General features: G+C 61.5%; 48 protein-coding genes (1 of these 48 running past the window's edge). 17 read left to right on the top strand and 31 right to left on the bottom strand.

What is annotated here, in order from left to right:
• The 6 genes in view from feoB to had are tightly spaced (at most 47 nt apart) and all read right to left on the bottom strand, a layout consistent with a single transcriptional unit that may run on beyond the window.
• Positions 1-1,024, bottom strand: partial view of a ferrous iron transport protein B gene (gene feoB, locus OES25_11990; GenBank protein MDH3628355.1) — the 5' portion only. It extends 1,184 nt beyond the left edge of the window; 1,024 of the gene's 2,208 nt are visible here — the first part of the coding sequence; its start codon is at positions 1,022-1,024; the stop codon falls past the left edge of the window.
• The gene (locus OES25_11985; GenBank protein MDH3628354.1) at positions 1,021-1,257 is read right to left on the bottom strand and encodes a ferrous iron transport protein A; all 237 of its coding nucleotides are present in this window, start codon (positions 1,255-1,257) and stop codon (positions 1,021-1,023) included. The genes feoB and OES25_11985 overlap by 4 nt, the downstream gene beginning before the upstream one ends.
• 47 nt (positions 1,258-1,304) lie before the next feature.
• On the bottom strand, positions 1,305-2,057 hold the full coding sequence (locus OES25_11980; GenBank protein ID MDH3628353.1) for an SDR family oxidoreductase: 753 nt from the start codon (positions 2,055-2,057) through the stop codon (positions 1,305-1,307).
• A complete protein-coding gene (locus tag OES25_11975; protein ID MDH3628352.1) occupies positions 2,057-2,830 on the bottom strand; it encodes an enoyl-CoA hydratase-related protein in 774 nt (257 codons plus the stop codon). The genes OES25_11980 and OES25_11975 overlap by 1 nt, the downstream gene beginning before the upstream one ends.
• Positions 2,827-3,933: a 6-oxocyclohex-1-ene-1-carbonyl-CoA hydratase gene (gene oah / locus OES25_11970; GenBank protein MDH3628351.1), complete on the bottom strand. Its 1,107-nt coding sequence runs from the start codon at positions 3,931-3,933 to the stop codon at positions 2,827-2,829. Before oah ends, OES25_11975 begins: the two co-directional genes overlap by 4 nt.
• 6 nt (positions 3,934-3,939) lie before the next feature.
• Positions 3,940-5,010: a 6-hydroxycyclohex-1-ene-1-carbonyl-CoA dehydrogenase gene (had, locus tag OES25_11965; GenBank protein ID MDH3628350.1), complete on the bottom strand. Its 1,071-nt coding sequence runs from the start codon at positions 5,008-5,010 to the stop codon at positions 3,940-3,942.
• 224 nt (positions 5,011-5,234) lie between these two features.
• On the opposite strand from had, the gene OES25_11960 reads away from it, so the two are divergent.
• Positions 5,235-6,581, top strand: coding sequence for a tryptophanase (locus OES25_11960; protein ID MDH3628349.1), 1,347 nt, complete (start codon positions 5,235-5,237; stop codon positions 6,579-6,581).
• Here OES25_11960 and OES25_11955 read toward each other — a convergent pair.
• The 6 genes from OES25_11955 to OES25_11930 are packed head-to-tail and all read right to left on the bottom strand — an operon-like array spanning position 6,578 to position 11,540.
• On the bottom strand, positions 6,578-6,814 hold the full coding sequence (locus OES25_11955) for a hypothetical protein (GenBank protein ID MDH3628348.1): 237 nt from the start codon (positions 6,812-6,814) through the stop codon (positions 6,578-6,580). The genes OES25_11960 and OES25_11955 overlap by 4 nt on opposite strands.
• Positions 6,815-6,818: 4 nt before the next feature.
• The gene (locus OES25_11950; GenBank protein MDH3628347.1) at positions 6,819-7,628 is read right to left on the bottom strand and encodes an acyl-CoA dehydratase activase; all 810 of its coding nucleotides are present in this window, start codon (positions 7,626-7,628) and stop codon (positions 6,819-6,821) included.
• Positions 7,625-8,452: an acyl-CoA dehydratase activase gene (locus OES25_11945; protein MDH3628346.1), complete on the bottom strand. Its 828-nt coding sequence runs from the start codon at positions 8,450-8,452 to the stop codon at positions 7,625-7,627. Before OES25_11945 ends, OES25_11950 begins: the two co-directional genes overlap by 4 nt.
• Before the next feature lie 10 nt (positions 8,453-8,462).
• Positions 8,463-9,761: a 2-hydroxyacyl-CoA dehydratase family protein gene (locus OES25_11940; GenBank protein MDH3628345.1), complete on the bottom strand. Its 1,299-nt coding sequence runs from the start codon at positions 9,759-9,761 to the stop codon at positions 8,463-8,465.
• 10 nt (positions 9,762-9,771) lie between these two features.
• Positions 9,772-10,938 carry a 2-hydroxyacyl-CoA dehydratase gene (locus OES25_11935; GenBank protein MDH3628344.1) on the bottom strand — a complete coding sequence of 389 codons (1,167 nt, stop codon included), beginning with the start codon at positions 10,936-10,938 and terminating at the stop codon, positions 9,772-9,774.
• Positions 10,935-11,540, bottom strand: coding sequence for a TetR/AcrR family transcriptional regulator (locus OES25_11930; protein MDH3628343.1), 606 nt, complete (start codon positions 11,538-11,540; stop codon positions 10,935-10,937). Before OES25_11930 ends, OES25_11935 begins: the two co-directional genes overlap by 4 nt.
• 173 nt (positions 11,541-11,713) lie before the next feature.
• On the opposite strand from OES25_11930, the gene OES25_11925 reads away from it, so the two are divergent.
• Positions 11,714-12,442: a DUF4197 domain-containing protein gene (locus tag OES25_11925; GenBank protein MDH3628342.1), complete on the top strand. Its 729-nt coding sequence runs from the start codon at positions 11,714-11,716 to the stop codon at positions 12,440-12,442.
• Positions 12,443-12,452: 10 nt separating this feature from the next.
• Here OES25_11925 and OES25_11920 read toward each other — a convergent pair whose 3' ends face one another.
• The 5 genes from OES25_11920 to ppk2 are packed head-to-tail and all read right to left on the bottom strand — an operon-like array spanning position 12,453 to position 17,925.
• A complete protein-coding gene (locus tag OES25_11920; protein ID MDH3628341.1) occupies positions 12,453-14,738 on the bottom strand; it encodes a tetratricopeptide repeat protein in 2,286 nt (761 codons plus the stop codon).
• Positions 14,735-15,586 (bottom strand): 3-deoxy-7-phosphoheptulonate synthase, encoded by an 852-nt coding sequence (gene aroF, locus OES25_11915; GenBank protein ID MDH3628340.1) that lies wholly within the window; start codon positions 15,584-15,586, stop codon positions 14,735-14,737. The genes OES25_11920 and aroF overlap by 4 nt, the downstream gene beginning before the upstream one ends.
• On the bottom strand, positions 15,583-16,137 hold the full coding sequence (locus OES25_11910) for a Rid family hydrolase (protein ID MDH3628339.1): 555 nt from the start codon (positions 16,135-16,137) through the stop codon (positions 15,583-15,585). Before OES25_11910 ends, aroF begins: the two co-directional genes overlap by 4 nt.
• Positions 16,138-16,164: 27 nt before the next feature.
• Positions 16,165-17,139: a polyphosphate kinase 2 gene (locus OES25_11905; protein ID MDH3628338.1), complete on the bottom strand. Its 975-nt coding sequence runs from the start codon at positions 17,137-17,139 to the stop codon at positions 16,165-16,167.
• A 15-nt stretch (positions 17,140-17,154) separates the two neighbouring features.
• Positions 17,155-17,925: a polyphosphate kinase 2 gene (gene ppk2 / locus OES25_11900; GenBank protein ID MDH3628337.1), complete on the bottom strand. Its 771-nt coding sequence runs from the start codon at positions 17,923-17,925 to the stop codon at positions 17,155-17,157.
• Between the two features lie 338 nt (positions 17,926-18,263).
• Here ppk2 and OES25_11895 point away from each other — a divergent pair, with 338 nt between their 5' ends.
• Positions 18,264-18,863, top strand: a complete 600-nt coding sequence (locus tag OES25_11895) for a hypothetical protein (GenBank protein ID MDH3628336.1) — start codon at positions 18,264-18,266, stop codon at positions 18,861-18,863.
• A gap of 19 nt (positions 18,864-18,882) precedes the next feature.
• On the opposite strand, the gene OES25_11890 is transcribed toward OES25_11895, so the two are convergent.
• On the bottom strand, positions 18,883-19,065 hold the full coding sequence (locus OES25_11890) for a hypothetical protein (GenBank protein ID MDH3628335.1): 183 nt from the start codon (positions 19,063-19,065) through the stop codon (positions 18,883-18,885).
• Positions 19,066-19,276: 211 nt separating this feature from the next.
• Between OES25_11890 and OES25_11885 the strand changes: the two genes are divergently transcribed.
• Complete coding sequence (locus tag OES25_11885; GenBank protein MDH3628334.1) at positions 19,277-21,385, top strand: TonB-dependent siderophore receptor; 2,109 nt, start codon at positions 19,277-19,279, stop codon at positions 21,383-21,385.
• A gap of 66 nt (positions 21,386-21,451) precedes the next feature.
• Here OES25_11885 and OES25_11880 read toward each other — a convergent pair whose 3' ends face one another.
• On the bottom strand, positions 21,452-23,119 hold the full coding sequence (locus OES25_11880; protein ID MDH3628333.1) for a hypothetical protein: 1,668 nt from the start codon (positions 23,117-23,119) through the stop codon (positions 21,452-21,454).
• Positions 23,120-23,244: 125 nt separating this feature from the next.
• Here OES25_11880 and OES25_11875 point away from each other — a divergent pair, with 125 nt between their 5' ends.
• A complete protein-coding gene (locus OES25_11875; GenBank protein MDH3628332.1) occupies positions 23,245-23,796 on the top strand; it encodes a hypothetical protein in 552 nt (183 codons plus the stop codon).
• Entirely contained in the window at positions 23,793-25,982 is a 2,190-nt protein-coding gene (locus tag OES25_11870) for a hypothetical protein (GenBank protein MDH3628331.1), read from the top strand. Before OES25_11875 ends, OES25_11870 begins: the two co-directional genes overlap by 4 nt.
• Before the next feature lie 14 nt (positions 25,983-25,996).
• Here OES25_11870 and OES25_11865 read toward each other — a convergent pair whose 3' ends face one another.
• Complete coding sequence (locus OES25_11865) at positions 25,997-28,351, bottom strand: SLC13 family permease (protein MDH3628330.1); 2,355 nt, start codon at positions 28,349-28,351, stop codon at positions 25,997-25,999.
• A 3-nt stretch (positions 28,352-28,354) separates the two neighbouring features.
• A complete protein-coding gene (gene serC / locus OES25_11860) occupies positions 28,355-29,437 on the bottom strand; it encodes a 3-phosphoserine/phosphohydroxythreonine transaminase (protein MDH3628329.1) in 1,083 nt (360 codons plus the stop codon).
• A 70-nt stretch (positions 29,438-29,507) separates the two neighbouring features.
• On the opposite strand from serC, the gene OES25_11855 reads away from it, so the two are divergent.
• Positions 29,508-30,236 carry a hypothetical protein gene (locus OES25_11855; GenBank protein MDH3628328.1) on the top strand — a complete coding sequence of 243 codons (729 nt, stop codon included), beginning with the start codon at positions 29,508-29,510 and terminating at the stop codon, positions 30,234-30,236.
• A gap of 26 nt (positions 30,237-30,262) precedes the next feature.
• On the opposite strand, the gene OES25_11850 is transcribed toward OES25_11855, so the two are convergent.
• Positions 30,263-30,787: a hypothetical protein gene (locus OES25_11850; protein ID MDH3628327.1), complete on the bottom strand. Its 525-nt coding sequence runs from the start codon at positions 30,785-30,787 to the stop codon at positions 30,263-30,265.
• Between the two features lie 313 nt (positions 30,788-31,100).
• On the opposite strand from OES25_11850, the gene OES25_11845 reads away from it, so the two are divergent.
• Together OES25_11845 and OES25_11840 are read left to right on the top strand one after the other, a co-directional pair.
• Positions 31,101-33,548, top strand: coding sequence for a hypothetical protein (locus OES25_11845; protein MDH3628326.1), 2,448 nt, complete (start codon positions 31,101-31,103; stop codon positions 33,546-33,548).
• Between the two features lie 67 nt (positions 33,549-33,615).
• The gene (locus OES25_11840) at positions 33,616-35,559 is read left to right on the top strand and encodes a family 16 glycosylhydrolase (GenBank protein MDH3628325.1); all 1,944 of its coding nucleotides are present in this window, start codon (positions 33,616-33,618) and stop codon (positions 35,557-35,559) included.
• 83 nt (positions 35,560-35,642) lie between these two features.
• On the opposite strand, the gene OES25_11835 is transcribed toward OES25_11840, so the two are convergent.
• The 6 genes from OES25_11835 to OES25_11810 form a co-directional block, all read right to left on the bottom strand.
• Complete coding sequence (locus tag OES25_11835) at positions 35,643-36,698, bottom strand: hypothetical protein (protein MDH3628324.1); 1,056 nt, start codon at positions 36,696-36,698, stop codon at positions 35,643-35,645.
• Between the two features lie 187 nt (positions 36,699-36,885).
• Positions 36,886-38,520, bottom strand: coding sequence for a sodium:solute symporter (locus OES25_11830; GenBank protein ID MDH3628323.1), 1,635 nt, complete (start codon positions 38,518-38,520; stop codon positions 36,886-36,888).
• 9 nt (positions 38,521-38,529) lie between these two features.
• Entirely contained in the window at positions 38,530-40,002 is a 1,473-nt protein-coding gene (locus OES25_11825; protein MDH3628322.1) for a hypothetical protein, read from the bottom strand.
• Entirely contained in the window at positions 39,999-41,441 is a 1,443-nt protein-coding gene (locus OES25_11820) for an MFS transporter (protein ID MDH3628321.1), read from the bottom strand. The genes OES25_11825 and OES25_11820 overlap by 4 nt, the downstream gene beginning before the upstream one ends.
• Positions 41,438-44,884, bottom strand: a complete 3,447-nt coding sequence (locus OES25_11815; protein ID MDH3628320.1) for a hypothetical protein — start codon at positions 44,882-44,884, stop codon at positions 41,438-41,440. Before OES25_11815 ends, OES25_11820 begins: the two co-directional genes overlap by 4 nt.
• 74 nt (positions 44,885-44,958) lie before the next feature.
• Complete coding sequence (locus OES25_11810; protein MDH3628319.1) at positions 44,959-47,847, bottom strand: TonB-dependent receptor; 2,889 nt, start codon at positions 47,845-47,847, stop codon at positions 44,959-44,961.
• 318 nt (positions 47,848-48,165) lie between these two features.
• On the opposite strand from OES25_11810, the gene OES25_11805 reads away from it, so the two are divergent.
• The 3 genes from OES25_11805 (at position 48,166) to OES25_11795 (ending at position 50,863) form a co-directional block, all read left to right on the top strand.
• Positions 48,166-49,134, top strand: coding sequence for a glucokinase (locus OES25_11805; protein ID MDH3628318.1), 969 nt, complete (start codon positions 48,166-48,168; stop codon positions 49,132-49,134).
• Positions 49,124-50,134, top strand: coding sequence for a LacI family DNA-binding transcriptional regulator (locus tag OES25_11800; protein ID MDH3628317.1), 1,011 nt, complete (start codon positions 49,124-49,126; stop codon positions 50,132-50,134). Before OES25_11805 ends, OES25_11800 begins: the two co-directional genes overlap by 11 nt.
• A 351-nt stretch (positions 50,135-50,485) precedes the next feature.
• On the top strand, positions 50,486-50,863 hold the full coding sequence (locus OES25_11795) for a DUF423 domain-containing protein (protein MDH3628316.1): 378 nt from the start codon (positions 50,486-50,488) through the stop codon (positions 50,861-50,863).
• On the opposite strand, the gene OES25_11790 is transcribed toward OES25_11795, so the two are convergent.
• The gene (locus tag OES25_11790; protein MDH3628315.1) at positions 50,860-51,183 is read right to left on the bottom strand and encodes a hypothetical protein; all 324 of its coding nucleotides are present in this window, start codon (positions 51,181-51,183) and stop codon (positions 50,860-50,862) included. The genes OES25_11795 and OES25_11790 overlap by 4 nt on opposite strands.
• Before the next feature lie 131 nt (positions 51,184-51,314).
• Between OES25_11790 and OES25_11785 the strand changes: the two genes are divergently transcribed.
• Positions 51,315-51,869 carry a hypothetical protein gene (locus OES25_11785; protein MDH3628314.1) on the top strand — a complete coding sequence of 185 codons (555 nt, stop codon included), beginning with the start codon at positions 51,315-51,317 and terminating at the stop codon, positions 51,867-51,869.
• A gap of 76 nt (positions 51,870-51,945) precedes the next feature.
• Here the strand turns inward: OES25_11785 and OES25_11780 are convergent, their stop codons facing one another.
• On the bottom strand, positions 51,946-52,278 hold the full coding sequence (locus OES25_11780) for a YegP family protein (protein MDH3628313.1): 333 nt from the start codon (positions 52,276-52,278) through the stop codon (positions 51,946-51,948).
• A 377-nt stretch (positions 52,279-52,655) separates the two neighbouring features.
• On the opposite strand from OES25_11780, the gene OES25_11775 reads away from it, so the two are divergent.
• From OES25_11775 to OES25_11760, 4 genes are all read left to right on the top strand, one after another.
• Complete coding sequence (locus tag OES25_11775) at positions 52,656-53,756, top strand: sensor domain-containing diguanylate cyclase (GenBank protein MDH3628312.1); 1,101 nt, start codon at positions 52,656-52,658, stop codon at positions 53,754-53,756.
• Positions 53,757-53,885: 129 nt separating this feature from the next.
• Complete coding sequence (locus OES25_11770) at positions 53,886-54,407, top strand: ferritin family protein (GenBank protein ID MDH3628311.1); 522 nt, start codon at positions 53,886-53,888, stop codon at positions 54,405-54,407.
• 69 nt (positions 54,408-54,476) lie between these two features.
• Entirely contained in the window at positions 54,477-55,748 is a 1,272-nt protein-coding gene (locus OES25_11765; GenBank protein MDH3628310.1) for a radical SAM protein, read from the top strand.
• A complete protein-coding gene (locus OES25_11760; protein MDH3628309.1) occupies positions 55,732-56,973 on the top strand; it encodes a hypothetical protein in 1,242 nt (413 codons plus the stop codon). The genes OES25_11765 and OES25_11760 overlap by 17 nt, the downstream gene beginning before the upstream one ends.
• On the opposite strand, the gene OES25_11755 is transcribed toward OES25_11760, so the two are convergent.
• Positions 56,954-57,671, bottom strand: a 718-nt coding sequence (locus OES25_11755; protein MDH3628308.1) for a Glu/Leu/Phe/Val dehydrogenase family protein, incomplete at its 5' end; no start/stop codon positions are given. The genes OES25_11760 and OES25_11755 overlap by 20 nt on opposite strands.

The raw sequence follows: 57,671 nt of genomic DNA, 5'->3' as shown, positions 1-57,671 counted from the left end.
CGCGGGTCCCCTTGACGAGGAGACCGATGCCGGATTCGACAAACTCGATCGCAGGCACACTCCAACTGAACAACGCCTGAAACGTCACTCCCATTACGACCAGGAAGAGGGCGAACCCGATCCAGGGGTGCAGCATGACGCTGTCGATGCGTTCGGTGAACGTCTTTCTGGCCGTTTCGGCCTGTTGCAGGAAACTCTTCAGATGACGATCGATCCAGTCGAACCGATTCGCGATGATCGTGCGGTCAATTTCGCGACCCTGCTTCTCTGCCTCCGCGTATCGCGCGTTCACTTCATCCCGGAGCTCGCTGGACACGTAGCCGAGTTCATCGTCGTCGGCGATGGACAGGAGAGCCCAGATCGCCAGCGACTCGCGTCGCGCCGGTGACTTGCGCAACCACGCATCCGGTAGAACGCGAGCGACGCGATCGATATCTTCTCGAACACGGTGATCCGTCGGTGCCCAACGACAGGTCGCCCGCCCCGTCTCCGGCTGATCCAACACCTCGATCATGCGCTTACGTAAAGTGTCGATTCCCGCGCCGCTCAGACCCGAGACGGAAACGACCGGGATACCCAGCTCCTGCTCCATCCTCGCCACATCGATCTGAAGACCCTCGCCCTTCAGTAGATCGACCATGTTTAGGGCGACGATCGCCGGACCGCCTGTTTCGATGATCTGCAACACCAGGTACAGGTTGCGTGATAGCTGTGTGGCATCGACCACGATGACCGTCAGATCCGGTGGCTCCAATGGGGGAATGCCCGCGATGGCCAGGATCGCGATCTGCTCCTCGGCGCTGCGAGCGCTGAGGCTATGGGTGCCCGGCACGTCGCAGATGACTGCGGGGTGTGTTGCGTCGAGGCTTACCGGTGCAACGAACTTCTCGACGGTGATACCGGGATAGTTGCCGACCTTCTGGTTCTTGCCGGTCAGGCGATTGAATATCGACGTCTTGCCGGTGTTCGGGTTTCCGCACAGGGTGACCAGCGGAGGAGTCTCGGTCAACTGGACAAGCTTCATTCCGCAGAGCCCGCCTCAAATCGAAGCCGATCCGCTTCGGTCACTCGGAGACTGACGCTGCATCCACGAACTCGCAGCTCGACGAGGCCCCCTACTTCGACTCGACGCATCAGTCGAACCGGGGTGCCGGGGAGCAAGCCCATCTCCATCAGGCGGCGTCGAAACGTACGCTCCCCACCGATCTCGGCAAGGATCGCCGTCGCACCTACACGCATGTCCTTGAGATTCATCATGGCGTTCGGGGGTTATGCTAGCAAACCGGCGGAGCCGCGCGTCGCCCTCAAGCGATCAGTTGTCCGCCGTCGACGCGCAGGACCTGGCCGGTCACGTGTCGGCTCAGGGGTGACGTGAGGAACATGGCCACCGCGGCAACATCCTCTGGCTGGCCGGCCGCCCCCAGGACGGTCTCGTCGATCGCTCGTTGGCGGTCGACCTCCGGCAGCCCGGAGGTCATCTCCGTTTCGATCAAGCCGGGCGAAATGACGTTGACACGAATTCCGAACTTCCCGGTCTCTCTTGCCAACGATCGTCCGAGTCCGATGAGTCCGGCCTTGCTGGCCGCATAGTTGGTCTGCCCGAACTTGCCGCGTTCACCGTTGATCGACGCGATCAAGACGATCGCGCCACCCCCCGAGGAACGCATCCGCGGAACGGCCTGTCGTGCCAGGAAGAAGGCGGAGTCGAGATTGACGCTCAGCACGCTCCGCCAGTCTTCGTCGCTCATCTTCCAGGAGACGCCGTCTCGTGTTGTCCCGGCGGCGTGGACCAGCATGTCGAGTTGCTTGTGCGCCGCGTCGAATGCGGCAAACAGCCGAGTCACCTGAGCAGAGTCGGATAGATCGCACTCGATCGACTCCGCCCCCTCGGCCGCGGACCTGCCGGCAAGGTCGACCGACACGACGCGGGCGCCGGCGTGCATCAGCATTCGAGCGGTCGCGAGGCCGATCCCCCCTCCGCCCCCCGTCACCATCGCTACCTTGCCACGGAGCAGCTCGGGAGACAGGCTCGCAAGATCGATCGGCGGCTGCGTCACTACTGGTTTCTCCAGGCCGGTTTTCGTTTTTCCATGAAAGCGGAGAGCCCTTCGTGTGCGTCCTTCGTGGACATCAACCCGTCAAGGTAGAGTCTTTCAACGCTTCGCAACTCTTGTTTGAAACGCTTCCGGTACCCATCACGAAGGGCACGCTGTGCAAGGCGAAGACTTGATGCGGAATGCGGAACGAGGTATTCGCGAGCGTACGTCAATGCCGCCATGCCGGGCTCGTCATCGATCGCGTCGACCAGTCCGATGCGTAGCGCCTCCTCGGCACCGATACTACGACCACTGAGACACAGGTCCTCGGCTCGACTGCGCCCGATCCGCTCCGGGAGGGCGACCGACGCGACCGGCGCGAAGACGCCCAGGACGATCTCCGGTTGACCCAGCATGGCCCCGGGGTGAGCAAACACACGGTTGCAGAGACTGGCCAGTTCGAGGGCACCGCCGAGACACTGACCGCCCACGGCCGCCAGCGTCGGAACGCCCGCATCGAACAATCGCTCGAACAACTGGTGAAAGCCGGGAATCATTGCGTCGACCTTGCCGGGAAGATGTTCCTCGACGCTGGCACCGAACGAAAAATGCGGGCCTTCGCCCTCGATGAGGATCGCCTTCAGATTCTGCTCGGATGCCGCCTGCGAGAAGAGCGCGCTCAGCCTCTCGACCTTATCCATGTCGAGGATGTTGGCCTTGGGCGTGGCCAGCCAGAGGCGCCAGATCTGTCCACCCTCGAGGCGCTCCAGCCTGACCGTTTCGTTCCGGCTCAACCGACCGTCTCCTTACCGTGAGCCTTCCTGAGGATCTCGTCCACCAGTTCCTCGCCCCAGACGGCTCCCTCGGCCAGGCGCTGGCGTAGCAACAGGAAGTCGGGCTCTCGGCACTCCCGCGATCCCTCGTGGAAGGCCCGGAATCCGGCTCGACCCTCGGTCATCATGTTCAACCCGAGCCAGGCTCGATTGGTTTCCCGGTTCCGATCCCAGTGTTCGAGCTTGTGCTTTCGCATGCTCTCGACCGTCTTCGAGAGACAGCCCGGCATCGTCATCGCCAGCTGATAGACCAACGCATCCACCTCGCGATCGAGCAGCGATAGATCCACTTCGCCCGCCGCGATCGCCTCCTTCGCCTGGCGTGCCGCGTCTCCGACTTGCGGCTCGCCGTAGACTATCTCGCCGTGACTGTCGATCCATTGATCGGTGATCGCCCGTGGGTTGGGAACGAACTCGCCGTTGACCTTGAGTGCGGGAATGATCCGTCCGATCAGACCCAACCGCTTGGCCTTGTGGGCGGTCCACGGCTGACAGAGCGTGCAACTCTCCATCGCGGCCTCGATACCCACGAACAGCGGAAGGAAGTCGGTGCTGCCGCCATCGGGCGCCGATCCGTGCTTGGGGCCGGCCTGACCGAACAGGGCGAGATCTTGCGCGACCGTGAAGTCACAGGCCATCCCGATCTCCTGCCCCCCACCGATGCGCATCCCATTGGCACGACAGACCACCGGTTTATCGCAGTGAAGGATCGCGCTGACCATGTCGTTGAACAGACGCATGTACTGTCGGTACTCTTCCGGGCGACCCGCGTAGTACGTTGCGTACTCTGCGGTGTTGCCACCGGAGCAGAATGCCTTGTGACCGGCGCCGGTGAACACGACGGCGACGCACGCACGATCGTCGGAGGCCCGTCGCATCCCTGCGATGACTCCCTTGATCATCTCAGTCGTATAGGAGTTGTACTGCTTTGGATTGTTCAACGTGACCCGAGCGGCGTGGAGACCCTCTACGATCTCTCCGTTTGGGCGTTGCAGCGGTTGGTTCTCATACAGTACGCCCTCGTACTCACGGTCTGGTAGCAGGGCATGATCCTTGAATTCCATGATGGCTTACTCCGGCACGAGGATGACTCGACGGGAGACCCGTCTCTCGTGTAAGTCCTCGAAGGTTTGATTGATGGTGGACATCGGGCGATGTTCGATGAACGACTTCAGCTTGACGCGACCCGAGAGGACGAGATCTACGATTGCAGGATAGTGTTCCGGAGGGCAGCCCCAGTTGCCCTGTACCGTGGCGTCGAAGGCCATCAGGTTTGACAGACGCAACTCCAGTTTCTTGGGTGTAAACCCGACGACGGAGAGATAGGCCCCGTGTCCCACCAGGCCGAACGCCGTCGCCTGGCCCGCCGGCGACCCCGAGGTCTCGAAGATCTTGTGGCGCCACGATGGGATCTCGCGTTCTGCAGCCAGCTTTCGAATCGCCTTCCGCAGCTCGCGAAAGTCCAGTTGATCCGAGCGTAGTGTAAGGTCCGCGCCGTGCTCCGCCATCAGCGCCAGGCGATCGTCATCCATATCGACGGCGACGACGACGGCTCCCATCGCCGCTGCGATCTGCACGCCGAAACCACCTACGCCGCCGACCCCGATGAACACCGCGAGGTCGCCGCTGACGAGTCCCGATCGAACGATCGCCTGGTACGGGGTCGATACCGCGTCGGCGATCACGGAAAGATCACGCAACTCCAGCGCGTCGGGGTTGACGGTCGTGTCGCTCAGATCGGGAACCGGACATAACCCTCGGGCCGGAACACACACGTGGGATGCGAATCCGCCGTGGACGTCACTACCGGGGAAAACCTGCTCCGGGCAAATCTGTGCACGGCCTGAGCGGCACGTGGCGCAGCTTCCGCACGGGATAACGGCGGGTACGACAACCGCGCGACCGAGCCAGTCGGTCGTCTCGTCGCCCGTCTCGACGACGGTCCCGCTGACTTCGTGGCCGAGGGTTAACGGGAACCCGTGTTTCGTCGGAACGCCCTCGTAGAAGTAGCCGAGGTCGGTGTGACAGACGCCGCAGCCTGCGACCTCTACCACGACCTCACCGCTCTTGGCGATGACCTCTCGTTCCACGGGGACCATCGGCGCTGCAAGTTTATTTACGGTCCAGGCACGGGTCTGCATGGCATAACTCTCGCGTTAATCGAAGCCAACGGCGTCCGTTGGCATCGTATCCCTAACTTCTATGCAAGTGCCCAAATTCTGTCTATCAGGGAACTCCCTTATCCAGGGGCCTGGCCCCGATCCAAGTCGACCGAGACAGTCGTCAAACACCCCTATTTATTGTAGCTTCGAGGACTACCCTACTCGCTCACCGACGAGGGAATGGACGAATAGATGGGGGCGCCGTGAAGAGGATCATCGAACCCTTCCGAATCAAGGTGGTCGAGCAGCTCCGCATGACCACGCGCGAGGAGCGCGAGGCGGTCTTACGTCGCGCACACTGGAACCTCTTCCGCATCCCGGCCGACGAGATCCTCGTGGACCTTCTGACGGACTCAGGGACCGGCGCCATGTCGTCGGAGCAGTGGGCCGCGATGATGCGGGGAGACGAGTCCTACGCGGGTGCGCGTTCCTGGTACCGTTTTCGTGACCGCGTCCGGGAGATCACGGGGTTCCGCCAGATCATCCCGACGCATCAGGGTCGGGCCGCCGAGCGGATTCTGTTCTCGTGTCTGGGAGTCGCCGACAGGGTGGTCGTCAGCAACACCCTCTTCGACACCACACGCGCCAATGCCGAGTTTCAGGGGGCGCGTCCGATCGACATCCCGATCCCCGAGGCCCTGATCCCCGCCGAGGAGCATCCGTTCAAGGGCAACATCGACCTCGACGCACTTCAGCGAATCCTGGAAGACCCATCGAGCGACGTCGCCTGTGTGATCCATACCGTCACGAATAACTCGGGCGGCGGTCAGCCCGCATCCCTGGCCAATATCAGGGCGGCATCCACGCTGTGTCGAACGCATGAGGTTCCGTTCTATCTCGACGCCTGTCGCTTCGCGGAGAACGCGTACTTCATCAAGTTGCGCGAGTCCGGCCAATCGGATCGAACCCCCGAGGCGATCGCCAGGGAGATGTTCTCCCTGGCGGACGGGGCAACGTTCAGCGCCAAGAAGGACGGGTTGGCCAATATCGGCGGTTTTCTTGCCAACAACGATGACGCCCTTGCAACGAAGGAAGAGAATCTCCTGATCCTCACCGAGGGGTTCCCCACCTACGGTGGCATGGCCGGGCGGGACCTCGAGGCGATCTGCGTCGGCCTGAGCGAGGTGCTGGACGAGGAGTACCTTCGCTATCGTCTGGGCTCGACCCGCTACCTGGGCAACGCGTTAACCGAGCTCGGGATCCCGATCGTGCGGCCACCCGGTGGACATGCCGTCTACATCGACGCGGGCGCGATGTTGCCCCACATCCCCCCCGGAGAGCTCCCGGGGCAAGCCCTGGCCTGTGCGTTCTACCTTGCGGGTGGGGTGCGCGGTGCCGAGATCGGGACGCTGATGTTCGGAGATCATGCGGCCCTGGAGCTGCTGCGTCTTGCCATCCCGCGACGGGTCTACACCCAGTCCCAGATCGACTACGTGATCGATGTCGCGGCGGAAGTTGCGAAGGACAAGGCCGCGCTACGAGGGCTTCGTATCGTCGAGCAGGCAGAACACCTGAGACACTTCAGCGCTAAGCTGGAACCGCTGGCCTAACCTTGAGACGGCCGCGTGTAGAGCAGTAGATGGGACCGGCAGACAGCCGCCGGACAGTCTCCACACCGCTCATCAAACGAATCCGGCCGGACCGATTCCAGGCGCACCTCGTTTCCGAGGGATTCGTAGAGTTCCGTGACCTCGGCCTGCCGATCGGGTCCGACCATGAATCGTCGGACCCATCCCTGCGCGATCAACTCCGGGTGAGAGGGGCATTCCGGTAGAACGGTCACCTTGCTAACCCGCCACTCGCTCGGCCTGGAGTCGCTCCAGACGAACCTGACCGAGGATCGCCGCACCGACAGCGGCCGTGTACTGCACCAGCTCGGGATCGGCCACGTTGACCTTCTCTCCCAGCTGTTTGGCGATGGCGTCCACCATCCTCGGCCATCGCAGCAGACCGCCGATCAACGTGAACTCCGGCTCCGCCTTGACGCGCTTGAGTAGTTGGACGGATCGCTCCGACAACGAGTTGGCGCTGCCCTGCATGATGTCGCCGGGAGACGTCCCCATCGAGAGGTGGTTGATCACCTCCGACTCCGCGAAGACGGCGCAAACGCCGGAGATGGTGACCTCTTCCCGAGAGGTGTCCATCAGACCGCCGATCTGCTCGGTTTCGTAACCCATGTAACGGGCCGTCTTCTCCAGGAACGCACCCGTACCGGCGGCACACTTGTCATTGAGACGGAAATTCTTGACCCGCGCCGACTCGTCGATGCGCGTGGCCTTCATGGTCTGACCACCGATGTCGAGGACCGTTCGTGTCCCGGGGAACAGGAAGTGGGCCCCTCGTGCCGCGGAGGTAAGATCCGTCACCGCGAGATCCTTGACGTAGCACTGATGACGCCCGTAACCGGTGGCGATGGTGTACTCGACGTCGTCTCGCTTCAAGCCGGCCTCGGCGAGCGCGGCGTCGAAGAGCGCCTCGGAAACTTCGGTCAACTTGAACCCGGTCGCGTTCATCGCCTTCCCGATCAGCTCTTTCCCGTTAAACACGACGGCCTTGGTGTAGGTCGAGCCCACATCGATCCCGGCGGTAATACTCATGGTCTTGCCTCCGCCGACTTCGTAGATTTGGTGGGCGTTCGACTGGTGAGGATGTGGTCGAGGGCGAAGAGTGCGGCACCCATGGCGCCCATGTAATGGGATTCCTCGCTGACGTTCAGTTTCTTGTCCAGACGCTCTTCGAGAGCCTTGACCATCGCAACGTTGCGCGTGACGCCACCCGTGAAGGTGATCTCGTCTTCGACTCCCACGCGACGCATCAATCCCGCGGAACGACTTGCGATCGACTGATGGACGCCCCAGAGGATGTCCTCGACCTTCTTGCCCTTGCCGAGCCAGGCAAGCACCTCCGATTCTGCGAACACCGTACAGGTGGTGCTGATACGCACCGGCTTGTCCGATTTGAGCGCCGTCGGCCCCAGATTGTCCAGACCCAGATCCAGCGCCGCAGCCGCCGCGCCCAGGAAACGACCGGTACCGGCGGCACACTTGTCGTTCATACAGAAATCGTCGATCTCGCCCTCCGCGTTCACTCGGATGGCCTTGGTGTCCTGGCCACCCATGTCGACGACGCTTCGAGTGTTGGGAAAGAACTTCACGGCGCCTCGGGCGTGGCAACTGATCTCGGTGACCTGCGCATTGCCGAACGTGATCCGATAGCGGCCGTAGCCGGTGCCGATCACGTACTCCACCTCCCGCTCGCTAATCTTGGCGCCGGCAAGGGCCTCCGCGAAGGCCTTCTCGGCCGCCCGCACGACGTTGGCACCGGTGTCTCGCAGTGAGCGGCCGGCGATGATTCCATGCTCGTCGATGATGATGGCCTTGGTTTGTGTCGAGCCGACGTCGACTCCAGCTGCATATGCCATAGCGGTTCCTTTACGACGCGCTCCGCGCGTGAGCCTTTCGTGCGGCCAGTCCTTCGAAAAAGGCATCGGACCGGTTCTTGAGTTGTGCCTCGGAGACGACGCGTCGGTCCATCATGTCCGACTCGATGAACAGCGTCGGGATGTCACGCTGCGCCATCAGGTGGCGACGACTATCGGCCATGCCCGCTGACGTCGTACGACAGCTCTTGATCGGGTGGTAGACGACGCCCTCGATTCCGAAGTCGTCGATGATCTCGTTGAGAACCAGGTCCTGGTAGAACATGCTGTCCATCGCGTCACGCACGCTGATCAGCACGCCCTCGGCCAGACTGTCGAGAGGATCATCCAGGTCGTACTCGAAACCACGATTGGTGCCGCCGGAGGCGAACCACAGATATGTCGAGTTGACGAACGTCCCGCCCCACTCGGTAAACAGCTCGTTGAAGCGACGGAAGATCGGGTAACACGGCACACCGACGAACGCGAGTCTATGCGTCTCTTCGGTCAGCGTGCCGATGCCGTTGGCCGCCTTGAACTCCATCTCCTCGACCAGGTCGTCAAAGTACTTGGCCCCCTCCGGGGTGCCACGCATGCCGTTGGCAACACCCAGATAGATCGTTCCATCGGTGAGCGCGTTGAACACCGACGGCCGACTCTGGTTCAACTCGAGGACACGCTTCCAGCCGCGGCTCATCGTATTGGCGTGTCCCATCACCTCTCGCAGCTTGTCGATGTCGAACTTCTTTCCGGTGACCTGCTCGCACAGCTGGATCAGTTCCTTTAGCTGAGCCTTGACGTAGCGATGATCGTTGTTGAAGTCGGTTTCGCCGATCGACGTGATCAGGCCGCCCTGGCGGGTCCCGGGGACGTCGAGCGTGAAGAGCGGGATCTTGTGTAGCCGTTCCCAGATCTCCGCCCATTTGATGTAGGTGTTGCAGGCGTTCGTGTAGACCGTGAGAGCCGGCTTGGGTACCCGGCCCATCGGATGGAGACCGTCCTGAATCTGCGTGGCGTAATCGGCCTTCACATACCCACAGATGTCCGGCGAGTAACCCGCATCCTCCGCGACGCTCAGGTATTCATGGGACACCCGTCGGACGGCGGTCTGCAGGGAATTGATCTCCGGAAACACGACCGGAAGATCGAATGCCTTGAGCACCTCGTTGAGGCTGCCCATGACAAAGACGTAGGCCGCCTTCCCGTCGTTCTCCGCCACTTCCGTCAGGCTGTCGAACCACTCTCGGAACAGCGTCGCCCCGTCTCGGTTTCCCCGTCCTACGATGCTGTCGGCATCGATCGTCTCGCTCATTTCGATTCTCCTAGCCGAAGAGCAGATTCTCCATGAAGGTGTCCAGTTGCAGTTCCAGCTGCGAAAAGCTGGTCATGTTCTCCTCGAACTCGCTGACGAAGTACGGGAGTCCTTTTTTCTCGAGGGCCGCGACGTAGGCCACCTGCTCCTCGAGGCCCGGCTCACACATCTTGGCGGCGGCGATGATGGCCGCATCGGCCCTGGCACCGTCGATCCGCTTCTCCAACATCTCTTCCTTGGGTTTGCGAAGATCGTGCTGGACCGGGCTGTAGGACGACCGTTCGATATAGGCGAATGCCAGATTGTGGAGCGGGTCGCCGGCGACATCGACGTCCTCGATCAGCCATCGCAGACCAATCAGCAGGTCGTCGTCGACGAGATAGCAAGATCGACCGAGCATCCGGATCAGATCGAATGGCGGTTGTTCGCAAAAGCCACCTTCGAAGACGACGCGGATTCGGTCCTCCGCCTTGATCTTGCGCTTCCTGATGAGCGGCAGCACGTGCTGGAGGAGCTCGTTGTGCTCTTCGCGGGGCATCATCCCGGCGCTGGACACCAGTGCGTAAGCGTCTTCGGCAGCGACGAGCCAGGGGGTCTCGCGCTTGATGTCGTACAGCTCACGAAGAAGACGACGGTTGTTGTTGAAGACCGCGATGGAGTTTTGCAACGCGTCGTCGGTGATCGTGTTGCCAGAGACCTCCTCGACCAGCCGCTTGAGCCGGCCGTACTCATCGGTCAGATACTCGACGCTGTGACCGGAATTGGGGTTCTGTGGGAGATAGAGGATCTGGCACGGGTAGTCGAAGTTTCGACCGAACACCGGCGCGAGGTTACGAGCCGCGTCGCAGATCGGGTGGGTGACGAACATGTCCAGTTCGACCCTGCCCGTCAGGCAGAGTTCGAGGTTGGTCTTCAGAATGGAGCACAGGTAGGAGCCGAAGCGAGAGTCGGCGTTGGTGGGCTCCAACTGTGCGCCACGCATCTTGAACGGCAGCATGCCCGCCGCGTGAACGATCTCCTCGGGGAAGTAGACCTGGAAGTGGCCGGCGATCTTGCCACCCTGTTCGCGCCAGCGTTTTGCGGTGAGCATGTCGGGGTCTTCTACAAGATCCCGCACCTCCAACAGAATGTCGTCGAGGGGCTTTCCCTTCCAGCAATCGAATACGGGTTTGCTCATGGATTCGCTCCTAATCCTTCCGGGGCTTGCACTCCGGCGAAGAAGAGGTCGATGACCTGATCAAGCTTGGCCTTCACATCGCCCAGCGCCGCGTTGGCGTAGTCCGAAAGTGCGACCTCGACCAATGCCACGAATTGCCACGCCAGGAGTTGCGGGTCGGCGTTCCGCAACTCATTTCGGGTAATGCCATCGGTGACGATCTGGGTCACCAACTCCGGGAGTGCCTCTTGATAGGCGTGGACCAGTTCGGTGCGGGCCTCTTCGCCGAAGATGTTGGCGTCTCGTCGGACGAGTCGTACAACTTCCTGCTGCTCTCGTGGTGCCGTCAGGAACGCCGCGGTCAGGACGCGCAGGCGTTCGCGGCAACTGCCATCCGTGTCGACGCCCTTTCGGTGCAACGCACGAACTTCGAGGAGGTCGGCGTGCATCATCGCCAGGTAGAGCGCTTCCTTGCTGCTGAAGTGGTGGTAGAGCGCGCCCTTGGTGACCTCGGCGGCGGCGGCGATGTGGTCCATCGTGACCTCGGCGTAGCTGCGCTCGAGGAACAGGGTGCGAGCCCCCTTGAGGATCTTTGCGATGGTGACGGCGGATCGTTCAGTCATAATTTACATACCGACCAGTCAGTATGTATAGAGAATACCCCGGATGGGCCCCATCGATCAACCGATTCATGAGACCCAGAACGTCCACAACGAGGCTTCCAGACGCCGATTTCCCTCCTTTTGGGCGTTTTTTGCGTGGGTTTCGTGGAACAGCGCTGTGGTTTAATGGCCCCATGCGATACCAACCGGCTCCCAGGCTTGCAAAATCGTTCGCCCTCGTACTCCTGGCGGTCTTCTGCATGAACTGTGCAGCCGTCATGGAGGAGTTGGAGAGCGCCGTCCGGGGAATGGACGACCAGAGCACCCCTGCCGACGGACTCCGCGAGGCGCTGAAGGTGGGTACCGGCCGTGCGGTCGAACGTCGTGGTCAGGCCGGTGGCTATCTGGGAGATGCGTTGGCCGAGATCGCGATCCCCCGCAAGCTCGCCAGCGCGGCCCGGGCACTGGAACTCACCGGGCGCGGCAACCTCGTCGAGGAATTCAAGGTCAGCCTCAACCGCGCTGCCGAGGCGGCTGCACCGGTTGCCCGCGACGTCTTCGTGGACTCGATCCGACAGATGACCTTCGACGACGCCATGACGATTCTCAAGGGAAACGATTCGGAGGCGACCGATTTCTTCCGTCGCACGGCAGGCGTCGAGTTGGCACGAAGGTTCTCGCCGATCGTCGACGACAGCCTCGCGCAGGTCGGTGCGACCCAGCGGTTTGACGGACTGATGGATCGCATCGAAGCGTTACCACTGGTCGATAAACCCGTCTTCGACTTGACGGAATACGTGACCGACGAGGCGCTCGACGGTCTCTTCGACACGATTGCGGACGAAGAGCGGAAGATCCGCACCGATCCCGTGGCGCGAACGACGGACCTGCTTCGTCGCTGGTTCGGCGGAGATCGTAATTGATGTTGGGTGCCTAGTCCCTGGCTTCGACGCGATCTCGGAGGCGGCGTTCCAGTTCACGTAACTCGTTCTGGTGTGGCCAGCCCTCGTTAACTCGCGAGGCGGCCTGCTCAACATCCGCGATCGCCCCCGCGAGGTCGGCGGCTGCCTCACGGATGAGGGCCCGGAAGTACCACGGCGTGGGGTCTTCGGGGCGGATCTCGATCGCCTTATCCAGATCGCTTCGCGCCCCCACGTCGTCGCCCAGTTGGCGTCGCACGATCCCCCGCGCGACATACGGGTCGGCGTAGTTTCGACTACGCCGAATAGACTCGGAGAAGTCGGCTTCCGCGCCGGCGTCATCTTGCAGTTGCAGACGCATCGTTCCGCGGTTGAGATACAGCCTAGCGTCGCCGGGGCTGAGCTTCAACGCGATATCGATCTTCTCCAGGGCCGCCCCCGGCTCACCCAGCTCGAACAGCAGATAGCCGGCATTGGCCTGCATCTCACTGTTGTAGGGGTTCAATCGCAACGAATCGCGGGCGTGTTCGAGGGCCCGCTCACGATCACCAAGCTGCAGGAGGGTCTTGCTCATACTGTCGTGGATGCGCCAATCGTTGACGCGCCAGGTCTCGGCGTCGCCCTCCAGCGCCATTTCGAATTGCTCGACGGCCTCCTGGAGTTGCCCCGATCGCTGCAGCTCGTTGCCGCGAGCAAAGTAGCGGTAGTGGTCGACCGCGGGGACGGAGATGCTGACGAAGTTGTCGTAGGACGTGTTGACGAACTCGGGAAGATTGACGGCCCGATTTGCCGCGGTGCTGTTCTCGATCAAGATCGGCGGGCTGTCGTTGCCATCTTCATCGATGTGAGTCAGGTACATCTGCGTGTATGGCGATCGTGCCTTCGACGAGAACACCATCCAACGACTGTTCGGGGAAAAACTGTGCCACGAATTCATGCGAGACGTGTTGCAACGCATCTCGCGTGCCTGGCCACCCTCGAACGGAGCGATCCACAACCGACTGTCGGGACGCATCAGTTGGCCGTTCTTCGCCTTGACCCAGACGATCCACTTCCCATCCGGGGAGACCTTCGGAAAACTGTTACTCATCCCGTTCGCGCCGGCGCCGGCGATCGGTTTGGCGGTTCCGCCACGCCCGTCGTTGAACGGAATCCGATAGAGATCGTACTTGAGCTGCGTCTCGTTGGGATCGCCGGAGAAGGTCGCAAGCGGTTTGCTGTTGTCGTAGGGATCCATGGCGGGGGCTCGCGAGAATACGATGGTCTTTCCGTCGGGAGCCCAGACCGCATTGCAATGCACGTAGTCCTCGTCGTCGGCTCCCGGCAGCGCGCGCACCTCGCCGGTCTGTGTGTCGTAGACCGCCAGGATTCCACGAGTCGGGAAGAACACCTGTGAGAATCTAAAATCCGTGAAGTTTCTGACGAAGATCGCCTCGTTGAGGGTCGAGATGGAGTAGCGACCGTCCGGGCTGATCCGAGAGAGAAACCCCAGGCTGTTCAAACCCTCGGGCTTCCCGGGAAACGCGTTCCACGTCATCACCTGCGCGTCGTCGATGACGACCTCGGGTTCGACCTTCGCGATCGCGTAGGCCCCCTTGTCGCCCTCGGGTCCATCGACGTCCATCCCCATCGTCTGTCCGTCGGCGGAGAAGCTGTGACAGTTGGCGCAGGTCGGCATATCACGCAGCACGATGCGGCTGCTGTCCAGCGCGACGCTCCGCAGCCGCCAATCGATGAGGGGTATCGCTCCCTTGGCGAGCGGTTTGATGACGCCCTTCTCACCCTTGGAAGGCATCAGCGGGACATCACGGTAGAAGATCGGCGCACCGACGGGATCCGTCGAGGTCGTCAGGCCGACAGCCCCTCGGGAAACCGCATGTTCGGACGCTCCATCCCGGAAACCGGTGAGCGTGATCCGAGCCGGCGCTCCCGACGATCGATCCTGGATCGACTTCCAGTCACCTCTGTTTGGACGCCACGAGTGCGCGGACGCCTGATAGGCCGTCGGTTCGTAGACCTCGTTCGTTGGTCCGAGACAACGTGGATCGATTTCGCCACGTGGCGGTGGGTCGCCCGCAACGACCAACACGAAGGGTGCTCCTTCCGCAAACGAGACTTCCAGTTCCCAACGATCCGCATCGGTGGGGTCGTGCCAGAGGAAGGTTGGCGCAACGATGTCCGGCGGGAAGATGGACCCGTCGACCGGATAGTCGACCGTCACCTCGGGGAGGCGCTCCGCGTGGAGAGCGGTGACGGCCAACCCCATCGCGATGAGCAGGATGATGAGCGTTCGATTCATGACGTTGCTCCGCCGTCCGCCTGATCGGCGGCGGCCATGATCCGCACGAGGACTGTTGGAGGGATTCCCTGATCTGCGTCGCTTAGCAGCCGCGAGCGATCGGCCGACTCCTCGATGACCTCGATGAGCAGGCCGTGTGTACCGGCGGCCAGGGCGGCGCGACTCATCCCTTCGACCAGACGCCAGTCTCCGGTTGCATGCGATGGGTCGACAATCAGAGGCAGCGGCGTGGCCCGGCGTGCCGGCTCGAGCACGTTCAGATCAAGGACGCTCTGCGCGTGACTCCAGTTACACGCGGTCCGGATGCCTCGTTCGCAGAGCACGATGTTGAGATTTCCCTGGCAAGCGATGTACTCGGCGGCGCACAGCCACTCCTCGAGTGTTGCGCTCCACCCGCGCTTGAGAAGCACCGGAATCCCCGCTTTTCCGACCTCGACCAGCAGGGGGAAATTCTGCATCGAGCGCGAACCGATCTGCAGCATGTCGGCGCACTGGGCGACCTCTTCAACCCGTCGCGGATCGAGTACCTCCGTCACGATTCCCAGGCCGGTCTCCTGGCGCACTTCTTTGAGGATCTCGAGAGCTTCGGTTCCAAGCCCCTGAAACGAATGGGGGTTGGTCCGCGGCTTGAACGCCCCACCGCGTAGAAGCTGACCGCCGGCCGCGCGGACGGCGCGGGCGACGTTGAGGGCCTGCCGGCGTGACTCGATCGCGCAGGGTCCGGCGATAACGACGGGAGCCCCCGAACCGATCGTCGCCGCACCGACCTGAACGGGACGCGTTGTCGCGGGGTCCGCGTACTCGGGCTGGTTGCGACGAAGTACGCTAAGCTCAGGGAACTCGATCACTTCGGTCCGGGAATCATCGCGATGGCCTCGATCTCCACGAGAAGATCCGAGCGACAGAGTCGCGCCTGGATTCCCGTGCTTGCAGGCAACGGATTCAATCCCACCATCTTGAAGAATGTCCCGCGGATACAGTTGAACTCGTCGTAATCGCGTTCGATGTCCCGCAGGTAACAGGTCGTCCGAAAGATGTCATGCCAGCTGGCGTGTTCCGCTGCCAGCAGGTGCGTCAGGTTGCGATACGTGCGCCAACACTGCGCCGCGAAATCGCCCGGGTGCACCGAGAGACCGTTCTCATCGACGCTTGCCGTACCCGACAGGTACAGCATGCTTGCACCCGGAAGCTCGACTCGCATCCCCCGGGTGAACGTGGCAGGGGCGGCGTAGTCGTACGCCTCGTTAAGGACATCCGGAGCCGAGATGGCCCGTTTCTTCAGGGACCCGCGACCCGCAACCGGATGCAATCCTGCGGTCGTTTCCGGAGCATCCAGGCTAAGGGCCTCATACTCCTCCCGAGCTTCGGCACTCATGCGTCGCATGTGGGCTTCCGACATTGATTCTTCTCCCGATCGACCTATCGACTAGGTCTCGAACTTGCCCGTCTTCCGCCGCTGCGCATCCATGACCTTGATCTCCAGATCCCCTTCGATCACGATCGCGGGATCGGACTCGAACTGGAGCTTTCGGTCTCTGCCACGGTAGCGAACCGCGTTAAGAATGACCTTCATGGTCTCGACCCGCGCAAGATGCTTGTCGTCGGAGCGAATGACGTACCACGGTGTCTTTTTCGTGTGCGTCTTCTTGAGCAGGCGGTATTTCTTTACCGTGAACTCATCCCATAGCGCCTGTGCCTGGAGGTCCACCTCGCTCAGCTTCCACTGGCGCAGAGGGTCGTTCTTGCGTCGTTCGAAGCGACGCTCTTGCTCTTCTTTCGAAACGGAGAAATAGAGTTTGACGAGATACGTCTTTCGGTCACTCAGGATACTCTTCTCGTAGTCGACGACCTGATTCATGAACTCGCGATACTGGCGAGACGTGCAGAACCCCATGACCGGTTCGACCATCGCGCGGTTGTACCAGCTGCGATCGAAGAGCACGATCTCTCCGGCATGGGGGAAGCACTCGATGTAGCGCTTCATGTGCAACTCGGTTCGCTGGTACTCGTTAGGCTTACCGAGCGCGACCACGCGATAATGCTTCTCGTTCATGAATCGGGAGACACGCCGGATCGTGCCGCCCTTTCCCGACGCGTCTCGACCATCGAAGAGGATGATCATCTTCCGCCCTGTTCGTTCGAGATGCTGCTGAAGTTTGATCAGCTCGGCCTGATAGGGCACAAGATCGTCAGCTTCGAAGTGTTTGGTCAGGGCGGCGTCGATGAGCTTGCTCACATCCTTGCTGCGCATCTCCTCCTGGATCACGCGAACCCGTTTCTTGAGCTTCATCCGGCGCGTTCCTGCGCCCACTCGCTGAACGAGCGCACGAATGCGGGCCTTGGAGCCCTGGGTGGTCTTCCCTGGATCTGTCTTCGGTTTCGGTTCTGCGGACGGACTCACGGATTGGACTCCAGCTTAGTAGTAGTCGGGAACGAACGTCTGGTCGCTCATGGGGGGCCGCACGTACCCGCCCGAGCTCTCCCGGGGCGGCAACTCGATGGGTTCGGGCGAAAGGTCTTCATACGGAATCAGGCTGAGTAAGTGACGGATGCAATTCAGTCGAGCATGACGTTTGCTATCGGCCTCGACCACGTACCACGGCGACTGCTTGATGTCCGTGTGCGCGAACATGACGTCTTTTGCCCTGGAGTACTCGACCCATCGGGAATGAGACTCCAGATCCATCGGGCTGAGTTTCCAGCGCTTCGTCGGGTCAATGTTTCGAGCCTGGAATCTTCGTTCCTGCTCCTCGTCGCTGACGGAGAACCAGTACTTAATAAGGATCGTGCCCGATCGGATCAACATGCGTTCGAACTGGGGGCAGGAACGGAGGAACTCCTGGTACTCGTCTTCGGTGCAAAAGCCCATAACCTTCTCGACGCCGGCACGGTTGTACCAACTACGATCGAACAAGACCATTTCGCCGGCGGCAGGCAGTTGAGCCACATATCGCTGAAAGTACCACTGGCCCTTTTCGCGCTCGGTCGGCGTATGTAGCGCCACGACGTTGCAGATGCGTGGACTCAGCCTCTGCAGGATGCGCTTGATCACGCCGCCCTTGCCGGCGGCATCGCGACCCTCAAACAGGACGACGACCTTCAGCTTCCTTTGTTTGATCCACTCCTGAAGTTTGACCAGCTCGATCTGAAGCCGATAAAGCTCATCGTTGTAGGTTTTGCGCTTCAGCGTCGATTTCTCTTCCGTCGACGTCTCGGATTTGGTTTTCTTGGCCAACGCTCACTCCCCGGTCGAGTTTCGTAAGAAGGTCAGTGTCGCAATGATACTAGCCGCGGGGTCGTTTTGCTGTGGACGACGCCGGTCACCAATACCGGCGACGAGAGGCACCGTGACCGGGTACGCCTCGGCACACGTCCGAAAGTCGCAATTCCGGGGGCGAGGAACCCGTTTCTCGAGTGATCGCCCGACGAGGCGTGGGGCGGCTGCGGAGGCAGCTCAGGACTGGAGGCCGCCGCATAAGCTCCTTCTGTATAATCAACCGCAGAACGGGCACAGGGAGGAATCCAATGCGCTTTTTCACCGTTGCGGGCGGCCTGCTGTTGATCGTCTCTGCGCCGCTCCTTGCGCAGACATCGCTGCCACCGGCCGTCGAACCCTCTGCGTTCTGTCTGTCGCTGGCGAACGTCAGTACAAGACCTCCTCGGCTGGAGTCGATCTTTCGGCCGGAGATAAATCCGCTGCTGGCCGGCTATCGCACGACGTTGCACATCTTCAAACGGGACAGTCCGCGCTGCGAATTCTCGGGCGACGACACGATCTGGTTCCTGATGGATATCGAGAACGCCACCGACGAACATCGGATACTCAGCATCTTTAGTACGACGGCCCACGCCGACCTGTACGTCCTTCATCCGGGCACCGACGAGGTGCTCTATCGCTGGTTGATCCATCAGATCACCGACGACTTTCCGGATACGTTGTTCTTTGGACCCGGCGAGACCAAGTCGTTTTACACGTGGTGGGACCGTGTGGACGACGCCGGTCAACCCGTGCCGGCGGGACCCTACGATGTGATCGGTGTCACCGTCGGTGCGGGGCTCTACCCTCCCAACCTGGACACACCGCATCCGTTGGGGAGCACGAGGCGACGCGTTCTTCTGGATTAGAGATCGAATTCGAGGTCGACTACTTGGCTCGATGCGGTGCGATCTCGTGCAGCATCACGCCATTTTCCTCGGGGGTGTCGAACTCGCACCATTTCCCCTCGTGCTCTGCCGTCTTCTTCAAGCCCAGCAGGTCGCCGTAGAACTGCTTGGCCCGCTCCATGTCCTGGACGCGGTGACCGATAAATGCAACTTTCTTGATCATTGTCTTAATCCCTCCCAGTGACCCCAATAGTAGCCCCTGGAGACAGGTTTTTACATATGTAACGCTTGCTGATTCGCGCTCTTTACAAATGACGCGTATAACCATCCGACGCGGATCGAGTCCTGAGCATCGCGAGGGCGGTGTACCGCATCAGCAAGTCAAGTACGGGGAATACCGACGGCCGCTGGAGTGCGACCGTCCTGGAGGAAACGTGAAAGAAGTTCGCTGGATCGGTCTCGTGTTCGTCGTGGTTCTGCTGTTGGCGCCCGCTGCATGGGCGCAGTCCGAAAGCAAGGACGACGATTCCGAGGAAAACGAACCTCTGAGCGAATACGTCAAGGTCGCCGCTCCCGACCAGCCGACGTCCAATTCGGTCGCCACCAAACTACCGACCGAAGTACGTTGGATCCCTGCAAACGTGGGCACCGTGGGACCCGCTCTGATCGAGGAGCAATCTGCTTCCACGATCTCCGATGCCCTGCGCAACGTGTCCGGCCTGAACATCCAGGCCCAGAATGGTGTCCAGGACTTCTTCGTCGTCCGCGGCTTCGACTCGCTCAGCGGCAGCCTGATCTTGACCGATGGCGTCGGCGAGCCCGAGGCGACGGTCTACCCGCTCTACAACGTCGAGGCGGTCGAGGTCCTGAAGGGGCCGGGCGGGTTCCTCTACGGCAAAGATCCGTTATCGGGCGCCGTCAATATCGTTCGCAAGCAACCCCTCCCTGTCGATCTACTCGGCGCACAGGTTCGCGCGGGCAGCTTCGGCATGGACGAGATCAGTGTGGATTGGAACGAGTCGGTGAACGATGACCATGCGTTCCGACTGAACGCATTTCGGACGACCACCGACAACTACCGAAGTATTCCGGAGAGCGAGCACTACGGATTCAACCCCGGCTACCGCTGGACGATCAATGGCCACAGCGCGTTGAACGTAAACCTTGAAATTGTCAGCGCCGAGTTTGCACCGGACGCCGGAATCCCGCTTTACAACGGCGATGTCGCGCCGGTGGACCCGCGAACGTCCTACGCAAGCCCATTCGACCACTCGGAGCAGGATGTCCTCCGCCTCCAGGTCGACTACGAAAACCAGATCTCGGATAGCGTCACGCTGCGCAACAAGTTCTACGTCCGCACGCTGGACTGGCAGAGCGCCGGGACCCTTATCAACGGGGCCTTCGATGTACCGCTTGGCGGTGGCGCCTCGATCGCGCTTGTCTCCCGCGCCCTGACGACGCTGGACAGCGAGCAGCAGTTCGTCGGCAACCAGTTCGAGGCGGTGATGCAGTTCGAGACGGGACCCGTCACCCATAACCTGCTGACCGGACTCGAGGTCGCACAGCAGACCGACGAGTCGAGCCTCAGCTTCGGCATGCTTCCGGAGATCGGAGTCTTTGACCCGGTCGAGTCCGCGACGATGACTCCGATGCTGTTCCCGTTCTTTGCGGCCGACGCGGAAACGCAGATCGTCGCGCCTTACGTGGTCGATCAGATCCAGTTCGGCCAGCGCTGCCAGGTTCTGATTGGTGGCCGTTATGACAACATCGACTATGAGGATCCTCTCAGCGCGACCGATCGCGATGACAGCAAATTCAGCCCGATGTTCGGCTTCGTCTATTCCCCGCAGCCGTCGTTGAGTGTTTACGCCAACAACGGTCGGTCCTTCGCGCCTCCCGGCAGTCGTGTCGTCGGCGAGCGGGAGCCGGAGCGCAGCATCCAGACGGAAATCGGCGTCAAGAAGACCTTCGCCGACGGTCGCGTGCAGGCGACCTGGGCCTACTACGATATCGAGCGCGAGAACATCGCCATCCCGGACAGCACCGGCGTCCTGCAGACGACGGGAGATCAGAAATCGTCCGGTTTCGAGTTCGAGATCGCGGCGATCAGCAAGCGCGGCGTTCGGACCGTGTTCTCCTACGCCAACAACGATTCGGAACTGACCGAATTCTCGGAGCGGATTCAGACCGGTCCAAACCCCGCGACGGATTTCATCGTGGTCGATCGGTCGGGCAACCGCCCGTCGTTCACCCCGCGACACCTGCTGAACCTCTGGTCCAGCAAGCAGTTCGAGGGTGGCTTCGGCCTGGGTGCCGGCGCCCGCCTGATCGATGACCAGTTCATCTCCGAGGACAACAGCTACACGATCGACCAGGCAATCATCTGGGACGCGAAGTTCTGGTACGAGTTCGACAAGTTCGACGTCCAACTCGGTATAGAGAACATCGGCCAGGAACAGTACGCCGTCCGCGGATTCGGCAACGTCGCGGTGATTCCCGCCGATGGCCGCTCGGCCTACATCGGCGTCGGCATCAAGATGTAGAAAAAGGGGACAGATTTATTTTTCTGATCGTGGATCAGAAAAATAAATCTGTCCCCTTTTTGTTGACTACAGGGTGCGGAGTGCGTGGCAGAGAGTTCGATGGCCGCGGAGTAGGCGATCGACGCCGCGCTCGGACGGTCCGCCCTTCTCACGAAGGATCCTCTGCATCCGCTGCTTCTCTCTCGGACTCCAATCCGGAAGGCCCGGCAGCATCGCGAGGATCGGCGCCAACATCGCCCAGGCGTGTTGGGCATCGGGTTGGAGCTTGTAGACGCCCCGGAGTCCCAGCTCGCGTGCGACTTTCGGAATGCACTCCTGTAACGCACGTTGCCGATCGCCGTCGAAGGACTCGGAGATGAAACGGCTGTGGCTCACGCCGATCGCACCGAGATCCAGCGGCCGGCACTCACCGTCTGACAGATCGAGATACGCCGACGTGTGGGAGAGACGACGTAGCATCGCGGGGCTCGAGCGTTCGCGCGGCTTGCGCGCCAGACGCCGCTCCTCCTCCTGGGCGAGTTCTTCGACCTTGGGATTCGTCGGACGGAACCCGAGCTTGCGGTAGAACCAGAACGCTCCCGTGCGAATCGCTGCCGGGTTCTCCTCGCCCATCCCGTAGGGCGTGAGGAAGAAGTACCGCGCCCCGAGTAACTGGTACAGCGTTCGGATGAATTGCGGGTAGAGGTAGCGGATCTCGGCACCTCGGAACTCGGGGAACAGATTGATACCGACCTCGCAGCAACCGAGACTGACGGTCCCCGGCCCGTACGCGATCGGGACCCCGTTCTTGAATACCAGCATGCAATAGTGACACTCGAGCGGATCACGGTAGGCGGGCAGGACGCCGATCAACGCGATCCGGAGACCGCGACCGCAATCGACCACGGTGACGTCGTTCGCGTTGCCGTTGCTCAACGTGCGAATTTCCAGATTGCGGGAGCAAAGCGCTGTCAGGCCGAGACCGATGACCTCTTCCCCCAGCTTCGCCGAGGCCCGTGTCGTCGAGGAGAACTCCCGTCGCGCGATGGGTGCGATCGCGTGCCGGGCCCGGTCGAGGGGTCGTGTCTGGTAGCGGACCCGATTGACCCGCGAGATGTTCTCGCTCCTCGCCGTACCGACCGAGGCAAGTTCGAATCGGATGGGGACCGCGCAACCCTCGAAGATCAGGTTGCGTGTCGCCTCCCCGAGCCTGGCGTTCCTGAACAGGAAAAGCAGGAACTCGAGGTCGGTCCTGTGCTGGGTCGGGCGGCAGGCGGCGAACCACTCCTGGAGTTGCAGACCGATGTCGTCGAGGCCCTGGCACTCGGCGGACGTGACGCACAGGCCGAGGGCGTTGACCAGCGGGTCCTGACTCTCGAGTTCGTCCCAGTCGATCTCGAGACAGCCCGGGTATCGAAGCTGGAGACGCTCGAGGGCCGGGAACGAGAACTCGTCGCGAACGACGGCGCCAGGAAAACCACGGTTCTCGAGCTGCGAAGATTCGACATCGATTCCCGATGCGGCATGCAACTCGCGAAGTCGGTCGGCCGCGGCCTCGACGGCGCGTAAAACACGTGGGCTGTCGGGGTAGGCACGCAGAAAACAGATCGCGTCGTGAAGTTCCAGGAGATCGCGCGCCGTCAGCCGCGGTGCGCTCTCGATCTGAGCGAGCAGTCGGAGTTTCTCCGCAGCTTCCGTCGGGCCGAAGCTTGGCGCGATTCGAACGAGTTTGTCGATGCTGGCGTGTCGCGGCATCGGAGCATTATACGCGGCCGGGACAGGTCCTTTCCGGGACGCAGCGGAGCGGAATGGACCCTTTAGCACCCATCTCACATGATCGGGGGATAACATCCCAACCGGTTTCCCGTAGTTTTCGTTCAATGAAGAAAGCTGCCGCGATTTCCTCTGTCCTGCTGGCTGTTCTCCTCGCTCCGGTAGTCGTCGCGCAATCAAGCGCGAGCTACCGGATGGATGAGCACGTCTTCAACGCCGGTGGCACGCCGACGAGCGGCAGCTCGGTGAACTCGACCAGTTACGAGCTGAGCCTGGTGTCGATCGGCGAAGGCCTGGCGGGCCCGCTAGATCTGTCCAGCGCGTCGTACTCGACCAGCCTCGGCTTTCCCTCCGCCTACCCCGCGCCGGGCGAGGTTGACCGCCTGACGTTCACAGACGAGCAGACGCTGGCCTGGATCGCCGAACACGCCGCGGGTCGCTATAACCTGTACCGCAACACGATCGCTTCGCTCCCGGGCCTCGTCTACGGCGATTGCGAGCAACAAGCCATAGCGTCCAACACGACGTCCGACACCGACACGCCGGCCTCGGGGTCTGCGTTCTTCTATCTGGTCACCGTCGAGAACCGGCTTCACGAAGAAGGCATCAAGGGCTACGACGGCGCGGGCACAACCCGCATGGGAGGATTCTGTCCATGATGCACCTGAGACTAACCGCCGCAATCACCCTCGTCCTACTGGCGGGCATCGCCGAGGCCGCCACCCCACCCGACGCCGTCAACTACCAGGCGGTCCTCCGTGACGCCTCCGGAAACCCGCTCGATGGCAACTTCGACATGACGTTTCGTCTATTCGACTCCGAGGGCGGCGGCAACGAGATCCTCGTCGACGAACATCTGACCTCGGGCAACATCCCCGTGGCCGTAACAGACGGCCTGGTGAGCGTCGCAATCGGATCCGGGGATGTGTTCGACGGCAGTGGCGTCCTTCCGGGCGATCCCTACACGTCGCTCCGAGCTGTCTTTCGAGATTTCTCCGACGTATGGGTCGAGATCCAGATCGGACTCGAGGTGCTCAGCCCCCGAATCAACATCGTTTCCGCGGGCCACGCATTGAATGCTAACAGCGCCGAGCTCCTCGACGATCTCGACTCATCGCAGTTCATGCGCTCGGATACGAGTGCCGTAAACCAGAATAGTGTCAGCGCGTTTTCGCTGGTGTCACAGACCGACCTGTACGTCGGCCAGAGTACGGCCGGCACGATCTACTTCAAGAATGACGGCATCCCGACGGATGCGGCGATCGCCTGGCACGGCGGGAACGATCGCTTTGAAGTGAACCAGAGCATGAGAGTTGAAGGAGCCGTAACTGCGACAGGCACCCTGTTCGTCGAGCAAGGATCGGTCGTCGCCGAGCAGGGTATGTTCATCAACCCCGACGGCCCGGACTCGAGCCGGCACATTTACTTCTGGGAAGACGGAATCCCCACCGGCGAAAGCTTCTACTGGAGCGACGTCGGCGACGCGTTCTATGTCACCGACGGGTTCTTCGCCACCGGCGAACTTCGCACGCTTTCGTCACAGATCGTGATCAATGACGATGGACCGAACTCAAATCAGGACATCGAGTTCTACAACAACGGCACACAGACCGAGCGTTTCCAGTGGGACAACGTGGCGCAGCGCTTCGAGGTATCCGACGATTTCTACACTTTCGGGGCGCTCGGTGCCGACATCAAGAACTTCGTCCAGAACCACCCTCACCGCGAGGACCTGGAGATCGTCTACACCTCGATCGAGGGGAACGAGGTCACCACATTCACCCGCGGTTCGGGACGGCTTATCGGTGGCGAGGCGCGGATCCAGTTGGAAGAGAGCTTCCGCTACGTGACCAACCCGGACATCGGACTCTCGGCACATCTGACACCGCGTGAAGCCGCGTCGATCTTGTTCGTCGAGTCCGTCGGCACCGACGAGCTGGTCGTCCGCTCGGCAGACGGCTCCGACGTCGCATTCGATTTCATCGTCTACGGCCTAAGAGTCGGCTACGAGGACCACCCCGTCTATCGCACCAAACGCGCCGAGGCGTTCGCTCCTCCGCTCGATCACTTCGAGGCGGACCTGTCCGCCTCCCCCGAGCTCCGCTCGCATACCGCATTGCACCGTTACCGTGAGATGAATCGCGACGCCTTCGGCAAGAGCGCCACCCCGATGCCGGCGGCGCTAGAACTACGGGAGGCGATCGGGATGCGCGAGTTGAATCTGGACTACCCGCGAGGGTCCGCTGTTTCGGTGCGGGAGATGAACCGGCTTGCACCCGACTCTGAGCGCGAGCGTGATGATGTCGGGATCACATCGCGCGGGGAAGCAGGTCCGTTGCCTGGTCGGCACGCGTCGTCGGAACCGGCCGCGGCGCTCAGCGGGATTTCCCGCGACGAAGGCACCGCCGCCATCTCTGAACCCACCCGTTCAGACGTGCCGGTCGAGTCCCGCCGCTCCGACGGGGCGATCACCGATCTCAGGATCGCCGTCGATCGGGCGGTTGACCCTGGCGACGTCATCGTGATCGATCCGTTGGGTGCGGGGGGCGCGACGCGAGCCCGAGAGACCGGCGACACGGCGGTCTTCGGTGTGGTCATCGCCGGCAACGACGAGACCGACGACGACCCCGCGCTTGAGGCTTCCGTCGCGGTCAGTGGCATCGTGCTGTGCAAGGTCGACGCAGCCTGGGGCGTCATTCGCCCCGGCGATCTGCTGACGACGTCCCCCACACCCGGACACGCCATGCGAGCGGAGAACCCCGTCGTCGGAAGCGTGCTGGGTAAGGCCCTGGAGCCGTTGGACATCGGGACGGGACTTATCAACGTACTCGTGACGCTGCGATAAACCTGTCCCCTTTTCTACAACGGCCAGAATAGTGGCAGCACGATCAGGACGACCGCCATGACGAGTAGCGTCAGCGGCACGCCCAGCTTCACGTAGTCTACGAAGCGGTAGCCACCCGGTCCCATCACCAACACATTTGCGGGATGGGAGACGGGGCTTGTGAAACTCGCCGAGGCCGCCATCGCGATCGCCATCATCACCGCGTAGGGGGAGAGTCCCGTGGACTCGCATGTCGTCAACGCGATCGGCGCCATCAAGACGACGAGCGCCGCCGTCGGGATGATCGAGGTCGCCGCCGCAGTCACCAGGTAGAGCGCCGCGACGACGGCCCACGGACCCATCGGCCCGACGGCGTTGACCACCCCCTCGGCGACAAGCGATGCGGCGCCGGTCTCCTGTAACGCGGTGCCGAGTGGCAGCATCCCGGCGATGAGAAAGACGGCGCGCCACTCGATTGCGCGGTAGGCCTCGTCCATGGCGATGCATCCGACCAGGATCATCACCGCCGCACCGGCGACCGCCGAGATCGCGATCGGAACCCAGCCGAAGATCGCAGGCGTTACCACCGCGGCCATGATCAAGACGGCGACCGGTGCCTTCCGTCTCTCCGCTGCGGGAGCGATCTCGCCGGTCATCACCAGGAAGTCCGGGTCCCGCGCCAGGAGTCGCAGCTTCTCGCGTGGACCCAGTAACAGGAGCGCGTCTCCGAATTGAAGTTCGAGATCCTGAAGTCCGGAACGGCGAATCTCGCCCCTGCGCAGGACCGCGAGGATCCGCAACCCGTAGCGTGCCCGAAACTGCAACTCGGCCGGAGACTTGCTCGCCAGGCTCGTACGCGGCGAAAGGACCACTTCGGTCAGCCCGCTGTCCTCCGATTCCAACGCTTGAAGTTGTGTCGGCGTCTCGCTTTCGATCCGCAGCCCCTGCAATCCTCGAAAGATCTCGAGATCTTCGCGCGTGCCCCTCACAAACAGCACATCCCCGGCCTCGAGACGCTCGTCGGTCCCTGGAAGCAGGTGGGTCGCCTCTCCCCTCCGCAGACCCAGCACACCGACACCGAGTGCGCTGCCGATGCGGCTCTCGACAATCCCGCGTCCCACGAGCGACGAGTCGGCCGGAATGCTGGCGGAGAAAATCCGCGACTGCAGGTCGTAGGATTCAGCGAGTACCTCGTCCGTGACCTCGGGCATCGCCTCGAAGTCCGAGGACTCGGTAAGTCTGCGGACAGCATCGCGATGGCCCTGGATCAGCAACCGGTCTCCGACCTGCAAGGGGCTCGACGTCAGATCGCGGTGCGTCAGGGACGTATCGCGGCGTATCGCCAACACGATGGCACCGAAGCGAACACGGAAGTCGATCTGTTGGAGCGTCTGCCCGACGACGTCGGCACCCGGCGCCACCTGCAACTCGGAGAGGCTGACGTCCGCCGAAACGACGGAGTCCACACTTGCGTCGTCTTCCGAAACAACGATCCGACGCCAACTCCGCAGCTCTTCGAAGCGGTCGAGTAGCCCCTCGACGAGAAGACCGTCCCGCTCACGAAGGACCGTGGCGGGACCCGGGGCCGGCAACAGCTTGCCACTGCGCTGAATGGCGTAGACGTTCAGTTGCGTGGCCGATCCGAATCGGCTGTCACCCAACGTCCGCCCGTCCAGCGGCGATCCGACCGGCAGACGCACGACGGCGGCGCGTTCGTCGAGGCGATACTCCCGCGCCAGATCGGACGCTCCACCGGAGGAGGCCTCGAGGCCGGGATCGCGTTTCGGCAGCAGGAAGCGGCCGACCAGAGCAACCGCCGCCACACCGACCACCATGACCACGCCACCCACGGGCGTGTAGTCGAACATCGAAAACGGTTTCAGTCCATGTTCCCGCAGCGCCTCGCTGACAAGCAGGTTCGGTGGCGTTCCGATCAGCGTCGTGAGACCACCCAGCAACGAACCGAACGCCAGCGGCATCAAGAGTCTAGACGGCGACGTATTCGTTTGACGCCCGACGGTGATGACGACCGGCAGCATGAGCGCCGCAACGCCGATGTTGTTCATGAACGCCGACAGCACACCCGAGGTCAGCATGATGACGACGATCATGCGTACCTCGCCTCGCCCGACCCAGCGCAGGATCGTGCTTCCCAGGACCTCGGCGACCCCGGTACGGGTCAGCCCGGCGCTAAGGATGAACATCGCCCAGATCGTGATCACGGCCGGGTTGGAGAACCCGGCCAGCGAATCCGTCGGCGTGACCAGGCCGGTGAGTGCCAGCGTTGCCAGTACCAGAAGGGCGACGAGGTCCATGCGGATGACCTCGGTGATGAGGAGAATCAACGCCGCAGCGAGGATTCCCAGCACCAGTCCGATTTCAACCGTCAAACTCTATCCCTTGGCCATGAACTGTTTCATGAAGTGGCAAACGGCCTCCGCACCGGCCAGCGGCATCGCATTGTAGAGCGAAACACGGATGCCGCCGACGCTACGATGACCCTTGAGACCGCCTAAACCCTCGGCCTTGGCCTCGGCGATGAAGCGCTTCTCCATCGCCTCGTCGGGAAGACGCAGGGTGAGGTTCATCCACGAGCGACTGTCTTTCTCGGCGGTGCCACGAAAGAACTCCGGATGCTCGTCGATCATGCCGTAGACCAGGTCCTTCTTCTGCTGATTCACCCGCTCCACCGCCTTCAGTCCGCCCTGATCCTTGATCCATTGCAGCACCAGGTTGACGACGTAGATCGGAAACGACGGCGGCGTGTTGTAGAGCGACTTCTTGCCGGCCGGGGTCTTGTAGTTCAGCACGGTCGGTAGCTCGTCGTTCGATTTCTGCAGCAGCTCGTCACGCATCGCGACCAGCGTCACACCGGCCGGACCCAGGTTCTTCTGCGCCCCGGCGTAGAGCATGGAGTAGGCCGAGTAGTCCCGACGCATCGAGCCGATGTCCGACGACATATCGGCGATCAGCGGCACCTTGACATTCGGGGTGTGGTGGAACTGCGTGCCCTTGATCGTGTTGTTGGTCGTGATGTGCAGGTACTCCGCGCCTTCGGGGACGTCCAGTTCGTCGTCGGTCGGAATATGGGCGTAGTCCCCTCCCTTGCCGGCGAACGCGACGTGGGTCTCGCCGATGCCCTGACACTCCTTGATCGCCTTGGAAGACCAGGTCCCGGTATCGACGTACGAGCCGACGCCACCCTGCTTGAGAAAATTCATCGGGATCATCGCGAACTGCTGCGAGGCGCCACCGGTCAGGAACAGGATGTGGAAATCGTCCGGCAGACCCAACACCTCACGGGTCAGCGCGATGGCGCTCTCGTTGACCGCATCGTACTCGGGAGAGCGGTGAGAGCTCTCCATGATCGACATGCCGGTTCCCCGGTAATCGAGAAGCTCGGCCTGGACCTGTTCGAGGACCGAAAGTGGAAGGGTGGACGGGCCGGCGCTGAAATTGAAGACTCTGTGTGCCATGGGGTACTCCTGATGCGAGAATCATAGCAACCTGGACCCTGTTCTCAAGGGTCCTTCCGGAGAGAAATAGGTGTTGGGAATCGTCCTTGAGAATCAGGTGGATCGGGGGGACTTGGCGCTGGGCGCGGTGTGGGTCTCGGGGGCATCGGTCACGACACCGGCGACCCTGACCGCGGCGCTGGACGAGGTCATTCGGCAGCGTCAGGCGGAACTCCCACCGGCGCTGGAGACGCGCCGCAAGGAGTGCCGTGACATCCTGCGCAACGGCAAGTACAAACCGACGGGCCGCGGCAAACCGGCCAACGAGTACCTACTGCGTGCCGCCCGCGACGGCACGTTCCCCCGCATCAATGGACCGGTCGACGCCAACAACCTGGTGAGTCTGAAGACGCTGATGCCGATCTCGCTGTGGGACGTCGGCCGCGCAGAGGATCGGACGTTCGTCTTTCGTCTGGGCGAGCCGGAGCAGAAGTACGTCTTCAACGCGGCAGGCCACGAGATGGATCTGCAGGACCTCGTTTGCGGCGGACCGTTGATCGACGGCGTCTGGTCCCCACGGGTAAACCCCGTCAAGGACAGCATGGCGACGAAGACCCACGACGACACGACCGAGGTCGCCGCGGTGATCTACGCCCCCGCGTCGGCGCACGAAGACGGCACCCTCGATGCCGCCTGCCGTGATCTTATGCATTGGCTTACCGAGTGCGCCCCGGCAGCGGTGGATTCCGCCTACGCAATCCTACGCACCGGAGATCGGAAGTTGCTGGAAAAGGGGACAGATTTATTTTCTGATCCGTGATCAGAAAATAAATCTGTCCCCTTTTGTTACTCGACCTGGATCCGACGGATCCGCGTCGGACCGAGTTTCATCCCACCGCTCGTGTCGTCTGCGACGTCGTTGACGTAGAACGTCTTGCCGTCGGGGCTGGCGTCGATGTCGTTGGGAAAACAGAAACTAGCCGCTTCCGCGGTGCCGTCGTCGCCGCTCTTGGTGCCGGAGCCGGCAAAGACGGCGAACTCACCTTTCATCGTCATCCGGTAGACGCGATGCCCACCGCGGTCGACCACGTACAACGCGTCCTTCGCGTAGACCAGGTGACCGTTGTTGCCACCCGGCAGCGTCGCCAGTACCGAAACCTCACCGTCGGCGGTGATCTTCCAGACTCGGGTGCCGGGCTTCTCCGAACCCCCAAGCCGCGGACCGAAGTCCGAGGTGAATACGTTGCCGGCGGCGTCGATCTCGATCCCGCCGCTGCCGGCGTCGACCTCGGCGATCGTCTGGACATGGACCCCGGCGAGTGCGGCGTTCATGGTCAGCAGAAACAACGCGACGCGTGTCAGATGGCGCATGGGGTCCCTCCTGGTGTCCCGGTGGGTACGGCGGATCAGGTGTGGGGTTTCCGGTGGGATCGGCGTCGGCGGGAGGCGGCCTGGATCAGGAATCCTGATCGAGGACGTGGAGCACGAAATCCATCGATTTCGACTATTTTCCCCTGTCGAGGCTCCAATTGCCTCCGCGCGGGTTCACCCCTTTAAAAGTTTCGCTGGCGCGCCGAGACCATTCACGGTATGAAATCCATGCAAGATATGACAGCGCTGTCATACGGTGCCCCGCGACCACAGATCAGTCGCTGTCGAAGTCCGTTTTCCGGAGGACCCACCGATGACCCGATCGTCTCGCCTGTCATGGCTCGTACTAGCTTTTACCGTCCTGGTCATCTCCCCGACTCTCGCGGATGACTACATTGTCTATGGCGACGCGGGAATTCCGCCCGCGACCAACATCTTTCTTTGGTGCGGCGAGGACCCAAGCGAGCAGGGCTTGTGTCCGTTCTTCAGCGAACGATTCAACATTTGTGATAGTCCCGAGGGCAATCGCCACCTGAACGTCCCCTCGAACACTTGGGCCGGCTTCGGGATGTTCTACGTGGACAACCAGTCCCCGCCCCAGAACACACTCACGGAAGATCTGTCGGCTTTTGCAGGCGGAGACATTCGCTTCTTTGTGAGTACCCCGCATGAACTGGAAGTGGGATTCCAGTGCGATGAGGGGGGAGGGATTCTGGGACATGGCCTCGTGAATCAACTGGCGACCTACGGCTGGGACTCTACCCCGGCATGGCAGGAGATCGTGATTCCGGTGGCCGACTTTTACGGCGGCGCGGACCTCAACACATGCCTCCAAAACGTGAGTGCTTCCTTCACGACCACCGGTGCGGCCAACCCGACCCAATTCAAGATCGACCACATCCGTTGGCGTAAACCAAACTCTCATGCCGGGGCGTCGTCGGTGACGGTTGTCGGAAGGCAGCTGATGGTGAATGGCAAGCCGTTCGTGGTCAATGGAGTGGCCTATTCGCCTCACTCGATCGGTGAGAACTTTACGGGAGGTTTTAGAGATCGTCCCGATCTCTACGCCGACGACTTTTCCGCCATCGCCGGCACGGGCGCGAATGCCGTCCGGACCTATTCCGCGTTCCTTACAACGGCGATGCTGGACGAGGCGTGGGCCAACGGCCTGTTTGTCATCCCGACCTTCGGGATCGACACCGTGCAACTCCAGTGTGATGCCGGTAGAGCGCAGCAGCAGGCCCGACTGGAAGACACGATTCAAGAATGGAAGGACCACCCAGCGCTCCTGTATTGGATACTGGGTAACGAGGTCGCGGTGAGCCAATCGCAAGCCGAGCGTTGCGACTCGGGAACGTGTACGATTTCCTCGGCGGCATGTGCGACCGAGGGCGACTGCGCAAGCGGGACCTGCTCATTTACGACCGCGCAAACCTGTAACCCGGCGGATATGCCCACCACGTGCCCGCAATCCCCGGTAGCGGAGAGTTGTATCCCTGAGTCGTGCTCCAAGGGCTGGTACGCGCAACTCGACACGCTGGCGGCGGCGGCCGACGTTGCCGATCCATCCCACCCGACGGGCGCCTCCAACCCGGACGTCGGCGACATCGGCGTCCCCGGCTGCACCGATGACGCGGCGCTTGCCAGCCTGGACTTATGGGGGATGAACCTCTACCGCGGCTGCACGTTCGCCAACGCACTGAGCACCTACAGGACGGCGTCCGGTAAACCACTGGTCATCACTGAATTCGGGTCGGACGCCTGGAATAGCACCTTGTCCGGGGGTGCCGGAGCGGAAGACCAGGCCATGCAACAGGCCTGCTTGGCGTCATTGCTGACTGAGGCAGAAGCATCGCTTGTGGTCCGCGACCCGGGAAACGGCGTCACCAGCGGTCAGGTGGTCTTTGCGTGGATGGATGAGTGGTGGAAGTCGTTCGACGGGGGATCGTGCACCGACAGCTACTGGGACAAACACGATTCTTGCGAGGATTTTACGAATCCCAACTATACGGTCGACCCTGCCATCAACGAGGAGTGGTGGGGAATCGCGACCATGGAGACGTTCTGTTCAGATATGACGACGCCCTGCACGACCGACGACGATTGTCCGGGCGCCCCGGGAACGTGCGCGATTTCGACTGGCGTATCCTGCAGATTGGATAGCGAGTGTCCGGGGACCTGCTCGGCTACAACCACCCAGACCTGTGTGGAGGATTCCGATTGCCCGGGACTGTGCTCGGGCAATCCCCCAACGACCTGCGCGAACGATTCCGAGTGCAGCGGCCCACAGGTTTGTATTTTCGGAGGCGAGAGGTGTGAGTTCCAGACTTGTGACCGATCTGCTTGCGGCGAAGTCCTGGACCCGACTCAGCGTGTTCTGCGTAGCGCTTACTCTACGGTGTCAGGAACGTACCAGTTGGGCGCCGTCCTGGACCTGAGTGTCGTCACCCACAACTCAGGATCCGGCGCCACCGACATTACCTTCGTCCCGGGAGTCGGCGCGGCGGATCATGCTCTGCACTATGGGCCCCTGAGCGCGGTCTCCACCTATGGATACACCGGGTCGGTGAATGCCCTCGGTGCAACCGGCTCGAGTTCCCTCACGCTGCCCGGCGGTTCGCTGTTCTGGGTGGTGGTCGGTCAGAACGGGTTAGAAGCCTGTTACGGCAAAGACTCCTCGTGTACCGAGCGACCGCCGTACGCCGGTGCCGGCATCCCTCAGGCCGCAAATCGCAATTGTTCCGTTCCTCAGTGTCCGTGATCTAGCTGGCTAACTCTACGCCTGGCGAGCGTTTCAGCTCGCCAGGCGAACGCGCCGCCGCTCCATCATGAAGAGCTTCAAGACCCACCGCGTTTCGGGACTGGCTTTCATCCTGCTGGCGTCTCTGATCGGCGCGGTGCAGCCGGCGTCGGCGCAATGCGTCGACATCCCGGGGTGCGTTCTGGTCTGGTCGGACGAATTCGACGGCACCGCGGTGGACCCGTCCAGGTGGTCCTTCCAGCTCGGTGACGGTACCGAGGTGGGCCTGCCGCCCGGGTGGGGCAACAACGAACTCCAGTACTACCAGGCCGAGAACGCGACGGTCGCGGGGGGCGTGTTGACTCTCACCGCGAAGGAGGAGTCGGTCGCCGGTCATGACTACACGTCGGCCCGCATGCGCTCGCTGGGCAAGGGCGACTGGACCTACGGACGCATTGAAATGCGCGCGAAGATGCCGATCGGACAGGGCCTCTGGCCGGCGTTCTGGATGTTCCCCTCGGACTCGGTTTACGGCGGCTGGGCGGCCAGTGGCGAGATCGACATCGTCGAGTCCATCGGTAGCCAACCCTACCGTATCTTCGGGACGATCCATTACGGCGCCCCCTGGCCCCAGAACCGCTTCTCGTCAACCCGCTACGACCTGAACAGCGGCACGTTCCACGACGGTTTCCACGTCTTCGCCCTGGAGTGGGAGCTCGGCGAGATCCGCTGGTACGTGGACGGTTTACGGTTCGCCAGACGTAGTAGCTGGTTCTCCACCGGTGGGCCGTTCCCGGCACCTTTCAACGCCGACTTCCACCTGCTGTTGAACCTGGCGGTCGGTGGCAACCTGCCCGGCTCGCCCGACCTATCGACGATCTTTCCGCAGGAGTTCGTGATCGATTACGTCAGGGTTTACCAGCTACCGCCAACCGTGGAGATCACCAGCCCGACGGGCGACGACATGCTCGCCCCGGGAGACGATCTGACGGTCACCGCCGACACCCTCGACACCGTTTCGATCCAACGAGTCGAGTTCCTGCAGGACAAGGCTGTTCTCGGTGAGGACACGTCGCCGCCTTTTGAAATCACCGTGCCCGGCGTCGCGGCCGGCTGTTACACCTTGCGGGCGCGGGCGTGGGACGACGGCGGCACGCCGGTCTCCTCGCCGCCGGTGAACATCATGGTTGGGTCCGGCTGCCCACAGGCGCCCTACCGGATGACGCCTGCGGCCGTCCCGGGGACGTTCGAAGCCGAGGACTTCGACATCGGCGGCCAGGGCATCGCGTACAACGACGCCGACTCCAATAACAACGGCGGTGCCTACCGGCCCGGCGAGGGCGTCGATCTGGAGGGCACGTCGGACGCCGGTTCCGGCTTCGATGTCGGCTGGACGGTGCCCGGCGAGTGGATCGAGTACTCGCTGGACGTCACCGCCGGGACCTACGATATCGAGTTGCGGGTAGCCTCGCTGTCCGACGGGGGCACGCTGCACATCGAGTCTGACGGAATCGACGAGACCGGACCCATCACCTTCGCCGCGACCGGCGGCTGGCAGAACTGGACCACGATCCGCGTCGAGGACGTGACCCTTCATGCCGGCATGCAAACGATGCGTCTCGTGATCGACGCAGGCGAGTTCAATATCAACAAGATCTCCGTCGTCGAGCCGCCGGATACGGATGCAGACGGAGTGCCGGACCGCGCCGACGCCTGCGTTCTCTCCGACCTCTCGCCGACCGTGATCATCGACGGCTGCAACTCGGAGACGTCCAACCTGCTGGGCGCCGACGGCTGCACATTCTCCGACAGGATTAGCGAGGCGGCCGCCGGTGCCCTGAATCACGGGGGTTTCGTCAGCAGCGTGAGCCAACTGATGAATGCGGCCAAGAAGGCGGGTCTCGTCAGCGGCGCGCAGAGGGCAGCGGTGGTGAGTTGCGCGGCTCGATCCGACCTACCGTCCGTGGATCGTAGGCGCAGCTCGCGCTCGGTTCCTGCACGGTCAATGACGGGCATTCGGGATCGTCGGTAGTCCATTCCGACAAACGGGGATTCGTCGCATGCTGCGCGACGAATCCCCGTCTTCAGGTCGGAGTTACGAAACAATTGGACGGTCTATCGTCCCCGGCGAGAGCCCCTCAGCGAAGAACCAGAACTGCCTAACTCGTAGGACGGCCGTACCCCGTCGATCGACGATCCCTCGTCAACAGGCACCTTGCGGCTTTCGGTCGAGCCGAAGGACCGTCGGTAGCGCGCCGCACATCGGATAATCTTGCCATTGTCACCGGCGTTAAGAAGTCCCTCGTCTGCCCAGCCGTTGGCCAGGTTGGCGACGCAGGAGACGAACGCCCCCTGATGAATGGCGTCTTCCGCGCACACGTCGATCGCATCGTTCATCGTGCAGCCCGACGCGAGATCGTCGTTGGATACCCCGGAGTCGCACGCATTGATCGTCACGGTCGGTTCCACGTTACAGGTCTCTACGGCAAAGTTGATGTTGTCGTAGAGCACGCCCGAGGGCTGGAACAGGGTCGCCGTACTGGCGAAACCGATCTGAAAAATCTGACCGGGGAGGCTGGCGTCGATCTCGATCGACAGATCAAAGCTACCCCACGTGTCGGGTAGGTCGGTCGTGTCGACCGAGATGAAGTTCGTCAACTGGAACCCGTTATTGGGGTCGAGGGTCTTGATGAACGCGAGCGCCGTCGTCGAACAAGGACAAAGTTCGCTATTGGCATCGTTGATGTTGCCGCGCTTGGCGTCGAAACTGAAGACCCAGGTCTGACCCACGTCGCCTGCGCCGACGATCTGCTCCTGGAAGACGTTGGCTTCAATCCAATGCCCGTTGCCGTGATCGCCGTTGTTGTAATCGTTGTAGATGACCAACTGCTGGTCACCCTGAGGGAGCCCGCCCTGGCCGAAATCAATGGCCGAGAACGCCGCTCCTCCGTTGGGCGCCCCGAACACGCCGTAACCGTAGAGATAGCCGCCCGAAACACCGTCGAAGACGTTGCCGAAGACGAGCCAACCGTCGGTGGTCAGCGCGCCGGGGTCCGCCTGGTCCAGGAATTCGAAATCCTGAGCATAGGGGCTCAATTGAGCGTGGACCGGGACAGTCATCAGGACCGCCAGTGCAATCGGTGCAACACAGCAAAGCAATCTGCGAATCATCGAATATTCCCCCTTATTCCTATTGGATTCTTGAGTGTGCATCAATTAGGTACCACCAATTGACAGCGCTGTCAATTTGAAACGACACAAACCCACATTCGGTTGGATCGCGGTGCGTGGAAAGTACTGAGAAAACCCGTGAGACGGAATTAGGGATACCACGTACGCGACGACCCGGCCGCCCCGATCATCGAAAAACCAGCCAAACCAGCGCCACCATGACGACCAGCAGGATCGACAGATACCGATCGCGGCGTCGCCACGCCGGGCTCGATCGCAGCTCTCTGCCCGTCCCGGGAGCCCCGCCAGTGGCGGTGGCGAACGTCAGACCGGCGAGCTTCTCGTCCGGCTCGGCCGGGGTCAGCAGGCTCACGGCGATCAGCACGCCGGTACAGATCGCAAACAGGAAGACGGCGAAGTGCAGGAAGTTGATATCGGCATACCAGAAGAGCCATCCGCTCGTCGAATCCTTGGTGAGTTCCAGGATGAGTCGTGCCGCGCCAAGCACGAACCCGGTGCCCAGCGACGCGATGGCACCTGCGCTGTTGACCCGCTTCCAGAAGATACCGAGCAGAAACACCGCAGCGATCGGCGGTGAGATGTAGGCCTGAACACTCTGCAGGTAGACGTACAGTTGTCCTGAGATGTGCTTCATCAACGGGATCCACAGCAGACCGAAGCCGACCAGCGCAAGCGTCGACAACTTGCCGACGACGACCAACCGCCGCTCCGACGCGTCCGGTCGAATCTTGCGGTAGACGTCCCACGTGATCAGCGTGGAGCAGGAGTTGAACACCGCCGCAAGCGAGCTCATCAGGGCTGCCAGGAAACCGGCCATGACCAGGCCGCGTATGCCGATGGGTAAGAGGGATCGAATCATCTCGGGGAGCGCGTGATCGGCACGGGCGATCTCGAGTTGTCCCGTCTTGGCGAGCGCGGCGGCGACCACGCCGGGGATGACGAAGATGAACAGAGGCAGGATCTTGAGAAACCCGCCGAAGATCGTCCCACGACGGGCGTGGTCGATCCCGTTGGCGGACAGAACCCGCTGCACGATGAACTGGTCGGTGCACCAGTACCACACGCCGAGGATCGGGGCGCCGAACAGGATTCCGGTCCATGGGAAGGACGGGTGATCCATCGGTTGCCACATGTCGAAGGTGCCCGGCTCACTGGCCGCCATCAGCGCACTCACCCCACCCAGCTTGACCAGGCCGATCACCGTGACGAGGATCGCTCCCCCGATCAGCATGATCGTCTGCAACATCTCGGTGTAGAGCACCGCCCGCAACCCCCCGAGTACGGTGTAGATCCCCGTGGCGACGACGATGATCAGGGCACCGGTCCAGAAGTTACCGCCGAGAAGAACCTCGTAGACAATCCCTCCGGCGTACAAAGTCACGGAGATCTTCGTCAGCACGTATCCGATGATGGAGATGACCGCCAGATACCAGCGTGCCGCAGGCGAATACCGCCGTTCGAGAAACTCCGGCATCGTGTAGACGCTGCTCCGGAGATAGAACGGGACGAAGAGCCAGCCAAGAATCAGCAGGATCAGCGATGCCAGGACTTCGAACTGGCCCACGGCGACACCGCTGTCGTAGCCGGTCCCGGCAAGACCGACGAGGTGTTCGGATCCGATGTTGGAAGCGAACAACGCGGTTCCGACGACGAACCACCCGACGTTGCGGCCGGCGAGGAAATAGCCGGCGGTGGATTCGTGGGTATCTTTTTTTCTACCGGCCACCCACCACGCGACACCGAAAATCGCCGCGAAGTAGAGCGCAATCACAACCCAATCGAGTGAGGCCAGCTGATTCATCTCTCCGACCTACTCAAAACGGATATCGTCGACGATCACCTCGCAGGGCACGAGCGCCCCCGCCTGATCCGCAGGCCTCCACAAGCCGAGGATCGCGACCTGCGACAGATCGATCTTGTCGAACTCGGCCAGCGGTACGCTGAACGTTCTCCATCCGGCCTCGTCGCGACTCGACACGTGCTCGATAAGGTTGACAGACTGTGCATTCATCTCCGGACCTTCCAACTTCAGCTCGAGCCTGGCCACCTCGTCGGGTAGCCTAAGTCGCATTGCGACTGCGCCGGCTGAGCCAGTGTCGTGTTCGCCGAGGAAGAAGTACACGCCACCCCAGCCCCTGCCCGTGAAGACGAGCCTCAGCGCCCTTCCGCCCTCGGCCTCTTCGATCGGCACGACGCCGGATGCCACCAGGCCCGGTCCCAGCGGATTGACGCTGCCGTTCTGGACGGCCCCGGCGAGCCCTGCGCGCAACGCGACGGCGATGTCCGGACCGACGGCCTTGAGTTGTTCGGGATAGCTCGGCGACGACGGACCCGCAGGCATCAACTCCGGGTAGAGCGTCTGCATCACAGGCTTGGCCTTGCGATCGGCCGTGAACAGTCCCCAGTGTCCCTCGGTCCCGGTTCCCTTCCAGGACTCGTCGAAGGACGAGAAGAAGAACACCGTGACCTCGTTCTCTCGAGCCCAGTGCGTCAGCTCCTCGTAATAGCGTTGCTGTTTCCGCTCGTCCCCGCCCCGTGGAACGTGCTGGTTGCCTTCGGTGTAGCTGGCCCAACCCGCCTCGCCAATGACAATGGTCTTCTCGGGGTGGGCGGCGCGAACATCCTCGAAGTTCGCGACGGTGTACGACAGACCCTCGTCGATGTCCCTCCGCTCCCACAACGGGTAGGTGTGGATCGTAATGAAGTCGACCTCGCGCGCCATCGCCGCCCCGTGTTCTCGCCACCAGACGTAGTTGTCCGCCACGGTCACGGGCTGGGTCACACCCGCCTTGACCTCGCGGACGTAACCGATCACCCGCTCTTCGGGCACCGGATGTTCCGTCCATCCAATCAGAACCTCGTTGCCGACGTTGACGGCCAGCACGATTTCTTCGTATTCCCTGGCGAGGCGGATGCCGTCGGCGACCTGCCGCGCGTTGCTCCGCTCAGCTCCCGGTTCGCGCTCGAGCCAGATTCCAAGCATCACTTTTAGATCGAGTCCCTCGCGCCGGATCACCTCGAGCACGTCCTCGCCGTGCCGATCGCTGCCGTACAGCCGGATCAGTCGCCAGTTCCTTGCCAGGATGCGGAGATCCTCCTCGACCTGCTCCTGCGAGGGACGCGCACCGCTACCCGGGCTCTGGCCGTCGCGGTAGCCGGAGTACGCGATCGCCTGGCCCTTCAAGGCATTTTCCGGTCCGGGGGCCATCTGCGCGCCGTGCTCCTGACAGGCCAACACGACCATGCTGCCCAGCAACGTAAGAAGGATGGTCGCCGCTCTCATTCCAGCACCTCGGAGCCCAGTTTTCCGCGTCGACGCTCCAACTCGGCCCGTATCTCGTACGCTCTCCGTTCGCTGATCGGGTAGGTGAGCATGATGACGATCGCAAGCGCGGACGTCACCAGGGGTACGCCAACGTCAAACACCCTCAGGAAGAACAGGGTCTTCTCGGGCTGCGCCGCCAACTCGACGGCAAATCCGGACACGTTCAGCATGATGCCCGTAAGCAGGCCGGCCAACGCCATCCCGATCTTGACCATCCACCAGTAGATGGCCCCGAAAACACCCTCGCGGCGTTGGTGCGTCCCCAACTCGTCGTAGTCGCAGACATCCGCGATCATCGAGCCCATCAGCGTAAACAGCGACCCGACTCCGAAGGCGACGAACGGTGCCGCGAAGAGCAGCCAGTAGGGATGATCCGGGTTATAGCCGATCCACTTCAGGGCGTAGCCAATCATCGATATGGAGATGGTGAGGAGAAACGTCTTGCGCTTGCCGAAGCGGGTCGCAAGCCAGCCCGTGAGCAGGATGACCCCAATGGTGGAGGCGGCGGTCACCGTCCCGAACCAACCCAGCAGTTCGCCGGCTCTGGAGTCATCCCCGCCGTAGACGTAGTAGATCATCACGTACAGCGAGAAGGACATCCCGAGCTGGTAACCGTTGAAGACCAGGAAGGTTGCGGCACAGATTTTCACGAACGGCTTGCACCCGAGTGTGATGCCGACACCCTTGAAGAACTGGAGCGTGTTTGCAAACACGCCCTGCTGTTTCCCTGCAGCGGGAACCGGCAGGTGTCTTTCTCTGCAAAACACGGCGGGAACGACGCCCAGAACCGCGACGGTGATCCCGACCGCGATGGCCAGCGTTCGGGCGCCGTGCACCGTGTCCCGGAACAGGTTCTGGTTGGCCATGATGGCGTAGAACCAGGGCACCCCCAGCCAGACCAACTGGCCGGCGGTGTTCGCAAACATATGCAGTCGGGTTCGTTCGTGATAATCCGCGGTCATTTCGTAGCCGAAGGCCACGAAGGGCGTCGCATACAGTGTGTAGGCAAGGAAGAACAGGACCGACGCGCCCAGGAACACCCAGAAGTAGAAACTCTCGCTCCGCCCGCCGGGCAGCTGCCACATCAGGGCAAAGATCAGCCCCGATAGGATCGCGCCGACCAGGATGAAAGGACGGCGGCGTCCCCACATCGTGCGCGTCCGATCGGAGATGTACCCCACCATCGGGTCGGAAATTGCGTCGAAGGCGCGCGGGATCGCGGCAATCAGGCCGACAAGAAACGGGTCCATGCCCAGACCCAGGTTGAGGATGACGACCATGGCAGGCAGTGCCGCGGCCTGCAGGTTGTTCACGAACATCCCCACTGCGTAGGCCGACTTCTGCCGCAGCGGGATCCGGTCTTCCGCAGCCGTGATGTGATGCTCGGTTGTGTTCAAGGTGTAACCCCCGCAACATCCACGACAAGCTTTGTGATGCGCTGCTCCCGACGGAACAGAGATTGGCTAAGCGCCGGCCCTAGACGTGTGCCCGGAATGACGGTCGGGGCACCTTGCTCGCCGAATACCTGCAAGCGCGCGGAGTCCGCCATGCGGTAAACGACCGGTACCCCGCAAAGCGTGAAGGCGAGCGATCGGGGCGGCAATTCCTCCGTCAGCTCCGGGCCGCCGGTCGAGTAGCTCCAGGAGGCCGGTTCCTGCAGGAATTCGTCTCGGCCAAGCATGACCGGCTCGAAGGCTACTTCACCGTTGGCAACGCGCACACCGAGCTGTCGGAAACGGGTGATCAGGTCTTCCTTCACCTGCCCTGTCAGGCCCGGTTGCTGTACACCGGTGAATCCGGGTGTGTGCGAATAGGGATCGACGGGGAACGCGCCGTATTCGGCCGGCGGTTTGTGCATCCCCAGTCCATCCCGAGTTTCCCGGAAGCACACACCAAGGCGTCCGACTAACGATGCATCCGCGCCGGCGTCCACGGCAGCGGATAACACTTCGCCGATCGCCAGCAGCAACTTCGACACCATGTGCCAGTAGATGCAGCCCAACCCCTCGTACTTGTACATCGAGCCGGAGCGGCCGGTGAAGCGCCGGTGCGCGAACACCGCCTCGTAGACGTCACATAGCCTGGCGGTATCTTCCTCGTTGACTGCCGGGTCCCGATCCAGCGCGGCCCGAAGTTCGTTCGCATTCCTGAAGACACCGTTGAAATGCACATGGCCGTTGATGTCGCGCTCGACATAATCCGTGCGGCCCGCTTCCAGCTCGCCCCCGATCCAGTTATCGCCCTCCACCAGGGACGAAGGGATCACATTCTTGTCAAGGAACGACGTTAGCGTCCGGTCCGGGTAGAGCAGGTAACTGTTCTGATCCTCCCGATACAATCGGCTCGCTCTTAGCGCCTCGACGAGCGCCAACGCTGCATCGTTGTCCAGGTAGCCGGAACTCAACACCGCCACCTGGCCTTCCAGCATCTCGTCGAGCGGTTCCACTTCGAAGCCGTCAGTTCCGAACCGAACCAGGTTGTACGAGTGGTACAACCCATCCTCCCTGCGGCCGCGCGCAATGCTGTGGTCAAGGAAGCTCAGCGTCAGTTTGGTGAAGTCCTGCAGGTCTCGGTTTCCAAGCGGCGCCTTCTCACCGCTGGGGCCCCGGTAGGTCCGGGAGCGGTATTGATCGTTCACCGCACCCATGCCGTCCATGAACGATTTTCGGTCGGCCGCGTCTGCGGGCCCCTCAAGCAGGGCGATGTGGTCCTTCAATACCGCGTTGATGCCCGCAAAGTACTGAGCCAATTCCCGCGAAACGTCAAAGCTCGTTGTCGCGCTCTCATGGAGCAGCTCGCCCAGCAGCTGCATGTATCGGCGCAGGTAACAAAGCGTGACCATGGAGAGCCCGTGGCCAACAAGAGCGTTGTTCGCGTCGTTCCATTCCGGACGCTGGGTGTTCATCCAGATCCCGCCGCAGGGAACCAGATTGCCAATTCTGGCAAGCGCCGAGACCATCAGTTTTTCCAACAGGTTGACCCTGTAAATTGATCCATCTTCCAGCGTGACCAGCTTCCCGTCGGCACCGATGTCGGCGACACGTTTCGCAACCGCCCGAGCACGATCGTCGTCGTACTCGACGGTGTTTCTGGAATCGTCGAGCAACTCACCGTACGGCTTGATCCGATAGGGCACATCCGCGTAGACGAACCGGTTCCGGGTCAACGATTCGCCGAGCAGCCCGGGATGATAGTTGCGCGAGAGTTCCAGCAACCTGAGGAGGTACACGACCTGGTGATCCCCCCAGTAACCGATGTTCGACCAGGGAACTTCCGGTTCTAACACCTCCCAGTCGATGCCGTCCCTGGATATGCGGTAAGGGTTATGCCCGTCGGCGGTCGAGGCGTTGACAAACTTGGCGACGAAGCTCTCGATGTATTCCGGGAAGGAGAGGGCCAGAGCTTCCCAGTTCTGAAAAATGTCGCGCCAGTTTCCCTGATAGTTCAGGGTCTCCGACCCATCGGTGTCCTCGAGACGGATGGAAAAGTGATTCCAGGGCCGGCTGGGGTCTCCGTGCCGGCGGCTGAACGTCAGCGGCAAATATTCGTAGACGAGCCGGATAAAGGCTTCACTCTGGCTGTCTTCGGCCAGCTTCAGCGCCGAGTTCAGCGTCAGCGGCCCATCGAGCTTGACCAGCGCGGATTCAACCGTTTCAAGCAGCGGTAGGTTCCGCCGGCTCACGAAGTTCAGAAAGTCGGCACGAGGGAATCGGTAATCGTGTGGGAACACACCCCCCCGCATGATGTTGGACAGGGTGTTGGAAAAGTGCCGGCCGGTGACCAGATCGTCGGCAGACTTCTGAAATCCATCCGCACTGCCGGCCAATTGTTCCAGTCGAGTTGTACCGTCCGCGACATCCTGTTCGATCGCATCGGCAGGAATCCCCTGCCGGATGGCTTGCAGCAAGTTGGCCGTCTGAGACGGGCCCTGTTCGACATCCGCCAGCAATCGCCAGCCGTGGCCCGATTCTGATGGCAGGGTAAGAACCGACTGAACGAAGAAAGCGCCTCGCTTACCCTTGCCCAACGCTTCGGCATGGACCTTCTCACCCATGCAGAATGCAGCGACCTGGTCTTCCGAAAGTAGCACCCGGGCCTGCTCGAGGCCGGTGCTCCAGACGACCGTGGCTTTCAACGCCTCACTCGGTTCGGCTCGGTCGGTCAAGATGGAACTGAGTGTGAAGATTCCGGCACAGCCGCCGGTGACCGCTTCAGCCTGCTTGTAGGCGTCCACCAGCGTACTCAACTCGGCCTGTGCGGCGCGGTCGACGCCGTAGGGCAGAAGATTCCGCAATCCGTCCAGCAGTTCGACGCGAACCTCGTCCGCGCCAATGTTGAGCAATCGCGATTCCCGTATGAACCCAAAGCGGTTCCCGGTGGTCCACGAGTAGGAGAATGAAAGGCCGAGGTCGTGGTTGACTTCCTCGAACAGCAGCTTGTTGCCCGGCACGTTCTTGTACAGGTTTCGCTCGAGGTCGTAGACGAGCGGGCCGGTTTCAAACGGCTGCCAGAGCATGGTCTTGCCACCCCGCGCAGCCAGCAGCACGGTCTTGGGCCCGGTCGTCTCGCAGGCATCGTGGATCTTGTCGTCGGTGCAGTACGGGAAGAGTGCGTTTTCCGGGTCTCTGCGGCCGCAGGTCAGACCACCGGTACTGGAGACGAACAACCAATGATCGTAGCCGCTGAGCACAGACACAAAGAACGGTGGCATCGTGTGATAGTTGGCAATCTTGTAGAACCGTTCGCCATCCCTATCCACCCATTCCCCGCCACCCGCCGGACCGGGCACACGAACGACGGACTCACCGAGAAACGGCTGCTGCTTGGGTCGCTGTGCCATCAAGACCTGGCCTACTCAACCGCGACCGGCGACCAAGATGGACTTGGGGCGTCGACTCGGCATCGACCGGACGATCAGAATTTCAGCCCGATGTGGAATCCGTAGTTCCGCGGCTCGCTGAAGCTGCCCTTGGCGACCTGTTCTGCGGCTCCGCCCCACCACTGGATTACCTCGTTCGTCAGATTGTAACCGTAGAATTCCGTCGTCCAATTCCCGTGGTAGATGCGAACCCCCGCATGCACCATGGACCACGCTTCACGCTTGTCGTCCGTGTACTTGATGTCCTCGTCGAAGATAACAAACTCCAGGTCGTCCGTGTGTTTGTCGACGTTCCACACGGTCAGGTAGGAGTCGTCCTCCCAGTGAGCCGTTACCCATGGAACGACCGTCGTCTGGCCTGAGGGCATGAGAAAGGCATGATCGAGCGTCATGTGGAGCTTGAACGGTGCCGACACGGCCAACTCGTTGCCCTTGAGATTGACCTCTAACTCCGGCGTCTCCGGGTTGATCGAATCGTCGAACGAGAGATTCAAGTAGGAGACCGGATCGTAACTCCAGATCGTCAACCAGTCCTCGGTGATTTTCGTATCCAGCCAACTCGCATAGCCCTTGATCCGGCCACCGCGCCACGGGCGCCAGTCGTACTCGAACTCGAACCCCTGAATCTTCGCCCCGGGCACGTTCTGCGTGAAGTAAGCGGTGATTGGAGCGGGTACCCAACCGAAGAGGAATCCGCCAAAGGGGTCCGGGATCAGGTTCCCGAAGTCGTCCCGGATAAAATCCAATCTCTCGGTGAAACCGATCGCGCCAACCGACGCGTACTGCATATCTTCGTAATTGGAATAGAAGTAGGCGCCTCTCAGATCGAGCTTTTTCTTCGGCAGCCGTTGCTTGAAGCCGAGCTCAATGGTGGTCACCTCTTCCGGAATATACGAGGTTTCAACACGGATCTGCTCGTTGGTCCTCGGGTTGACCTCGTCGAACACGTCGCCGATGCCGCCCGCCTTGAAGCCCGTCGCAATGTAGGCGTAGAGGAGTGTGTTGTCGCTTTTGTCGTAGTCCAGCCCGACACGGAAATCGCTGTGGGACCAGGAACCCTTGTTATCGTTGGCCGTGAATTCCGGGTAGTTGGCGGGATCTGCGAAGAAGCCTATCGGTAACGCATTCAGGGACTCCCGCTCGAAGGCGGTCAGACCCGGGATGATCATCTCGCGGTCGACCTGGGGCGCACAGCCATTGGCCACCGTGCAGTTGTAGGTGCGCCCACCCTTGTCTTCCTTGGTCTCGTCACTGAAGCGGTATCCGAGAGTGACGTGCCACTTGGGCGAGTAGGAGTAGGTTCCCTGGGCAAAGAGCGCGGCCGCATTCGTGCCACGGTTCGGCTGATCGAACAGAGCCTTGCTGTCGATCGTGTTGTCGAAGTAACCGATCGTCTGCGTTCTCTCGCGGAAATAGTTCACTCCCGTGATCCAGTTGAAATTCTTGTCGCCGTACGATTGGAGCTGGAATTCGTGCGAGTACGCTTGCGAGCCGGTGCCGGGTAGGAAGAAGAACGCCTGATCCCATGCGTTCAGGCTCTGCTCCATATCCTGGGCCGACTCACGTTCCAATCTTTCGCCGCCGCCGACGTACACGAAGCGCAGGTCATCCTTGATGTCCCAGGTGACTCGGGAGCGCAGATAGTTGATGTCGAGGAAAAGTCGGCCGGGCGTGCTGACCACGGCCTGGTAGGTGTCGTCTTTCGGGAACATGTCGCCGCAGTCATTCGTGCCGAATTGTACGATGCCGATCTGATCGCCGAAGGTCGGCGAGTTCTCGTCTTCGTCGAACACGTTCTCGTATTTCGGGCGCCCTCGAAGCTTCTTGCAGTTGACCAGATCGACTCCACCGGCGCTGTCGCTCCTGTACTGCTGAAAGCTAAAGTCCACGGCGACCTTCTTGCTGGGCTTCCAGAGAGCGCTCAGCCGATACGCCCACTCGTCGGCGTTCATGTAGAAGTCTTCGCTATCCGCGGCCACGAGCTCACGGATTTCGTAGCCCTCGCCGTTGTTGGCGGTGTTGGCCCACCAGTTGGCGTTCTGGGTTCGCGTGTAGCATCTGGGGCTTGTACACAGGTTTTCGCCCGTCGTCGCGTCGAGACTGCCGGGTGCGATGACGTCGGCTTCCTGCACCAGACCCGCAATCCGGCGCTGGTCGTACTGGTTCGGGTCCCAGTAGCCCTTGAGGTAAGAATCGCGCTGGTAGGACCGAGCCGCGACTCGAAAGGCGAACTTGTCGGAGACCGGGATATTGACCATGCTGGCGACTTCTTGCGAGTTCCAGATTCCGCCCCGCACGACCCCGGTGCCTTCGAACTTGTTCAGCTTGGGCTTGGCCGTCACGATGTTAATGCTGCCGACCGTCGAGTTCCTTCCGAAGAGCGTCCCCTGGGGCCCACGTAGCACCTCGACCCGCTCGTTGTCGAACATCAGCCCGAGGATCCCCTGCATCCGCGGTGAGTAGACTCCGTCCATATGAACGCCGACGGCCGAGTCGCCGAGTTCGGTTTCGTTGGTCGAGCGCACGCCACGCATGGAGATGATCGGGGCCGATTGTCCATTGATGGTGGCGATGTCCATGTTCGGGACCATCTGGGCCATGTCCCGGATGTTCTGAACCCCTTCCCGATCCAGCTCGTCCTGGTCGAACACCGAGACGGCAATCGGGGTCTTCATCAGATCGGTTTCGACTTTGGTCGCGGTGACGGTGACCGACTCGTCGTACGGATCGGGTGTAGGCGTCTTCGCCTTCTCCTTCTCGTCAGTGGGGTCCTTCGACTCGTCGGTCTCAGGTGTTTTCTCTTCCTGCTTTTCTTCCGTTGTCTCTTTCGCCTTCTCTGGCTCCTGGGCCAGACTGAGACCGACCCCGATCAGGGAGATCGCTCCGAGACAGAACAGAACCACCAGTCCCCGGCCAGCCTTCATTGGGTCCCCTCCCCCGCTTCTCGTCGTGCTGGATCCGCCAAGCTCACGTAGTGAACGACCGCTGAACTGGCGTGACCATCTCGTGTGGAATCCAACGATGATAGCTCCCGATGAGTGCGATCCTTGCTTTTTGGGCCACCTGAACGTACGAGGTAGGTGACAGCGCTGTCAAGCACCAATGACAGCGTTGTCAGACATTCTAGACAACGCCGTTTTTTTCTGCGACCATCGAGGGAGGTTCTTAGCGACTTTTGGCCGTGCGCCGACCGAAAAGTTGCTTCCCAATGGGGCATTGCTTTGGATGACCAGCGACATTCGGTGGGTTTTCGCCCAAACAGGATCCTGGCGGGAGATATCGGCGCCACCCACTCCAGGCTCGCAGTCTTCCGCCACCAGAACAACCGCTATGAGATCTTGCGCTCGGCGACCTACTCGAGCCCGAAACACCGTTCCCTGACGGAGGTTCTCGCGAGTTTCCTCGAGAACGAACAGGCGGAATTCGATGCTGTCTGTCTCGGACTTCCCGTGCCGATCCATTCACAGGTCGTGTTTCCTTTTACGAATCTCCCATGGCGCGTCGATCGGAAAGAGGTTCTCCGGGCGGTCGGAACCGATCGGGTCGCGCTGATCAACGATGTGCAAGCTTCGGCGGCTGGGATCCATCGACTCTCTGACGCAGATCTTGTTTGCTTGCAACCCGGGCAGGTGGATCCCGCCGGAAATCGCGTCGTGGTATCCGTGGGAACGGGGCTGGGCGTGAGCGCTCTCAGTCCGTCGGGTCACGCTTTCGCCACGGAAGCCGGCCACGCGACCTTCGCGCCCAGCTGTGCATTCGATCTCGACCTTCAGGCAAGACTGCAGCATGAGTACGGGCATGTCAGTTGGGAGAGAGTTGCATCGGGGTTGGCTCTGCCGGCCATCCATGCGCTGCTTGCGCCGGAACAATCTCCACTCCTGGAGGCTTCCGAGATTGTCCGTCGCTCCAGCTCAGACCTCGTTTGTATCGAGGCCGTCGAGACGTTTCGACGCTACATCGGGTCCGCAGTAGGGAATATTGCTCTGACCTTGATGGCGAGCGGAGGCCTCTATCTCACTGGCGGTGTTGCCGCGAAGGTTCTCGATAAGAACAATGCCGATTCGTTCATCAGCGCATTTCGCGACAAGGGTCGCATGCGGGACCTGCTCGAGCGCATGCCGGTGTTTCTCGTGATTGAGAACAACCTTGCGCTGCATGGCGCGGCAGAGACGGCGATCACACTTCTGAGTGATAAACCGGATGATTGCTAAGCGAACGACCATCACCGATGTCGCGCAGCGCGCAGGGGTTTCTATCAAGACCGTCTCGCGGGTCTTCAACCGCGAGCCCCACGTCCGCCCGTCGACAATCGAGAAGGTGCTCGCCGCCGCCGAGGCCCTTAACTACCATCCGAATCTATCGGCTCGCCGGCTTGCCAGCAATCAAACCTATGTGATCGGAATGCTCTATGACAATCCAAATTCCGACTACGTGACCGATGTGCAGTACGGATCGCTGCAGGCGTGTCGGGAGCACGGCTATAACTTACTGATCCACCCGTGTAAGGCGGATTCTGCCGAACTGATGGAGGAGGTCGTCAGTCTGCATCGCCAGGTCGATGGCTTCATCATGCTCCAGCCGGTTTCAGACCTACATGAGCTCTGCCAGTTCCTGCTTGAACACAAGGTCGCCTGTGCGCGAGTCTCCCAGCGCCCCTTCGAAGGATTCCCCTGGATCTCGGTCGGCGACTCGGAGGCCGCGGATCAAATGACCGAACACCTTCTGGGACTCGGTCACCGTCGGATCGGGTTCATCATCGGGCATCCCGAACACGGCACAAGCCACGATCGTCTCGCCGGCTACCGCAGTGCACTCGCCAGGCACAACATCGAATACGATGACACCCTCGTTGAGCAGGGTCGGTTTGATTACGCGTCCGGTTTTTCGTGCGCACGAAAGTTGCTGTCGCTAGAACCTCGCCCGACGGCCATCTTTGCCAGTAACGACCCGATGGCCATGGGTGTTTTGTCCGCCGCCCATGAAATTGGGCTCGCGGTTCCTCGCCAACTCTCGGTCTCCGGCTTCGACGATTCGCCGTTGGCCCGGCACGCGTGGCCGCCGTTAACAACCGTGCGCCAGCCCATCACCGAAGTCGCACGGCTGGCGACCGATGTCTTGATGAAACGACTGCGGGGTCGATTCACTGGCGATTCCGATCATCGCCTGCAAGCGGAACTGGTGCGTCGTGATTCGACGGGGCGCCCGGGCTAACGCTGACCTGGGGCCCGACGCTTCGGCTCTTCGTACCCATCGAGCACAAATGTGACGCGAGATGGGTGGCCGCGATGCCTGTCGTGAAAGGCCCCGACCGGATTTACCGGCCGGGGCCTAAGGGTGCGGGGTCCATCACGCCCCGCAGGAGGATGAGATTAATCGCAAACCAACTGGATCGACTCGTTGTATTCCATCGTGTGCCTCACCGTTGCCTTAATTGTCGGGCGCAAGAAGAGAAACTGCAATAGCGATCGGCGGGCAACAAGAGACCGAGTGAATCGTTTTAGAGATGCCTCAAACAGCGGCCGTCATCGGGGTCGCGATCTCCCTGTGGGGTATGCTTCGAGCATGCGCGGTATTAACGGTTGGTTCGGTGTCGGGGCGCTGTTGGCCGGTGTGGGGGTCTTGCTCGGCGCGTTCGGGGCTCACGGTTTGAAGGGGCGGGTCACGCCGGAACTGCTGGTCATCTTCGAGACCGGGGTCCGCTACCAGCTGTTCCATGCGTTGGGGTTACTGTCGGTCGGTTGGGCCGCCACCCGGGCGCCATCGACCTGGATCAGCGTCGCCGGCTGGGCGTTCGCCCTCGGCATCGCGATCTTCTCCGGTAGCCTCTACGTGATGACCGTCACGGGTGCGCGCTGGTTGGGTGCCATCACACCGATCGGTGGTCTCGCGTTCCTCACGGGTTGGGCCTGCCTGACCGTGGGTGCCTGGCGAAAGCCCTAGTTGTACTCCGCCCGTACAACCTGGAACCTGTGCCGACAGTCGGAGTTCGGCATGACCTTGCGCAGTTGCCTCGAACTCCCCGGCTGAAGCCAGTAGTCGCGTTCGATCGGTTTCTTAGTCGTGGTCGTACTCGAACAGGTCTTCACGTGCCGCAATGTTGTCTTGATCTGCTTGTCCGCATCGTTTGTGACGGTGTAGATGAGGTTCCCCCTGGAGTCCTTCTCCGAGTGGACCCTCACATCCTGACGCGCATCGGCAAACGTCGCCGAGGTGGAGACGGCTGCGAGTGTGACCATGATGAGGTAGGCGAGTTTTCGCACGTTGTGAGTCCTTATCTGCTTGTTTGAATGTAGGTTCGGGGACGCTGGCAGGCAAGAATGAGGCGTTTTCGAACTTCCCGGCGACTCGTGGCACACTTCTTAGCGCGTCCCCTAACCGACTGGAGCCCCGGATGACGACCCTGAAGATCATGACCCCCCGAAATCGCCTCGCAGTCCTGACGCTCGCGCTGGCCTGTTTAGCCCTCCCGTCGACGGTGACGCGGGCGCAATCCGAAGCCGTCCTCGACACCGACATCCACGGCCTGCGGATCGCCGTCGAGGAGTTGGTCATCTTGCTGCGTCGGCAAAACCAACAGGCGGAAGTCCGCGGCCTGATGAGCCAGATCCTGGCACTCGACGCGGGCATCGTGTCGCTCGATGAATCCCAGCGCGAACTCATGAGCGAGCGTGCGAAGGTCGCCAACGATCTCGCGACTCTGCGACTCGAGCACGGCCAGACCCGACGCCGGATGCAGCAGCCCGAGCGACCCGGGGCCACCTCGGAAAGCCTGCGGGGATTATTCGAATTGCAGAAAGAGCGACTGGTCTCTCTCGAACAACGACGGGACTACATGGACGGCCGACTCGTAGAACTACGGGACACGCTTCTGCTCCGCAAGCTTCAACAGCAAGAACTCGAAACGTTGTTCACCGACGCGACCACCTCGCCGGACACCACGGAATAGCAAAAAGGGGACAGATTTATTTTTCTGATCCGTGATCAGAAAAATAAATCTGTCCCCTTTTTGGCTGGCGTCGGAATCAGGTCTGGTCGTCAATCTTCCCGGCGGGCGCGCAACGCTTGACGGACGCGATTCCGCCCGAGCAGCCCGACGAACCGGCGTAGATCTGCGAACGTCCGATCGGCTCGCCGTTCGAAGCCTTCAGAACGAAACGGGCACCGCCGCCCTTGGCCTTGGCGCGATCGAAGTTCTTGTCTGCTTTGGCGTGCTTCTTGATCGACTTGATGCCATTCAGGGCCGAAGACTTGCTCTTGTAACGCTCGCTGGTCAGGACGACGCGTCCGTTGTTGGCGACCAGGTTGAACATGTACTGACCGCCACGATCCTTCTTGATAACGAACTTGCTTGCCACGGGGACCTCCTTCAGTTGAATGGTCATTTATTCTAACGCGCTTTATGAGCGGAAGAAAGTATCGCGAGTCGCGTCCAACATCGACCTCGAGGACTCTCTTAGGCAAGACGGAACGGGAAGGACCGACCCCAGCGCCTGTTCGTCGGTGGTGAGTCCTACGGCCAGCCCGACGGGTTCTCCGGCAACATACTCGAGTCGCTTCATCGCCAACTGTCTTGAGTTTCCAGGCAAACTCCAACAGGGCCCCTACTGACTGGACAACAAGCTCACGGGACCTCACGTTCTATCTGTGACGACCGAATACGCCGCCGACCGCCGCAACCAATCGATGCCGCGCTCGGGTCAGGGTAATCAACCGTCGCAAGAAAGAGGGTCGGATGAAAGTCGCTCCACTCCCCGCCAACGAGGCTAGCAGGCTCGCCCAGCTTGTCGAGTACGACATCCTCGACACGATGCCTGAACAGGCCTACGACGACATCACGTTCCTCGCCGCGTGGATCTGCAATACGCCGATCGCGCTGGTCAGCCTTGTCGACGGTGACCGGCAGTGGTTCAAATCGAAGGTCGGACTCGACGCGACGGAGACCTCCCGCGATCTGGCCTTTTGCGCGCACGCGATCCACAATCCCGACGAGATGCTGATCGTTCCCAACGCCACCAAAGACGATCGATTCGCGGACAACCCGCTGGTCAAGGAAGATCCCTCGATCCGTTTTTACGCCGGCGCTCCACTCAAGACCTCGGACGGCTGCGCACTGGGGACGCTTTGTGTGATCGATCGCGAACCTCGTGAGTTGAAACCGGGGCAACAAAAGGCCCTCGGGGCGCTCTCCCGGCAGGTCATGGGACAACTCGAACTGCGCAAAGCGGTAGGAGACCTGAAACGCAAATCCGCGGATCTGCGCAAGTACCAGGAGCGACTGGAGAATTATCAGTGCCGTCTCGAGCAGGCCAACGAATCGCTTTCTGCGAAGAGCCAGACGGACTCGCTGACCGGCCTGGACAACCGTGCGGCTTTCGACCGGCGTCTGGACGAGGAGTTCCACCGCGCCCAGCGCCACGGGCACCCGTTGTCCCTGCTCTTGCTGGACGTGGATCATTTCAAGTCATTCAACGACGAGTTCGGCCATTCCACCGGTGACGCCGTGCTTCAGGGTGTCGCCCGGCTGCTGAGCGAGAAGAGACGGGCCCAGGATATGGTCGCGCGTTTCGGAGGCGAGGAGTTTGCCGTGGTGCTCCCCGATACGAACACCGAGGGAGCCGTCATCCTGGCCGAACGATTCCGCCGAGCCGTCGAATCAGAATCCTGGGCGGATAAGTCGGTCACAATCAGCGCCGGCGTGGCCACGCTCGACAGCGGAATCGACGGTTGCCGCGGCTTGATCGATGCGGCCGACCAGGCTCTTTACGCGGCCAAAAACAGCGGCCGCAACTGCGTCATCGAAGCGGGCGCTACCGCCGAGAAAATCCAAGGCTAGCCTCCATCCAGGACCCGGCTCGAATAAGAGAGCGTAAAGGGGTCTTGACACTTCCTGGCGAGTCTCGCGAGTGCCGCTCGGCGGTGTTACCATCGCGTCACTGCCAGAACCGAAACAGGAGTCGATCCAATGTCCACCCGTCTTGACCTGTCCAAGCTAAGCCTCATGGATGCCCTCGACCTCGCGAAGCTGATCGAGATGGAGGCGCATCACCGCTACCTTCTGTTCGCCTCCCAACTCGGCCGCACCGGCGGTTACGATGCTGGAGCCTTCTTCGCCACGATGGCCCAGAATGAGGCCAAGCACGGCCAGGAGTTGGAAGCACGACGCAAAAAACTGTTTGGTGATGCCCCCGCTAAAGTGACGCTGGACGATCTGTTCGACGTCGAAGCCCCGGATACGGGTGCACCGCGCCGCGGTATGTCGATCGTCCAGGCGTTCGAGGTCGGGCTCGCCGCCGAAAAGAAGGCCCACGACTTCTACGACATGGCCTTGGTCGGCGTCACCGATCCTGACGTGCGGGCACTGTTCACCGAGCTTCGCGACGAGGAGACCGAGCACGTCGAGTTGCTGAATGAGGCACTGGCGAAGCTACCCCCGAGCGCTAGCGACGTGCTCGAGTTCGACGCCGACGAGTCCCCGTTTTTGTAGGGAATCGGCCCCCTATGCCGGGTTCCCCTTATAGGCGGCTCCTGACCTGCGGTCGTACATTCCTGCCCATTGAAGCCCCACGGGTTGGCGCAGGAGACCGCCTGCATGCATTTCAACGGCACGGATTACATCGTCACCGAGCATGGGCGGCAGCGGATCGGTTCAGGCATCAACGAGATCGGACAGGCGGTCCTGGACTTCGTGAAGACGGCCCCCGTGGCCTGTTCCTTCTCGCGCCTGATGGACTCCCTTCTGGAGGAGTACGACGTCGACCGGGCTATTCTAGAGAAAGACGTCCGCGCCTTCCTCCTGATCTGCATCGGTACCGATGCTCTCGTCGAACCCGGAAAGCAGAAACTGTACGGCCTCGACCTGTCGGTCACCAACAAGTGCAACGCGACTTGTGTCTACTGCCCGACTCCCAGGATCGAGGCGCCCAAACGTCTTCTCGAGATGGACGAGGTCACCAAGTTGATCGACGAACTCTCGGCCCCCGAATTCGAGGCCGAACTGGGCCGGCTGACCACGATCGAGATCGGCGGTCTGACGGAGCCGCTGATGCATCGCCAGGCCATCGACATTCTTCGAGAGTTCAAGCGCCGTTATCCGACCCCGTTCGTCATCCTTTATACCAACGCGGTCCTGCTGACCCCGGAACACATCTCTGCGCTGCTCGGTGAGGAGCTGATCAGCTCGCTGGTCGTGAGCATCGACGGTGTGGACCAGCACGAGCACTTCGCCGCCAAGGGTGTTCCCTATGCCACGGTAGAAAAGAATCTCGAGCAGTTCATCCGCACGCGGGACGAGTTGAACTCCGCGTGCCGCGTCATGATCCATGTGCTGCCCTACGCCCGCTATCGGGCATTGGTACAAAAACAACTGAATCGAGACCCGTTGATCACGCCCCGTAGCGGCGGCGAGTTCCGGGACCAGACGGCCGAGGTCGTCGCCCGCTGGCAGCCGCTCCTGTCCGATACCGACACGATCCGCGATGGCGCGGAATCGTTCCAGCTGCGGGGCGAGTACCGTCTGGACTCCGACACCTTCGCCGTTCCCGAGGAGGCGCTGAACTGTCCGTGGCCCGACTACGTCGCCCACTCCCTCAGCGTAACCTCTAACGGCGACGTCGTGATCTGTTGCAACGACTTCCAGAAGGAAAGCGTCCTGGGTAACTTCCTGACCACGAGTCTCTACGACATCGTCGTCGGCCCTCGTCGCCGATTCATCGAGAAACTGACCCGCAACGACCGGGAGAATCTCCCGACCCGTTGCCTGCAACGCAAGTACTGCCAGCCCCTTTCGTTCGGCCAGAATGGAGACCGTCATGATCTACAACGCTAAACCCTACGCCATGTCCCCGTACAAGTTCCGTCACGGTAACTTCCAACCCAACGCAGTCGGCAACGACATTGTCGCCTTCATCACCACGTCGCCCACGAACAGTACCTTCGAGGGGCTCATCAAGAACCTGGCATCGATGTACGACGTCGACATTCAGACTCTGGAAGCCGACGCCCGCGCGTTTCTCGATGACTGCATCCATCGCGACATCCTCATCAACCCGGACGTGAAGCGGGAGGGCGAGGCGGTCGTCGAGGAGATCCACAAGATCCAGGAGAGCATCCCGGAGTTGACGATCGACAAGTTCGGCTACCTGGCGACCCTCGGGAAGCCATGGACGCCCGGCTGCCAATCCTGCTCTCGTGGCAAGTGGGCGGTCTTCAACGTGGGCATCGGCTGCAACCTGGATTGTTGGTACTGCCCATACACGGGAGGTCTCGAGAAGGAGCAGCTTGATCAGACTCAGGGAACCCAGGGCGGCATCGAGCACATCAGTTTCATGGGTCTGCGATTCAGCTTCCAGGAGTTGAAGCTCCAGTTTGACCTGATCGCCGATAAGTTCGATGCCTTCGCCTGGATCGGCGGCGAACCGATGATGCCCCAGGTACTCGACGACGCCCTGCCGATGATCAAGTACTTCCACGAGACCTACCCCGACTACCACCAGTGGATGTACACCAACGGCTCGTACGCCACGACGGAGAACATGCAGCGGCTTTACGACGTGGGCATCCGGGAGTTGCGCTTCAATCTCTCCGCCGTCGGTTTCAGCCGCAAGGTGATTGCCCGTATGAAGGAAGCCAAGAAGATCTTCCCCTACGTCTGCATGGAAATCCCGATGACCAAGAAGAGCTACGAGGGTCTGATGACCCACTACAAGGAAATCCTGGATACGGGTCTCGACCAGATGAATCTGGCGGAGTTCATGGTCGGCGATACTCAGATCAACAACGGCGATGAACTGGAGGAAGAGGGAAAGCTCTACAACTTCAAGGGCTTCATTTGCTCTCCCGTTTCCAGCCGGCAGTACACCTACAAGGTCATCAAGCAGGCCGCGGAAGAGAAGTGGCCCGTCGTGATCAACGACTGCAGCAACGAGTACAAGTATTACAAACTGTCGATCCAGGAGAACAAGGGCGTCAACATTTTCCAGGGACGGGTCGGATACTGGAACAACCACTACAGCCTGGAGGACATCGAGAAGTTCAACGAGAAGATGGGGTAGGCCGCTGTCCGCCGCGTGCACGCTCTAGATTACGCTGCACCCGACGGTCGGCCGCCGCGAGGGTGGACTCGTCTTGTTCGTCGGCCTCTCGCAGAATCTCCGCCAGCGTCGTTCCGATCGAATCGACCCTGTCGAACAACTCGTTCTGCTTCCAGATGCCTTGTCCTAGATGGGCGAACGAAATCGCACCGCCGGCGTTGACGATGTAATCCGGTGCGTAGAGGATGCCTCGCTCTCGCAACCGTTCAACATCGTCGCGCACTTCCAACTGGTTGTTCGCAGCACCGGCGACGATCTGGCACTCGAGTCTGGGAATGGTCCGTTGATTCAGGGTCGCACCGACGGCGCAGGGAGCGAAAATGTCGCAGGCTGTCGAGTACGGGTCGCCGCCGTTGATCCACTCGGCGCCGTGTAACCTGGCCAATTCACTTGCGTGGCCCTCGTCGACGTCGTCAATTAGAATTTCTGCACCTTCCTCGTCCAACATACGAATCAGATGGCCGCCGACATTTCCGGCGCCCTGGACGACCACCCTGCGGCCCCGCAGCGAGGCATCACCGAACTTGTGTTCGAGAGCCGTCTTCATCGCCGTCAGAACGCCGCGGGCGGTGTAGGGGCTTGGATCCACCTTGTTGCCGTTGACGTCGTAGCCGTGCATGTGATCGGTGTGTCGGGCAAGGTAATCCATATCTTCCGGA

The organism is Acidobacteriota bacterium, from assembly GCA_029861955.1.
Classification (GTDB): Bacteria; Acidobacteriota; Polarisedimenticolia; order Polarisedimenticolales; family Polarisedimenticolaceae; genus JAOTYK01.
Note: the sequence above shows the minus strand (reverse complement) of the source record. Positions and strands in the feature narration are given on the sequence as shown.

Excerpts from the sequence above, each read along its gene's own strand:
- OES25_11985 (MDH3628354.1), bottom strand. The coding sequence starts at position 1,257 with ATGATGAATCTCAAGGACATGCGTGTAGGTGCGACGGCGATCCTTGCC.
- oah (MDH3628351.1), bottom strand. The coding sequence starts at position 3,933 with ATGGAATTCAAGGATCATGCCCTGCTACCAGACCGTGAGTACGAGGGC.
- had (MDH3628350.1), bottom strand. The coding sequence starts at position 5,010 with ATGCAGACCCGTGCCTGGACCGTAAATAAACTTGCAGCGCCGATGGTC.
- OES25_11950 (MDH3628347.1), bottom strand. The coding sequence starts at position 7,628 with ATGAGTATTACCGCCGGGATCGATGTGGGCTCGACCTACACCAAGGCC.
- OES25_11945 (MDH3628346.1), bottom strand. The coding sequence starts at position 8,452 with ATGGCATATGCAGCTGGAGTCGACGTCGGCTCGACACAAACCAAGGCC.
- OES25_11940 (MDH3628345.1), bottom strand. The coding sequence starts at position 9,761 with ATGAGCGAGACGATCGATGCCGACAGCATCGTAGGACGGGGAAACCGA.
- OES25_11935 (MDH3628344.1), bottom strand. The coding sequence starts at position 10,938 with ATGAGCAAACCCGTATTCGATTGCTGGAAGGGAAAGCCCCTCGACGAC.
- OES25_11930 (MDH3628343.1), bottom strand. The coding sequence starts at position 11,540 with ATGACTGAACGATCCGCCGTCACCATCGCAAAGATCCTCAAGGGGGCT.
- OES25_11925 (MDH3628342.1), top strand. The coding sequence starts at position 11,714 with ATGCGATACCAACCGGCTCCCAGGCTTGCAAAATCGTTCGCCCTCGTA.
- OES25_11920 (MDH3628341.1), bottom strand. The coding sequence starts at position 14,738 with ATGAATCGAACGCTCATCATCCTGCTCATCGCGATGGGGTTGGCCGTC.
- OES25_11910 (MDH3628339.1), bottom strand. The coding sequence starts at position 16,137 with ATGTCGGAAGCCCACATGCGACGCATGAGTGCCGAAGCTCGGGAGGAG.
- OES25_11895 (MDH3628336.1), top strand. The coding sequence starts at position 18,264 with ATGCGCTTTTTCACCGTTGCGGGCGGCCTGCTGTTGATCGTCTCTGCG.
- OES25_11890 (MDH3628335.1), bottom strand. The coding sequence starts at position 19,065 with ATGATCAAGAAAGTTGCATTTATCGGTCACCGCGTCCAGGACATGGAG.
- OES25_11880 (MDH3628333.1), bottom strand. The coding sequence starts at position 23,119 with ATGCCGCGACACGCCAGCATCGACAAACTCGTTCGAATCGCGCCAAGC.
- OES25_11875 (MDH3628332.1), top strand. The coding sequence starts at position 23,245 with ATGAAGAAAGCTGCCGCGATTTCCTCTGTCCTGCTGGCTGTTCTCCTC.
- OES25_11870 (MDH3628331.1), top strand. The coding sequence starts at position 23,793 with ATGATGCACCTGAGACTAACCGCCGCAATCACCCTCGTCCTACTGGCG.
- serC (MDH3628329.1), bottom strand. The coding sequence starts at position 29,437 with ATGGCACACAGAGTCTTCAATTTCAGCGCCGGCCCGTCCACCCTTCCA.
- OES25_11850 (MDH3628327.1), bottom strand. The coding sequence starts at position 30,787 with ATGCGCCATCTGACACGCGTCGCGTTGTTTCTGCTGACCATGAACGCC.
- OES25_11845 (MDH3628326.1), top strand. The coding sequence starts at position 31,101 with ATGACCCGATCGTCTCGCCTGTCATGGCTCGTACTAGCTTTTACCGTC.
- OES25_11840 (MDH3628325.1), top strand. The coding sequence starts at position 33,616 with ATGAAGAGCTTCAAGACCCACCGCGTTTCGGGACTGGCTTTCATCCTG.
- OES25_11835 (MDH3628324.1), bottom strand. The coding sequence starts at position 36,698 with ATGATTCGCAGATTGCTTTGCTGTGTTGCACCGATTGCACTGGCGGTC.
- OES25_11830 (MDH3628323.1), bottom strand. The coding sequence starts at position 38,520 with ATGAATCAGCTGGCCTCACTCGATTGGGTTGTGATTGCGCTCTACTTC.
- OES25_11825 (MDH3628322.1), bottom strand. The coding sequence starts at position 40,002 with ATGAGAGCGGCGACCATCCTTCTTACGTTGCTGGGCAGCATGGTCGTG.
- OES25_11815 (MDH3628320.1), bottom strand. The coding sequence starts at position 44,884 with ATGGCACAGCGACCCAAGCAGCAGCCGTTTCTCGGTGAGTCCGTCGTT.
- OES25_11810 (MDH3628319.1), bottom strand. The coding sequence starts at position 47,847 with ATGAAGGCTGGCCGGGGACTGGTGGTTCTGTTCTGTCTCGGAGCGATC.
- OES25_11800 (MDH3628317.1), top strand. The coding sequence starts at position 49,124 with ATGATTGCTAAGCGAACGACCATCACCGATGTCGCGCAGCGCGCAGGG.
- OES25_11795 (MDH3628316.1), top strand. The coding sequence starts at position 50,486 with ATGCGCGGTATTAACGGTTGGTTCGGTGTCGGGGCGCTGTTGGCCGGT.
- OES25_11785 (MDH3628314.1), top strand. The coding sequence starts at position 51,315 with ATGACGACCCTGAAGATCATGACCCCCCGAAATCGCCTCGCAGTCCTG.
- OES25_11775 (MDH3628312.1), top strand. The coding sequence starts at position 52,656 with ATGAAAGTCGCTCCACTCCCCGCCAACGAGGCTAGCAGGCTCGCCCAG.
- OES25_11770 (MDH3628311.1), top strand. The coding sequence starts at position 53,886 with ATGTCCACCCGTCTTGACCTGTCCAAGCTAAGCCTCATGGATGCCCTC.
- OES25_11760 (MDH3628309.1), top strand. The coding sequence starts at position 55,732 with ATGATCTACAACGCTAAACCCTACGCCATGTCCCCGTACAAGTTCCGT.